The sequence below is a fragment of the Ferrovibrio sp. genome (assembly GCF_002796975.1).
In the GTDB taxonomy this organism is placed as follows: Bacteria; Pseudomonadota; Alphaproteobacteria; order Ferrovibrionales; family Ferrovibrionaceae; genus Ferrovibrio.
This window is the reverse complement of the sequence record NZ_PEKV01000004.1, coordinates 145,945-201,403: the sequence shown is the minus strand read 5'-3', so window position 1 is coordinate 201,403 and position 55,459 is coordinate 145,945. Positions and strand designations below refer to the sequence as shown.

57 protein-coding genes (2 of these 57 running past the window's edge) are annotated in these 55,459 nt (G+C 63.4%); 30 read left to right on the top strand and 27 right to left on the bottom strand.

Translation table 11 applies throughout. The annotated features are described in order from the left end of the window. A protein-coding gene (locus tag CTR53_RS03635) for a bifunctional acetate--CoA ligase family protein/GNAT family N-acetyltransferase (protein WP_290809438.1) crosses the window boundary here: on the bottom strand, window positions 1–78 show its 5' portion. It extends 2,616 nt beyond the left edge of the window; 78 of the gene's 2,694 nt are visible here — the first part of the coding sequence; it begins with the start codon at window positions 76–78; its stop codon lies beyond the left edge, outside the window. Window positions 79–361: 283 nt separating this feature from the next. Between CTR53_RS03635 and CTR53_RS03630 the strand changes: the two genes are divergently transcribed. The 3 genes from CTR53_RS03630 (at window position 362) to CTR53_RS03620 (ending at window position 1,477) form a co-directional block, all read left to right on the top strand. Continuing rightward, window positions 362–778: a flagellar biosynthesis repressor FlbT gene (locus CTR53_RS03630; RefSeq protein WP_290809437.1), complete on the top strand. Its 417-nt coding sequence runs from the start codon at window positions 362–364 to the stop codon at window positions 776–778. Beyond that, window positions 735–1,097 carry a flagellar biosynthesis regulator FlaF gene (gene flaF / locus CTR53_RS03625; protein WP_290809436.1) on the top strand — a complete coding sequence of 121 codons (363 nt, stop codon included), beginning with the start codon at window positions 735–737 and terminating at the stop codon, window positions 1,095–1,097. Before CTR53_RS03630 ends, flaF begins: the two co-directional genes overlap by 44 nt. Before the next feature lie 155 nt (window positions 1,098–1,252). Further along, complete coding sequence (locus tag CTR53_RS03620; protein WP_290809435.1) at window positions 1,253–1,477, top strand: hypothetical protein; 225 nt, start codon at window positions 1,253–1,255, stop codon at window positions 1,475–1,477. 91 nt (window positions 1,478–1,568) lie between these two features. Here the strand turns inward: CTR53_RS03620 and CTR53_RS03615 are convergent, their stop codons facing one another. After that, entirely contained in the window at window positions 1,569–1,748 is a 180-nt protein-coding gene (locus CTR53_RS03615) for a hypothetical protein (protein WP_290809434.1), read from the bottom strand. A gap of 175 nt (window positions 1,749–1,923) precedes the next feature. Here CTR53_RS03615 and CTR53_RS03610 point away from each other — a divergent pair, with 175 nt between their 5' ends. The 6 genes from CTR53_RS03610 (at window position 1,924) to mltG (ending at window position 8,036) form a co-directional block, all read left to right on the top strand. Further along, complete coding sequence (locus CTR53_RS03610; protein WP_290809433.1) at window positions 1,924–3,516, top strand: FAD-dependent oxidoreductase; 1,593 nt, start codon at window positions 1,924–1,926, stop codon at window positions 3,514–3,516. 106 nt (window positions 3,517–3,622) lie between these two features. Beyond that, window positions 3,623–4,564: an ACP S-malonyltransferase gene (fabD, locus tag CTR53_RS03605; protein WP_290809432.1), complete on the top strand. Its 942-nt coding sequence runs from the start codon at window positions 3,623–3,625 to the stop codon at window positions 4,562–4,564. A gap of 30 nt (window positions 4,565–4,594) precedes the next feature. After that, window positions 4,595–5,335, top strand: coding sequence for a 3-oxoacyl-[acyl-carrier-protein] reductase (fabG, locus tag CTR53_RS03600; RefSeq protein WP_290809431.1), 741 nt, complete (start codon window positions 4,595–4,597; stop codon window positions 5,333–5,335). A gap of 140 nt (window positions 5,336–5,475) precedes the next feature. Beyond that, complete coding sequence (locus CTR53_RS03595; protein ID WP_290809430.1) at window positions 5,476–5,715, top strand: acyl carrier protein; 240 nt, start codon at window positions 5,476–5,478, stop codon at window positions 5,713–5,715. Window positions 5,716–5,772: 57 nt separating this feature from the next. After that, window positions 5,773–7,050 carry a beta-ketoacyl-ACP synthase II gene (fabF, locus tag CTR53_RS03590; RefSeq protein ID WP_290809429.1) on the top strand — a complete coding sequence of 426 codons (1,278 nt, stop codon included), beginning with the start codon at window positions 5,773–5,775 and terminating at the stop codon, window positions 7,048–7,050. A gap of 20 nt (window positions 7,051–7,070) precedes the next feature. After that, complete coding sequence (mltG, locus tag CTR53_RS03585) at window positions 7,071–8,036, top strand: endolytic transglycosylase MltG (RefSeq protein WP_290809428.1); 966 nt, start codon at window positions 7,071–7,073, stop codon at window positions 8,034–8,036. Between the two features lie 8 nt (window positions 8,037–8,044). Here the strand turns inward: mltG and CTR53_RS03580 are convergent, their stop codons facing one another. Further along, entirely contained in the window at window positions 8,045–8,812 is a 768-nt protein-coding gene (locus CTR53_RS03580) for an SDR family oxidoreductase (RefSeq protein WP_290809427.1), read from the bottom strand. A 68-nt stretch (window positions 8,813–8,880) separates the two neighbouring features. Here CTR53_RS03580 and CTR53_RS03575 point away from each other — a divergent pair, with 68 nt between their 5' ends. Both CTR53_RS03575 and gmk read left to right on the top strand, forming a co-directional pair. Next, a complete protein-coding gene (locus CTR53_RS03575) occupies window positions 8,881–9,771 on the top strand; it encodes a YicC/YloC family endoribonuclease (RefSeq protein ID WP_290809426.1) in 891 nt (296 codons plus the stop codon). A 5-nt stretch (window positions 9,772–9,776) separates the two neighbouring features. Beyond that, window positions 9,777–10,421: a guanylate kinase gene (gmk, locus tag CTR53_RS03570; protein ID WP_290809425.1), complete on the top strand. Its 645-nt coding sequence runs from the start codon at window positions 9,777–9,779 to the stop codon at window positions 10,419–10,421. On the opposite strand, the gene rsmA is transcribed toward gmk, so the two are convergent. Genes rsmA through lptF form a run of 6 tightly spaced genes read right to left on the bottom strand, consistent with a single transcriptional unit; the run spans window position 10,422 to window position 17,881 of the window. Then, window positions 10,422–11,243, bottom strand: coding sequence for a 16S rRNA (adenine(1518)-N(6)/adenine(1519)-N(6))-dimethyltransferase RsmA (gene rsmA / locus CTR53_RS03565; protein ID WP_290809424.1), 822 nt, complete (start codon window positions 11,241–11,243; stop codon window positions 10,422–10,424). It lies immediately after the preceding gene. Further along, window positions 11,233–12,273: a 4-hydroxythreonine-4-phosphate dehydrogenase PdxA gene (gene pdxA / locus CTR53_RS03560; RefSeq protein WP_290809423.1), complete on the bottom strand. Its 1,041-nt coding sequence runs from the start codon at window positions 12,271–12,273 to the stop codon at window positions 11,233–11,235. The genes rsmA and pdxA overlap by 11 nt, the downstream gene beginning before the upstream one ends. Beyond that, entirely contained in the window at window positions 12,251–13,501 is a 1,251-nt protein-coding gene (locus CTR53_RS03555; protein ID WP_290809422.1) for a peptidylprolyl isomerase, read from the bottom strand. Before CTR53_RS03555 ends, pdxA begins: the two co-directional genes overlap by 23 nt. 8 nt (window positions 13,502–13,509) lie before the next feature. Next, on the bottom strand, window positions 13,510–15,690 hold the full coding sequence (locus tag CTR53_RS03550; protein WP_290809421.1) for an LPS assembly protein LptD: 2,181 nt from the start codon (window positions 15,688–15,690) through the stop codon (window positions 13,510–13,512). Beyond that, window positions 15,687–16,781, bottom strand: a complete 1,095-nt coding sequence (gene lptG / locus CTR53_RS03545) for an LPS export ABC transporter permease LptG (protein WP_290809420.1) — start codon at window positions 16,779–16,781, stop codon at window positions 15,687–15,689. Before lptG ends, CTR53_RS03550 begins: the two co-directional genes overlap by 4 nt. Next, window positions 16,781–17,881 (bottom strand): LPS export ABC transporter permease LptF, encoded by a 1,101-nt coding sequence (gene lptF, locus CTR53_RS03540; RefSeq protein ID WP_290809419.1) that lies wholly within the window; start codon window positions 17,879–17,881, stop codon window positions 16,781–16,783. Before lptF ends, lptG begins: the two co-directional genes overlap by 1 nt. Window positions 17,882–18,057: 176 nt before the next feature. On the opposite strand from lptF, the gene CTR53_RS03535 reads away from it, so the two are divergent. Next, entirely contained in the window at window positions 18,058–19,560 is a 1,503-nt protein-coding gene (locus CTR53_RS03535; RefSeq protein WP_290809418.1) for a leucyl aminopeptidase, read from the top strand. A 100-nt stretch (window positions 19,561–19,660) separates the two neighbouring features. Beyond that, window positions 19,661–20,119 (top strand): DNA polymerase III subunit chi, encoded by a 459-nt coding sequence (locus CTR53_RS03530; RefSeq protein ID WP_290809417.1) that lies wholly within the window; start codon window positions 19,661–19,663, stop codon window positions 20,117–20,119. Between the two features lie 79 nt (window positions 20,120–20,198). Here CTR53_RS03530 and CTR53_RS03525 read toward each other — a convergent pair whose 3' ends face one another. Further along, the gene (locus CTR53_RS03525; RefSeq protein ID WP_290809416.1) at window positions 20,199–22,121 is read right to left on the bottom strand and encodes an ABC-F family ATP-binding cassette domain-containing protein; all 1,923 of its coding nucleotides are present in this window, start codon (window positions 22,119–22,121) and stop codon (window positions 20,199–20,201) included. Between the two features lie 146 nt (window positions 22,122–22,267). On the opposite strand from CTR53_RS03525, the gene ndk reads away from it, so the two are divergent. The 4 genes from ndk (at window position 22,268) to CTR53_RS03505 (ending at window position 24,115) form a co-directional block, all read left to right on the top strand. Continuing rightward, entirely contained in the window at window positions 22,268–22,690 is a 423-nt protein-coding gene (gene ndk / locus CTR53_RS03520) for a nucleoside-diphosphate kinase (RefSeq protein ID WP_290809415.1), read from the top strand. Between the two features lie 286 nt (window positions 22,691–22,976). Continuing rightward, the gene (locus tag CTR53_RS03515; protein WP_290809414.1) at window positions 22,977–23,297 is read left to right on the top strand and encodes a hypothetical protein; all 321 of its coding nucleotides are present in this window, start codon (window positions 22,977–22,979) and stop codon (window positions 23,295–23,297) included. Window positions 23,298–23,495: 198 nt separating this feature from the next. After that, window positions 23,496–23,780, top strand: a complete 285-nt coding sequence (locus tag CTR53_RS03510) for a DUF6516 family protein (RefSeq protein WP_290809413.1) — start codon at window positions 23,496–23,498, stop codon at window positions 23,778–23,780. Further along, entirely contained in the window at window positions 23,777–24,115 is a 339-nt protein-coding gene (locus CTR53_RS03505) for a transcriptional regulator (protein ID WP_290809412.1), read from the top strand. Before CTR53_RS03510 ends, CTR53_RS03505 begins: the two co-directional genes overlap by 4 nt. A 12-nt stretch (window positions 24,116–24,127) precedes the next feature. On the opposite strand, the gene CTR53_RS03500 is transcribed toward CTR53_RS03505, so the two are convergent. The 3 genes from CTR53_RS03500 to purM all read right to left on the bottom strand — a co-directional run bounded on the left by CTR53_RS03500 (window position 24,128) and on the right by purM (window position 26,668). Next, window positions 24,128–24,817, bottom strand: a complete 690-nt coding sequence (locus CTR53_RS03500) for a hypothetical protein (protein WP_290809411.1) — start codon at window positions 24,815–24,817, stop codon at window positions 24,128–24,130. A gap of 149 nt (window positions 24,818–24,966) precedes the next feature. Beyond that, entirely contained in the window at window positions 24,967–25,581 is a 615-nt protein-coding gene (gene purN, locus CTR53_RS03495) for a phosphoribosylglycinamide formyltransferase (protein ID WP_290809410.1), read from the bottom strand. Between the two features lie 7 nt (window positions 25,582–25,588). After that, window positions 25,589–26,668 (bottom strand): phosphoribosylformylglycinamidine cyclo-ligase, encoded by a 1,080-nt coding sequence (gene purM / locus CTR53_RS03490; protein WP_290809409.1) that lies wholly within the window; start codon window positions 26,666–26,668, stop codon window positions 25,589–25,591. Between the two features lie 200 nt (window positions 26,669–26,868). On the opposite strand from purM, the gene CTR53_RS03485 reads away from it, so the two are divergent. From CTR53_RS03485 to CTR53_RS03475, 3 genes are read left to right on the top strand one after another with little or no spacing between them, the layout of a single operon-like run. Continuing rightward, complete coding sequence (locus CTR53_RS03485) at window positions 26,869–27,858, top strand: DUF2066 domain-containing protein (protein ID WP_290809408.1); 990 nt, start codon at window positions 26,869–26,871, stop codon at window positions 27,856–27,858. After that, window positions 27,855–28,937 carry an AI-2E family transporter gene (locus CTR53_RS03480; RefSeq protein WP_290809407.1) on the top strand — a complete coding sequence of 361 codons (1,083 nt, stop codon included), beginning with the start codon at window positions 27,855–27,857 and terminating at the stop codon, window positions 28,935–28,937. The genes CTR53_RS03485 and CTR53_RS03480 overlap by 4 nt, the downstream gene beginning before the upstream one ends. A gap of 6 nt (window positions 28,938–28,943) precedes the next feature. After that, complete coding sequence (locus CTR53_RS03475) at window positions 28,944–29,606, top strand: DnaA/Hda family protein (protein WP_290809406.1); 663 nt, start codon at window positions 28,944–28,946, stop codon at window positions 29,604–29,606. Here CTR53_RS03475 and CTR53_RS03470 read toward each other — a convergent pair. From CTR53_RS03470 to CTR53_RS03455, 4 genes are read right to left on the bottom strand one after another with little or no spacing between them, the layout of a single operon-like run. After that, a complete protein-coding gene (locus CTR53_RS03470; protein WP_290809405.1) occupies window positions 29,603–29,779 on the bottom strand; it encodes a DUF4169 family protein in 177 nt (58 codons plus the stop codon). The two genes, CTR53_RS03475 and CTR53_RS03470, sit on opposite strands and share 4 nt — an antisense overlap. Then, window positions 29,779–30,480 (bottom strand): response regulator transcription factor, encoded by a 702-nt coding sequence (locus CTR53_RS03465; RefSeq protein ID WP_290809404.1) that lies wholly within the window; start codon window positions 30,478–30,480, stop codon window positions 29,779–29,781. The genes CTR53_RS03470 and CTR53_RS03465 overlap by 1 nt, the downstream gene beginning before the upstream one ends. Continuing rightward, window positions 30,477–31,925, bottom strand: coding sequence for a HAMP domain-containing sensor histidine kinase (locus CTR53_RS03460; RefSeq protein ID WP_290809403.1), 1,449 nt, complete (start codon window positions 31,923–31,925; stop codon window positions 30,477–30,479). Before CTR53_RS03460 ends, CTR53_RS03465 begins: the two co-directional genes overlap by 4 nt. A gap of 60 nt (window positions 31,926–31,985) precedes the next feature. Beyond that, window positions 31,986–32,528, bottom strand: coding sequence for a histidine phosphatase family protein (locus CTR53_RS03455; protein ID WP_290809402.1), 543 nt, complete (start codon window positions 32,526–32,528; stop codon window positions 31,986–31,988). Between the two features lie 134 nt (window positions 32,529–32,662). Here CTR53_RS03455 and CTR53_RS03450 point away from each other — a divergent pair, with 134 nt between their 5' ends. Together CTR53_RS03450 and CTR53_RS03445 are read left to right on the top strand one after the other, a co-directional pair. Then, window positions 32,663–34,870 (top strand): RNA degradosome polyphosphate kinase, encoded by a 2,208-nt coding sequence (locus CTR53_RS03450; RefSeq protein WP_290809401.1) that lies wholly within the window; start codon window positions 32,663–32,665, stop codon window positions 34,868–34,870. 7 nt (window positions 34,871–34,877) lie between these two features. Then, a complete protein-coding gene (locus CTR53_RS03445; RefSeq protein WP_290809400.1) occupies window positions 34,878–36,392 on the top strand; it encodes a Ppx/GppA phosphatase family protein in 1,515 nt (504 codons plus the stop codon). 100 nt (window positions 36,393–36,492) lie between these two features. Here the strand turns inward: CTR53_RS03445 and rnd are convergent, their stop codons facing one another. Next, a complete protein-coding gene (gene rnd / locus CTR53_RS03440) occupies window positions 36,493–37,659 on the bottom strand; it encodes a ribonuclease D (protein WP_290809399.1) in 1,167 nt (388 codons plus the stop codon). Between the two features lie 170 nt (window positions 37,660–37,829). Between rnd and aspS the strand changes: the two genes are divergently transcribed. The 3 genes from aspS to CTR53_RS03425 are packed head-to-tail and all read left to right on the top strand — an operon-like array spanning window position 37,830 to window position 41,271. Continuing rightward, window positions 37,830–39,620: an aspartate--tRNA ligase gene (gene aspS / locus CTR53_RS03435; RefSeq protein ID WP_290809398.1), complete on the top strand. Its 1,791-nt coding sequence runs from the start codon at window positions 37,830–37,832 to the stop codon at window positions 39,618–39,620. A 17-nt stretch (window positions 39,621–39,637) separates the two neighbouring features. After that, entirely contained in the window at window positions 39,638–40,285 is a 648-nt protein-coding gene (locus CTR53_RS03430; RefSeq protein ID WP_290809397.1) for a MarC family protein, read from the top strand. A 23-nt stretch (window positions 40,286–40,308) separates the two neighbouring features. Beyond that, complete coding sequence (locus CTR53_RS03425) at window positions 40,309–41,271, top strand: alpha/beta hydrolase (RefSeq protein WP_290809396.1); 963 nt, start codon at window positions 40,309–40,311, stop codon at window positions 41,269–41,271. 12 nt (window positions 41,272–41,283) lie between these two features. On the opposite strand, the gene CTR53_RS03420 is transcribed toward CTR53_RS03425, so the two are convergent. After that, entirely contained in the window at window positions 41,284–41,679 is a 396-nt protein-coding gene (locus CTR53_RS03420) for a CAP domain-containing protein (protein ID WP_290809395.1), read from the bottom strand. Window positions 41,680–41,801: 122 nt separating this feature from the next. On the opposite strand from CTR53_RS03420, the gene CTR53_RS03415 reads away from it, so the two are divergent. Continuing rightward, window positions 41,802–42,557, top strand: coding sequence for a tellurite resistance TerB family protein (locus CTR53_RS03415; RefSeq protein WP_290809394.1), 756 nt, complete (start codon window positions 41,802–41,804; stop codon window positions 42,555–42,557). 214 nt (window positions 42,558–42,771) lie between these two features. On the opposite strand, the gene CTR53_RS03410 is transcribed toward CTR53_RS03415, so the two are convergent. Then, window positions 42,772–44,025, bottom strand: coding sequence for a hypothetical protein (locus CTR53_RS03410; RefSeq protein WP_290809393.1), 1,254 nt, complete (start codon window positions 44,023–44,025; stop codon window positions 42,772–42,774). Window positions 44,026–44,288: 263 nt separating this feature from the next. Next, window positions 44,289–47,930 carry a vitamin B12-dependent ribonucleotide reductase gene (locus CTR53_RS03405; RefSeq protein ID WP_290809392.1) on the bottom strand — a complete coding sequence of 1,214 codons (3,642 nt, stop codon included), beginning with the start codon at window positions 47,928–47,930 and terminating at the stop codon, window positions 44,289–44,291. A 761-nt stretch (window positions 47,931–48,691) separates the two neighbouring features. Between CTR53_RS03405 and CTR53_RS03400 the strand changes: the two genes are divergently transcribed. Genes CTR53_RS03400 through CTR53_RS03390 form a run of 3 tightly spaced genes read left to right on the top strand, consistent with a single transcriptional unit; the run spans window position 48,692 to window position 49,997 of the window. Next, complete coding sequence (locus CTR53_RS03400; RefSeq protein WP_290809391.1) at window positions 48,692–49,036, top strand: NADH:ubiquinone oxidoreductase subunit NDUFA12; 345 nt, start codon at window positions 48,692–48,694, stop codon at window positions 49,034–49,036. A gap of 19 nt (window positions 49,037–49,055) precedes the next feature. Further along, entirely contained in the window at window positions 49,056–49,571 is a 516-nt protein-coding gene (gene mlaD, locus CTR53_RS03395) for an outer membrane lipid asymmetry maintenance protein MlaD (RefSeq protein WP_290809390.1), read from the top strand. A 3-nt stretch (window positions 49,572–49,574) separates the two neighbouring features. After that, entirely contained in the window at window positions 49,575–49,997 is a 423-nt protein-coding gene (locus CTR53_RS03390; protein WP_290809389.1) for a DUF2155 domain-containing protein, read from the top strand. Here CTR53_RS03390 and aat read toward each other — a convergent pair. From aat to aroQ, 4 genes are read right to left on the bottom strand one after another with little or no spacing between them, the layout of a single operon-like run. Continuing rightward, window positions 49,934–50,605 carry a leucyl/phenylalanyl-tRNA--protein transferase gene (gene aat, locus CTR53_RS03385; RefSeq protein WP_290809388.1) on the bottom strand — a complete coding sequence of 224 codons (672 nt, stop codon included), beginning with the start codon at window positions 50,603–50,605 and terminating at the stop codon, window positions 49,934–49,936. The two genes, CTR53_RS03390 and aat, sit on opposite strands and share 64 nt — an antisense overlap. Before the next feature lie 45 nt (window positions 50,606–50,650). Continuing rightward, the gene (accC, locus tag CTR53_RS03380; protein WP_290809387.1) at window positions 50,651–51,994 is read right to left on the bottom strand and encodes an acetyl-CoA carboxylase biotin carboxylase subunit; all 1,344 of its coding nucleotides are present in this window, start codon (window positions 51,992–51,994) and stop codon (window positions 50,651–50,653) included. A gap of 19 nt (window positions 51,995–52,013) precedes the next feature. After that, the gene (accB, locus tag CTR53_RS03375; RefSeq protein ID WP_290809386.1) at window positions 52,014–52,490 is read right to left on the bottom strand and encodes an acetyl-CoA carboxylase biotin carboxyl carrier protein; all 477 of its coding nucleotides are present in this window, start codon (window positions 52,488–52,490) and stop codon (window positions 52,014–52,016) included. A 35-nt stretch (window positions 52,491–52,525) separates the two neighbouring features. Further along, window positions 52,526–53,014, bottom strand: a complete 489-nt coding sequence (gene aroQ / locus CTR53_RS03370) for a type II 3-dehydroquinate dehydratase (RefSeq protein ID WP_290809385.1) — start codon at window positions 53,012–53,014, stop codon at window positions 52,526–52,528. 405 nt (window positions 53,015–53,419) lie between these two features. Here aroQ and CTR53_RS03365 point away from each other — a divergent pair, with 405 nt between their 5' ends. Beyond that, window positions 53,420–54,124 (top strand): MBL fold metallo-hydrolase, encoded by a 705-nt coding sequence (locus CTR53_RS03365; protein ID WP_290809384.1) that lies wholly within the window; start codon window positions 53,420–53,422, stop codon window positions 54,122–54,124. Between the two features lie 141 nt (window positions 54,125–54,265). Here CTR53_RS03365 and CTR53_RS03360 read toward each other — a convergent pair whose 3' ends face one another. Both CTR53_RS03360 and CTR53_RS03355 read right to left on the bottom strand, forming a co-directional pair. Continuing rightward, window positions 54,266–55,255: a fumarylacetoacetate hydrolase family protein gene (locus tag CTR53_RS03360; protein ID WP_290809383.1), complete on the bottom strand. Its 990-nt coding sequence runs from the start codon at window positions 55,253–55,255 to the stop codon at window positions 54,266–54,268. A gap of 106 nt (window positions 55,256–55,361) precedes the next feature. Further along, window positions 55,362–55,459: the 3' portion of a homogentisate 1,2-dioxygenase gene (locus CTR53_RS03355; protein WP_290809382.1), read on the bottom strand. 1,054 nt of this gene lie beyond the right edge of the window; the window shows 98 of its 1,152 coding nt (coding positions 1,055–1,152); the start codon falls outside the window, past its right edge; the stop codon is at window positions 55,362–55,364.

The following is a 55,459-nucleotide window of genomic DNA, read 5'->3' as shown; positions in this document are numbered from 1 at the left end:
GCGGGCCGGCTGGCCCGAGGCGCCGATCACGGCGACCGACTTCGGCGCGAAGAGTTTGTCGAGGTTACGGACGGTCATGCCGGACACTATAGCGGATCAATGACGTGCAGTTGATGGACGAGATACCGAAAGGGAGCCGACGGGAGTCTGCCTGGCGGAGGGGTACGATCACGTCTGCGCGACCGCGTCAGCGGCGAAGCTGGCGGCTCGGTTAATAAGCGGTATACGCCGGGCCGGCACTTTCTGCTTTCTTTTAGGCCATTTCCGCAGGGTTTCTTGACGGGGCGGCGGAAGCGGGATAGCCCTTTTCGGGTGTCAACCTGATATGGAGGGAGGGGACGTTACAACCCCTCCAGATGCTGTGCCGCTCATCATTACGCTCAAGGCAGGTGAGAAATTCATACTAAATCGTGCGGTGCTCAGCCTTTCCAAATCGGCCAGCATCGTTATCGAAAATAAAGCATCATTTCTGCGTGAAAAGCACATAATGAAGCCGGAAGATGTCGATACCGGTGCCAAGAGAATCTACTTCTACTGCCAGTTGGCATATCTTTGGGACGAGCAGTACGACGAATACTACGCAAAGGCTAAAGATGCCTGTATGGAGTTCGTTAAGGCTGCACCGAGTACACATGCCCTGATCGGCAACATTGGCGCGGCTCTGGCTCAGAAGGACTACTTCAAGCTCCTGAAGCTTGCCCGCCGGCTGATCGAGGTGGAGAGGAGATTGATCGATGTCGGGAAGAAACCCGTATCTGACAGCGCAGAACGCCCTTGAATCGCCGAGGCAGCTGGAATACCGGCTGTTCTCTTCGGTGACGCGCGCGCTGATGGACGTCCGCTCGTTGATGCAGAGCAAGAATCCGGCTGACGTCGCCAAGATCGCTTCGGCGATCGGCTGGAACCGCGACGTCTGGAATCACCTGATGCCGGAAGTGCTGGACGAGGCCAACCTGTTGCCGAAGGAGACCAAGGTCTCGCTCATCAACATCTGCCTCTTCGTCAATAAGCATACGGATCGGATCAGCCTGGGCCAGGCGACCGATCTCGGCCCGCTGATCGACATCAACCGCAATATCATGGACGGCCTGCGGTAAGTCCGACCGCGGTTTCGGGCTAGCCGGGGCGTAATTCGTGCTAGTATTCGGGCCGGTCTTCGCCACCGGCCGGACGTATTTACCTTCGATAAACCTTAATATGCGACCAAGACGGTGGTTCGAAACGACCGATTCGCAGAACAAGGGGGATACCCATGGCGATGAACGAAGAAGAGCAGAGCAAGGTTACGCGCGAGTCCTTCGTCGCGACCTGGGAAGCTCTCGTCAATGGCGGCGTGAGCCGTGAAATTGTCGCCGCAATCGCGATGAGCATGGCGCTGGCGGAACTGACCTCCCTGTTCGGCAAGGCCGTCACCGCGCATGGCTTGGAAAAGCTGCCCGATACCATCCGTTCGGGCGCCTTCGACACTAGGAAGTAATCCCAAGGATTCAGTCCGGCCCGCGAAACGGCGGCCGGGCAACAAAAAACCGGCCAGTGGCCGGTTTTTTCGTATCTGCGGTGGTGTGTGTTCAGACCTTGATGTCGAGCAGCTTGCCGCTGCCCGGCGGGACCGGCGCCGAGGCGACCGACTGGATCGCCTTCACGTTCTCCAGGCCAGCACTGACAGCCTGCAGTACATTCAGCTGCGCAGACTGTGCGGAGCGAAGCCCCGCGAATGCCATCTGCTGTTTAACGCCAGAAACTTCCATGATGGAATACTGCTCCAGGAATTCTTCCTGCGGCCAGTTTAGCGAAACGGACCGGACAGACAAGAGCAGAGCTTGGTTAACGGGGCTGAATTTGGGGTTAAAAAACTGTAATGCCTCCGGCTTTGCCGCTAAATTGGTTTCAAATGAAACGAAATAGGGCCTGCGGGGAGGGTATATGACGGGTTTTGCCGCGCCGTCCTTTGGCTATGCGCCGCTCCGAACCGGACCCGGCGGCACCGAAACCTGCCGTGTCGCCATCGTCGGCGGCGGTCCGGTCGGCCTGACCATGGCGCTGGATCTGGCCCGTCAGGGCATCGGCTGTATCCTGCTGGACGAGGAAGACAGCGTCAGTGTGGGAAGCCGGGCGATCTGCTACGCCAAACGTACGCTGGAGATCTGGGACCGGCTGGGGGTGGGCGGGCGCATGCTGGCCAAGGGCGTCACCTGGCGACTCGGCAAGGTGTTTCACGGCGATCACCAGCGCTACAGCTTCGACCTGCTGCCCGACAGCGGTCACCAGTTCCCCGCCTTCATCAATCTGCAGCAATATTATGCCGAGCTTTATCTGGTCGAAGCGGCGCGCCAGCAGCCGCTGATCGAACTGCGCTGGAAGCATCGCGTCAGCGATGTCATTCCCGGCAACGACAATGTCCGCCTCACGGTGACGACACCGGATGGCGACTACACCTTGCTGGCTGATCATGTGCTGGCGGCTGACGGTGCGCGCTCCACCATCCGTCGCAAGCTCGGCCTGGATTTCAAGGGACAGGTCTTCGAAGACCGCTTTCTCATTGCCGATGTGAAGATGAAAGCTGACTTCCCGGTCGAACGCTGGTTCTGGTTCGACCCGCCGTTTCATAGCGGCGGTTCGGCGCTGCTGCACAGCCAGCCAGACGATGTCTGGCGTATCGATCTTCAACTCGGCTGGCAGGCCGATCCGGAGGCCGAACGCCAACCGGAACACGTGATTCCGCGCCTGCAGGCAATGCTGGGCAAGGACACGAAGTTCGAACTGGAATGGGTCAGTATCTATACTTTCCAGTGCCGTCGACTGGAACGCTTCCGCCACGGCCGCGTGATCTTCATTGGCGACTCTGCGCATCAGGTCTCGCCGTTTGGCGCGCGCGGCGCCAATTCCGGCGTGCAGGATGCCGACAACCTCGCCTGGAAGCTGGCGCATGTGCTGCGCGACGAAGCGCCCGATGCGCTGCTCGATACCTACGACAGCGAACGCAGCGCGGCGGCGGATGAAAACATCCTGAATTCCACGCGCAGCACCGATTTCATCTCGCCCAAGGGCACGACGGCAAAGGCGCTGCGCGATGCCGTGCTCGATCTCGCTGCCGAGTATCCTTTTGCGCGCCGGCTGGTGAATTCGGGCCGGCTTTCATTGCCGAGCAGCTACCGCGACACGCCACTGTCGACCCCGGATCGCGATACCTTCGAGGCTGGGCCGCCGCCGGGCGCGCCGGCCATCGACGCGCCTCTGGGCGGGGGAGTCTGGCTGCTCGGCCAGTGCAGCGACGGTTTCACATTGCTGGCTTTCGGCCCAGAGTCCGGCCTTGGGGCAGATCTGCCCCCGGCGCTACCGGAGCGTATCGCCCTCCGTCGGCTGCCGGCCGACGGTGTGGCCGCCCAGCGCTACGGTGCCGTGCCGGGCAGCGCCTATCTTCTGCGCCCAGACCAGTATGTCGCCGCCCGCTGGCATCGACCGTCAAGTCAAGACATTTCAATGGCTTATGATCGGGCGCTGGCGTGGTCGGCCTGACGCCGACGCTTGACACCATTGGGCCGGGCCTTATGACTTGCGCGGCTTTTCGCCGCTGTTTCGGCGTTATTCCTCTCTACGGTCCCACCAGCAGGAGTCTTCCATCATGAGCCGTGCGTTCTTGTTCCCCGGCCAGGGCAGCCAGGCCGTCGGCATGGGCAAGGATCTTGCCGAGGCTTTCGCCACGGCCCGCCAGCTATTCGAGGAAGTGGACGACGCGTTGTCGGAGAAGCTGTCCAAGCTGATGTTCGAAGGGCCGGAAGCCGATCTTACGCTGACCGAGAATGCTCAGCCCGCACTGATGGCCGCCAGCATGGCGGTGGTGCGTGTGGCCGAGAAAGAGTTCGGCGTCGATCTCGCCGCCAAGGGCGCATATGCCGCCGGTCATTCGCTGGGTGAATATTCCGCGCTCTGCGCCATGGGCGCGCTCAGCGTGGGCGACACCGCGCGCCTGCTGAAGCTGCGCGGCCAGTCGATGCAGAAGGCCGTGCCGGTGGGTACCGGCGCGATGGCTGCTTTGCTGGGCGCCGAACTTGAGCTGGCGCAACAGGTGGTGGCCGAGGCCGCGCAGGGTGAAATTCTGGGCTGCGCCAACGACAATGGCGGCGGCCAGGTGGTGATCTCGGGTCAGAAGTCGGCTGTCGAGCGTGCCATCGAGGTTTCCAAGACCAAGGGCGTGAAGCGCGGTATGCTGCTGCCGGTCAGCGCGCCGTTCCATTGCGCGATGATGCAGCCGGCGGCCGACGCGATGGCCGAGGCGCTGGCGAATGTGGCGATGACTGCGCCGAAACTGCCGGTGGTTTCCAATGTTACGGCTAGGGGCGAGTCCAACCCCGATGACATCAAGAAGCTGTTGGTGCAGCAGGTGACTGGTCTGGTGCGCTGGCGCGAAGGCGTGCAGTGGTTGAAAAGTCAGGGTGTGGCGCAGGTGGTCGAGCTTGGCTCGGGCAAGGTGCTGGCCGGCCTGGTCAAGCGCATCGACAAGGAAATCGAACCGCTCAGCATCAACACGCCGGCCGAGCTGGAAGCCTGGGCCTGGTCTCTCTGAAACTTGGGTCTCTGAGATAGGAAAACGCACATGTTCGACCTGACCGGCAAATTCGCTCTCGTCACCGGCGCCACCGGCGGTATCGGCGGTGCCGTCGCCGAAGCCCTGCACAAGCAGGGCGCCACCGTGGCGCTGTCGGGCACCCGCGAAGCCGTGCTGCAGGAACTGGCTGGCAAGCTGGGCAGCCGCGCGCATGTCGTGCCCTGCAACCTGGCCGACGCCGAAGCCGTGAACGGCCTGATCGGCAAGGCCGAGGCCGCCATGGGCCAGGTGGACATCCTCGTCAACAATGCCGGCATCACCCGCGACGGGCTCGCCATGCGCATGAAGGATGAGGACTGGCAGACCGTGCTGGACGTCAACCTCAGCGCCGCTTTCCGGCTCGCCCGCGCTTCGCTGAGGGGCATGATGAAGCGTCGCTGGGGCCGCATCATTTCCATCACCTCCGTGGTGGGCGCGACCGGCAATCCGGGCCAGCTCAACTATGCCGCCGCCAAGGCCGGCCTGACCGGCATGACCAAGTCGCTGGCCCAGGAAGTGGCCTCGCGCAACATCACCGCCAATTGCGTCGCCCCCGGCTTCATCCAGACCGCCATGACCGATGTGCTGACCGATCAGCAGAAGGAAATGATTTCGCAGAAGATTCCGGCCGGTCGACTCGGCCAGAGCTCGGAAATCGCTGCGGCCGTGCTTTATCTCGCCTCGGAGGAAGCGGCCTACGTGACCGGACAGACCTTGCATGTTAACGGCGGTATGGCCATGATTTCCTAAGGAAATCTGGCACCGAATCAGCCGTTCCGGATGGTCTGGAACGGCTTGGAAGCGTGGGGTTTCTATGCTACAGGAGCCCCACCTGCCGGTCGCCGCTTTAACGGCTGGCGCAGGCAGTCACAACCACAGGGATTTATGAAATGAGCGACATTGCTGAGCGCGTTAAGAAGATTGTCGTCGAGCATCTCGGCGTCGAAGAAGAGAAGGTCACCGAAGCTGCAAGCTTCATCGATGACCTGGGCGCGGACAGCCTGGATACGGTCGAACTGGTGATGGCGTTCGAAGAAGAGTTCGGCGTCGAAATCCCGGACGATGCGGCCGAGAAGATCCTGACCGTCAAGGACGCGATCGACTTCATCAAGGAGCGTTCGGCGTCGTAATCGGCTGACGCCGCTCGCGATCCCAGCTTTTTCCGTTTGGTCACGAAAGGTACCGCTATGCGTCGTGTCGTCGTCACCGGCCTCGGCCTGGTCACGCCACTCGCCTGCGGCGTAGAGGCAACTTGGCAGCGTCTGATCAACGGTGAATCCGGCCTCGGCCCGATCACCCGTTTCGATGCTTCCGAGATGTCCGCGAAGATCGCCGGTCAGGTTCCGCTCAAGGCGGACTTCCCTGATCGTGCCGATGCCTTCGATCCCGACGAATGGATGGAGGCGAAGGACCGCAAGCGCGTCGACGATTTCATCGTTTTCGGGCTGGCAGCAGCCAAGCAGGCGGTGAAGGATTCCGGTTGGGTGCCGGCCGATGAAGAGCAGCGCTGCCGTACTGGCGTGCTGATCGGTTCCGGCATCGGCGGCCTCAACGGCATCGAGGAAGCGGCGCTCCTGCTCAAGGAAAAAGGCCCCCGCCGCATCAGCCCGTTCTTTGTGCCGGGCCGCCTGATCAACCTGGTATCTGGCCATGTCTCGATCGAATATGGCTTCAAGGGGCCGAACCACGCAGTGGTGACGGCCTGTTCGACCGGCGCGCATGCCATCGGCGATGCAGCCCGGCTGATTATGCTCGATGATGCCGATGTGATGGTGGCCGGCGGTGCCGAAGCCACTATCGGCCCGCTCGGCGTGGCCGGCTTCTGCGCCTCGCGTGCACTCTCCACCGGCTTCAACGACAATCCGACCAAGGGCTCGCGCCCCTGGGACAAGGGCCGCGATGGCTTTGTGATGGGCGAGGGTGCCGGCGTTGTCGTGCTCGAGGAACTCGAGCATGCCAAGGCGCGCGGCGCCAAGATCTATGCCGAAGTGGTCGGCTATGGCCTGTCGGGCGATGCCTACCACATCACTGCACCGCATGAGAGCGGCGACGGTGCGTTCCGCTGCATGCAGATGGCGCTGAAGCGTGCCGGCATGCAGCCGAGCGATATTGATTACATCAACGCGCACGGCACCTCGACGCCGCTGGGCGACGAGATCGAACTCGGCGCCGTGAAGCGCCTGTTCGGCAATGCGATGGGCAACCTGTCGATGTCGTCGACCAAGTCGGCCATCGGTCACCTGCTCGGTGCTGCCGGTGCGGTGGAAGCGATCTTCTCCACGTTGGCGATCAAGACCGGCATCTGCCCGCCGACGCTGAATCTGGATGACCCCAGCGATGTCGCTGTCGGTCTTGACCTGGTGCCGCACAAGGCCAAGCAGCGCGATGTCCGCGCGGCGCTGTCGAATTCCTTCGGGTTCGGCGGCACCAATGCGTCGCTCGTGCTGAAGCGGTACGACGCCTAACGTCCCCGATGAAAAAACTTTTGAGTAAGCTGCCGGTCATCGCGCTGGCGCTGCTCATCAGCTTTACCGGCCTCTACGAATGGTTCGAGAGCTGGATCGATCATGCCGGTCCGCTGGAGCAGGAGACCGTGCTGCTGATCCCGCGCGGCACCGGCACGCACGGCATCGCCCAGAAGCTGGCCGAAACGCATGTGATCAGCAACGCCCGGCTGTTCGATATGGCGGTGTGGGAAAACGATCTGATCGGCAAGCTGAAGGCCGGTGAATACCAGTTCGGAGCGCATGAGACGCCGCGCCAGGTGATGGAAAAGCTGGCCGTCGGCAAGGTGCTGATCCGGCGCGTCACCGTGCCGGAGGGCGAATTGACCGTAACGATCCGCAAGCTGGTGGAAGCAGCTGAGGTGATGACCGGCAACTGGCCCTCGGTGCGGGTACCGGAAGGCAGCCTGCTGCCCGAGACCTATCATTATGTCTATGGCGACAGCCGCGGCGAAATGGTGGGGCGCATGCACAAGGCGCGCGAAGACCTGCTGGCCGAACTATGGCCGAAACGCGCCGGCAATCTGCCGATCGCCACGCAGGAGCAGGCGGTCATTCTGGCCTCCATCGTGGAAGCTGAAACGCCGGTGCCGGCCGAGCGTCCGCGTGTGGCTGGCGTCTATCTCAATCGCCTGAAGCGCAACATGAAGCTGCAGGCCGATCCGACGGTGGCCTATGGCATCACCGGCGGCGCGCGCGTACTGGAACGGCCGCTGACCTTGAGCGACCTGTCGCGGCCGAGCGCGTGGAATACCTACACCATCGATGGCCTGCCGCCGACGCCGATCAATCATCCCGGCCGCGCCAGCATTGCCGCGGTGCTGCAGCCGGAAAGCCACGACTTCCTGTATTTCGTCGCCGACGGTAAGGGCGGGCACGTCTTTGCCCGCACTTACGACGAGCATCTGAAGAATGTGGCGGCCTATCGCGCGACGCAGCGGCGCTAGCTGCGGCTTCAGCTCTTGGCCGGGCTGCGGCGCAGGATCCAGTCGAGCAGCGGATAGGGCAGCAGGCCGAGCAGCCGCACCATCGCCAGCATCGGCCAGGGGAAGGCGATACGGCCCTTATCCCTGACCAGTCCATCCGCAATGATGCGCGCGGCGCGTTGTTCGTCCATCAGGAAGGGCATCGGGAATCTGTTGCGTGCAGTCATGCGCGTGGTCACGAAGCCTGGGCAGATCGCCGAGACACGTACGCCCTCGCGCGCCAGCCGGCCGCGCAGTTCCTCGGCATAGGCGCGGGCGAAATGCTTGGTGGCGGAATAGGGCACGGCGCCCGGCATGGCGAGGAAGCCGGCAATCGAGGCGACGATGGCGATTTGGCCGCTGCGCTGCTGCACCATGACCGGGATCGCAGGGTTTACCGTGTTCAGCACGCCGTCGATATTCACGCTGGTGATCGAGCGGACATAAGCATCGAAGGCGTCCCAGTCCTTGAAGCCGCCGGAGACGCCGGCATTGGCAATCACCAGGTCGAGGCGCGATCTCGCCGCGATCTTTTCGATGAAGATCTGCATGGCAGCCTGGTCGGTGACCGGCACCGTCTCCGCTTCCACGGTCGCGCCGCGCTGGCGGCAGGCTTCAGCGACGGCAGCCAGACGAGTCGCATCGCGCCCGGTCAGCGCCAGCAGCACGCCGGGGCGGGCGTAAAGCTCGGCCAGCGCCTGGCCGATTCCGCTGGATGCGCCGGTAATGACGATTCCCGAAAGCTCTGTCTGTCCCATGACGTAGCCTCGACCCCCTGAGCGTTTTTCACTATAGTGCGGCGCACCGTAGCATTTTCGGGGGAATCGTGTCGCTTGTCAGCATGACTGGCTTCGCCCGCGTCGACGGACGCGCCGGCAACAAGGCCTGGATCTGGGAACTCAAGTCGGTCAATGGCCGCGGCCTTGAACTGCGTTTCCGCCTGCCGCCGGGCTTCGACAGCATCGAGGCTGAATTGCGCAGCCTTGCGCAGGCCAAACTGGTGCGCGGCAACGTCAATCTCAATCTGCAGCTGGCTGAAAGCGCAGAGGCCGCGCCGAGTTATCGGCTGAACGAGGCGTTGCTCGAACAGTTGCTTGCGATGGCGGGCAGGCTGGAAGCGCGTGGCGTCGGCGCACCGCGGCTGGACGGCCTGCTGGCCGTGCGCGGCGTGGTCGAGCCGGTCGGCATGGTCGACGACGAAGCCGCACGCGAGACGCTGGAAACTGCAGTGAAGCAGAGTTTCGTCGAGGCGCTCGACAAGCTGGTGCAGAGCCGCAATGCCGAAGGCGCCAAGCTGGCTGAGGTGCTGGGCGGGCAGTTCAATGAGATCGCTGCGCTGACCAAGCGCGCCGGCGAGGTGGAAGCCGTGCGGCCGGAAGGTCTGCGCAAGCGTCTGCAGACGCAGTTGGCCGAACTGCTGGCGCAGAACCCGCCGGTGGCGGAAGAGCGCCTGGCGCAGGAACTGGCACTGCAGGTGACGCGGCTGGATGTGCGCGAGGAACTGGATCGCCTGCGGGCGCATGTCGCCAGCGCGCAAGGATTGCTGAAAGGCGATGCCAAGGGTGTTGGCCGCAAGCTCGACTTCCTGATGCAGGAATTCAACCGCGAGGCCAACACGCTCTGTTCCAAGGCTTTCGATGCCGGACTCACCGCTATTGGCCTCGACCTGAAGCTGGTGATCGACCGTTTGCGCGAGCAGGCCCAAAATGTTGAGTAAAGCGTATGTCGAGTAAACCGACTGCTATCGCCCGCCGTGGCCTGATGCTGGTGTTATCCTCACCTTCGGGTGCGGGCAAGACCACGATCTCGCGCCGCCTGCTGGAAATGGATTCCGACCTGCACCTGTCGATCTCGGTGACGACACGCGCGCGCCGGCCGGGCGAGGTGGATGGCACGCATTATCACTTCATCAGTTCGGAAGATTTCGGCCTGATGATGAACCGTCAGGAACTGCTCGAGCATGCCAAGGTGTTCGACTACTATTACGGCACCCCGCGCGAGCAGGTGGAAAAGCGGCTGTCGGCCGGACAGGACATCCTGTTCGACATCGACTGGCAGGGCACGCAGCAGCTGCGCCAGCGTGCGCGCGACGATCTGGTCAGCATCTTCATCCTGCCGCCCTCGACCCGCGACCTGGAGAAGCGCCTGCATACCCGTGCCCAGGATTCCGCAGAGATCGTCGCCAAGCGCATGTCGAAGGCGGCCGACGAGATCAGTCACTGGGCAGAATACGATTACGTCGTGATCAACGAAAATGTCGAGCAGTGTCTCGCCGAGGTTTACGCCATCCTGCGGGCCGAGCGACTGAAGCGCGCGCGCGGCGTCGGCTTGGTCGATTTCGTCAAGACACTACGCGAAGGCCGCTAGTTAGAGCAATCTGGCGAGTGCGCAGAATTCTTCGATCGACAAGGTTTCGGCGCGGCGGGTCGGATCGATGCCGGCCTGTTGCAGTTTCGTATCCGCATCCGGCCATAGACTCTTCAGGGCTGCGCGCAGCATCTTGCGACGCTGGTTGAAGGCCGCCGCCGTCACGCGTTCCAGCTTCGGCCATTCGGCCTCGGCCAGCGGCTTTGCACGCGGTGTCAGTTCCACGATGGTGGATGTCACCTTGGGTGCCGGCACGAAAGCCTGCGGCCCGATATCGAACAGCAGCCGCACGTCCGCGCGCCACTGCGCTGCCACTGCCAGCCGGCCATAGGTCTTGCCGCCGGGCTTCGCCGCCAGCCGCTCGGCGACTTCCTTCTGCACCAGCACGGTGATACGGGTGAAATTCCCGGCTTTCGCGAGCCAGCCGAGCAGCAGCGGTGTGGCGATATTGTAGGGCAGGTTGGCCACCACCTGCCACGGCGCAGGCGCGAGCGCAGCGAAATCGGTTTCCAGTGCATCGCCGGCATGCACAGTCAGGCGGCCATCCGCGGCAGCAATCACATCCTGCAAGGCGTTGATGCAACGGTCGTCACGCTCGACGGCGACCACTTTCTGCGCACCTTCCAGCAACAGGGCGCGGGTCAACCCGCCGGGGCCGGGGCCGATCTCGATCACGGTGGCATCTGTCCACGGCATGGCGGCGCGGGCGATCTTGCGGGTCAGATTGAGATCGAGCAGGAAATTCTGGCCGAGCGATTTGCGCGCAGCCAGCTCATGCTGCGCAATCACCTCGCGCAGCGGCGGCAGCGCTTCAACCGACATGAGCGCGGTGCGCAGCCATCGTCGCCGCCATTTTCAGCGCGGCGATCAGGCTGTCGGGTTTGGCGATGCCCTGGCCGGCGATGTCGAAAGCCGTGCCGTGGTCGGGCGAGGTACGGATGATCGGCAGCCCGAGCGTGACATTCACGCCGCTGTCAAAATCCAGGGTCTTGATCGGGATCAGCGCCTGGTCGTGATACATGCAGATCGCGGCATCATAGGTCTGCCGCGCCTCGGCATGGAACATGGTATCGGGCGGCAGCGGCCCGCGCGCATCGATGCCCATGCGGCGCAGGCGTTCGACCGCCGGTGCCACGATGGCGGCATCTTCCTTGCCCATGCCGCCGCTTTCGCCGGCATGCGGGTTCAGTCCGGCCAGCGCCAGCCGCGGCCTGGCAATACCGAACTTGTCGCGCAGATCTTCTGCCGTGATGCGTGTGGTTTCCACGATCAGGTCGGTGTCCAGCAAGTCGATGGCGCGCTTCAGGGCAACGTGAATCGTCACAGGAACCACGCGCAGCCGCTCAGACGCCAGCATCATCACCGGGCGGGACACGTCGCAGAGTGCGGCAAGGAATTCGGTATGACCGGGATGGCTGAAACCGGCATCGTAAAGTGCGGCTTTGTGGATCGGATTGGTGACCATGGCCGCCGCCGTGCCGTTGCGGCAGAGCGTCACCGCCAGTTCGATAGCGTGCAGCACGGCCGGCGCATTGCGGCGATCGGGAATGCCGGGTTGCGGCGCAGTGGGCAGCGGCACCGGCAGCACCGGCAGCGCGTGGTCGAACAGGTCCGGCGCCTCGGCCGGCTCCGTCACGGCCCGCACCGGCACGGCCCAGCCATGGCGGCTGGCGAGTGCTGCGAGCCGCTCGGGATCATCGAGCATCAGGAAGGGGGCCAGGCCGCTGTCGCGCCGACGCAGCCAGGCCTGCAGGGCGATCTCGCCGCCGATGCCGGCCGGCTCGCCCATCGTCACCGCGATGGGCAGCGATGGCTTAGCGGAATTCGCCTTATCGGAATTCGATCGTGGCATCGCGCCGTAATTCGCGGATATAGCGCTGCGCCATCAGTTCTGCGCGGCGTGCCAGCAGGCTCTGTCGCACTTCGTTGCGGTTCAGGCCGGCGGCCTCCTGCTTGGCGCAGAGCGTGAAGATATGCACAGCGCGCGACGCCCGCACCGGCTCCGACGTCTGGTTGATCTCCAGCGGTGTGACCGCCTGGCGGAAGCTTTCCGGCAGATCGCCCATGCGCAGGGTGCCCAGGCTGCCTGAGCCGGGAGCTTCGAAGCGCCCGGCCACGGTTTCGACATCGTCGCAGGTCTTGATCTCGCCACGGGCTTGGCGTGCCTTGGCGATGGCCGCATCTACCTCTGCCTGCGGCGCGTCGGCGGCGAGCGGGATCAGCAGCTGCTTCAGTGTCACTCGGTTTTCCTCGACGCCGGGCATGGCAATGCGTCGGCGGTCGCGTAGAGCGACGATCTGCCAGCCGCCGACCGTGCGGATCGGATCGGAAAGTTTGCCCTTGTCGAGCTTGGCAACGACGGCTTCGACCTCTTCGTTCAGCGTGCCTCGCTGCACCCAGCCGACATCGCCGCCGTTGACGGAGGTGGTGCCGCGGCTGAACTGCCGGGCCAGGGCAGGGAAATTGGCGCCGCCGCGAAGCTGCTCGATAATGCGCAGCGCCAGCTGGCGCTGCGGTTCTTCCTGATCCGGACTATCGACCGGGACCAGGATTTCCGAGATCAGATCCTCGGTCTGGCCGGCATTGGCCCGCAGCTTGGCAACCGCTTCGTCGATTTCCTGTTCGGTGACGGCGGACTGGGCGCCGGTACGGCCGCGGACCATGCGACCCCAGGTCAGTTCGGTGCGGATCTGACTGGTGACGGCGGCCGGGTCGATGCCGCCGCGGCGCATGAATTCGTCAAAACGGCCTGGCGGGATATTCATCTGACGCTCGACAGCGCTAATTGCCGTATCGACATCCTGCTGGGACAGCGAGATGCCGCGCCGTTTGGCTTCCTGCATCTGCAGCCGGTCGTCGATCAGCGAACGTAGCGCCTGTTCGCGAACGGCACGCAGGATTTCCGGATTGTTGTCCGGCAGGCGGGTGGTGGCCATAATGATGCGCATGCGTTCGTTCAGATCGCGCTGCGAAACCACTTCATCGTTGACCAGGGCGACAATGCGCTGCTGGTCCTGCGCATGAAGCGGAGCTGCGGCGAGGCAGGCGAGCAGGAGAGTGAGAGCGATCAGACGTTGCATGGGCAGGCTCAGTTGAACGATGCGATCCTGAAGCGGACGCCAATTACGGTATCCGGCTGGATATCGCGATTGACCGTGAAGGTTCGCTCAGCGAACAGAATGATGTCGAAACATTCGTCAGTATAGCGCAAGCCGAGGAAATTCAGCAAAGAGCCGTCTTCCCTCAGGTCGCGGGTGTGGCGGATTTCCGTGGCCCAGTACTTGGTCAACTGCATGCGGACGGTCGCGGAAACGGCTTCCTGGCGCTCATTCTGGCGCAAATAGTCGGTGTTCACGAGATCCGCGTAGGAAATGGTAACATTGTTGATGGAGGAGCCAAGGGTGGTGCCAAGTTCATGGCGGCGCACATCCAGGTTGCCGTTCTGGGCAAGGCGGACGCGGTCGACCAGTTGGACGTAGCGGCCTGGAGAAACGGTCAGACGGCCGACATAATCGGAGAACTGGTCGCGCAGGCCCGAGGCTTCAGTGAAGGTGTCGTCGGATTTCGCGCGCAACGACTGGCCGGCCAGGAATTCGACATGGCCGCCAGTTTCGCCATAGGCGGCCATACGTATGCCGTAGTTCAGCTTCGGCCCGCCATCCCAGCGGTCGTAGCCGGGGAAACGGCTGAGCGAGAAGAGATTGGTTTCGTCGAATTCGAAGCTGACCGAATCTTCGTTCGGGATATCGCTGCGATTGCCGCCATAAGGGCTGATGACGCCCATGACGATCGGTTCGATCAACTGCCGCATCCTGCCGGCATCGCGCACCATCGGGTAACGCCAGTCCAGCGCCACCGCCGGCAGCACGCGGCCGGTCAGGTTCGCGCCATCGGTCGAACCCGGTACCAGGCTCTGGCTGACATTGTCGGACCAGTAGCCATCGGCACGCACCATGGCGGTGGCAGTGAAGACCTCGCCGCTCGGAGCGTAGTAAGGCTGCGACCAGGACACTGTTGATGTCAGGCGACGCATGTCGGGGCCTTCGCTGCGCGACAGCGACACCATGTTGGCATCCAGTCCCCAGCGGCCGCCGTAGTCGCCCGGCTCGAAGATGGCGGAATAGTCCATCACCGGGACTGCAATCGGCACGGTGCCGTTGCGCACACGCTCCAGCGTGTTCTGGAAGGCGAAGGCATTCACGCTGGCAAAATGACGGTTATTGATTGCTTCACCGTAAACGCGGCTGACCAGAGTATTGGTGTTTGGGCGGTCCTGGATCGAATAACGGTTCAGGTAGGTGTCGTCCGTTGAGCGCAGGATATTTGCGCCATAGGTCACGTCGTCGGTCGCGCGGAACGCGGCATTGGCCCGGATATGACCGCGCATCTCGCCGGAGGTGTTTTCATCTGCAGCGCTGCCGTCGACCTGGATTTCCCCTGTGGCAAAACGCTGGCGATAATCCGCGCCAAGGAATGGGCCCTGCCGCGTCGAATATTGCGGCAGCAGAGTCAGATCGCTGGTGTTGTCGATGGCGAAGAAATACGGCATCTGCACAGCGCTCTGGAAGAATGCGCTGCTGGTATAGCGCGGCGGCAGGAAGCCGCTGCGCCGGTTCACAGTTGGATCTGGATGACTGAAATACGGCGAGTACAGGACAGGAATACCGAACAGTTCGAAGACCGCATCGCGATATTTGATTTCCTGTTCGGCTTCGTTGTGCTCGACTTCACGGCCCTTGACCTGCCACAGCGGGGCCCGCGTCGGGTCGCTCTCGCATAGCGCGCAAGTGGTGTAGACCGCCTTCTTCATGATAGTGCGGTTACCGTCGCGACGCTCGGCCCGGACGGCGGCGCCGCGCGACATATCGCTGAGCAGGAAGGAGATGTCGCGGATGAAACCGTTCCGCATCCCGTCGGTCAGCTCCAGATAGTCGGCAAAGAACACGGTGCCGTTTTCTTCCAGCAGCGAGACATTGCCGCTCGCAGTCACCTTGTCGTCGCGCTCGCTGTAGCTGACCATATCGGCCAGCAGCGTGCGACCGCCCTGCGACAACTCGACCTTGCCCTCGGCTTTGATGAGGCCGAGATTCTGGTCGTAGTTCAACTGGTCGGCCGTCACCAGCACAGGCGCATTCGAACCGGTGGCGGTTGAAGCGCCGCCTGCGGGAGGTTGCGGTTGCGGCTGAATCTGGGCCTGGCTCTGTGCGGCATAAGTCAGCAGCAATGCTACGATCGCCGCCTGCAGCAGTCCCCCCTTTCGTGCGCTCATCCGTCCTCCAGATGGAACAGCAGCGAAATACCCAGCATCACGAAGACGACTGTGGGCGCCCAGGCGGCCAGCGGCACGGGCAAAGTGCCGTTGAGTCCGAAGGGCTGCATCAGTTCGACCGTGAAATACAGCAGGAAGCCAGCGGCGACACCTCCGGCCAGCATGGCACCGATGCCGCCGCGCCGCGTCAGGCGCAGGCTGAAGCTGGCAGCGATCAGCAGCATGGCGCAGAGCAGGATCGGCGAGGCAAGGAGGGTATAGAAATGCAGCCGATGCCGCATGGCCGAGAAGCCGGCATTTTCCAGGGTGCCGATAAAGGACGGCAACTCCCAGAAGGAGATTGTTGCCGGCGAGGCGAAGCTTTCCTGGATGCGGTCGAAGGTCAGCGTGGTCGGGACCGTCAGATGCTCGTGGCGTTCTGCAGCGCGGTCGGGATAGCTGACGACGGCATTCTGCAGCTGCCACTGGCCGGGTTCGAGCATGGCCACGGCGGCATCGATTCTTTTTACGAATGTGTCGCGGCCTTCATAGTAGAACAGGATCGCATCGCGCAGTTCGACGCCCTGCTGCGCCACGCGTAGCGCATGCACCACGACCTGGCCATTGGCATCGGCCTCACGCAGCCACAAGCCGCCAGACGACACCGCCAGCATGCTGGTACGGCCGCGCATCACCTTGGCATCGATATTTTCGTAGCGTGCCAGCATGGCGGCGCTGAGCGGGTTGTAGACCGTGACCAGGAAAACCCCGAGCAGCAGCGAAAGCGCAATGCCAGGGAAGAGGAATTGCCAGACCGAAACGCCGGCCGCACGGCTCACGGTCAGTTCCTGCGAGCGAGTCAGGCGGCTGAGCGCCAGCATGCCGCCGAACAGCACGGCGAAGGGGAACAGCTTGGTCATCAGGGAAGGCAGCTTGAGGATCGACATCTCAAGCACCAGACCAAGCGAGGCATCGGCCCGGCCGCTGGCCCGGCGCAGGAGTTCGACGGTGTCGAAGCTGAAGGCCAGCACGGCGAGCACGATCAGAACGGTAAGGATCGCCGCAAAGAAGTGGCGGCCGAAATAGAGTGAAAGCGTCAGCGACTGGCGCATCAGGCGGTCCGCAGCCGGCGCACCGGTTCACGCAGCGCGTAGATGGCCGCTGCAATCGTCATGACGGGAACCAGATACATCAGCGGCACCAGCGCCAGGGTTTTAACCGAGAGCTGGGTGACACTGAGGCTGAGAACCTGCACCAGGATGGCGATGGTGGAGCCGAGGATCAGGCGCTGGCCGTGGCCGCGGCGGTTGAATTCGCCGCCGATCACACTGGCAATCGCAATCAGGATCAGTGCCGGCGCATAAAGCGGCGTGGCGAGCCGGCGGTGCCCTTCGACGATCAGCTTGCCATACTGGTTCACGTCGTCGGGATTGCTCATGTCGGGATTGAACAGCTCGTGCAGGAAGCGCTCGGATGGTTCACGCCAGCCCTGGCCTTCCTTGTTGGCATAACTGTCGAGATCTAGACTGTAGTTGTCGAAATACAGCAGCGAGAGCGACTTGTGCTCGGCGTCGACCTGCTGGCGGTTGCCGTTCACCATATAGAGTCGCGGACCCTGCGGCGTGCGCACCAGCGTGGCACGTTCGGCCAGCATGGTTACCGGACTGGCGGGATTTCGGTTGTCATGCACCAGCACGCCCAGCATATCGCCGTTGCTGTCGCGCTCGCGGATGTAGACGGTCAGGTTGCTCGAGGGCGTGTTGAACACGCCTTCCAGCAGCGCCATGCCGGCCAGGTCGTTGCGGAACTCGTATTGCGTGGCGCGCAGCGTGCGCGAGCCGAGCGGCATCAGGTAGAGCATGATTACATACATTGCGACCATGACGCCGGCAGAGATGTAGAGCGCCGGACGAGCCAGCGAGAGGCGGCTGAAACCGGCGGCCGACAGCACCACCATCTCGGAATCGCTGGACAGCCGGTGGAAAGCATAGAGCGCGGCGCAGAAGCCGGCGACCGGCAGGATGATGGCAACGATGCTGGGCAGGACCAGTACAGTCAGGTAGAGGAAATCGTCGAAGGCGAGGTTGTTGTTGACGATGCGGTCGATGAAGCGGAGCGACTGCGTCAGCCAGATCACCCCGGTGAGGGTGAGGGTGGCAAAACCGAGCGGCCAGGCGATCTGGCGCATGATGTAAAGGACGACCCCGCGCATGGCGCGCAGTATAGCGATTCCGCCCCCTGCCGCCACAGCCCCGGCTCGAAAAGAACGACTTGGTTCACAAGGCAGATTCGGCGATTCGCCGGGTCCGTGCCGATTGATCGGCCAAGGTCCGGGCCGCTATAGTCCTTGGCCGGTCCTTCACGCATTTCCGCCCGGATTGGAGCATCATGAAAATCGAGATCGTCGACAGCAAAACCCCGAAACGCGGCAGCCTCGTCCTGGTGGTGGGCGAAGGCCGCCAGCTCGGTCCGTTCGGCCAGCAGGTCGACAAGGCCTGCGGCGGCGCGCTGGGCAAAGCCATGGCTGCCGCGGTGCGGTTTTCCGGCGGCAAGGGGCAGTGGCTCGAAGTGCTGGTGCCAGGTAACGGTCTTGGCCGCGTCCTGCTGGTCGGTCTGGGCAAGACCACCGAGGTGAAGGCGACCGCCTATGAGACGGTGGGCGCCGATGCCGTAAAGCGTCTGGCGACTGCGGGCGAGTCCGACTTGGCGATCGCTGCCGAAGTGCTGAAGGGCACCATGCTGCCGGCCGCCGAGGCTGCGGCGCGCGCCGCCCTTGGCGCCCGGCTCGGCGGCTACCGCTTCGACAAGTATCGCACCAGGATGAAGGATCGCGAGAAGCCGACCCTGAAATCGGTCAGCGTGCTGACCCAGGCGGCACCGGCAGCGAAAAAGCTGCATGCCCCGCTCGACAAGCTGGCCGCTGGCGTGGAAATCACCCGCAACCTGGTCACCGAGCCGGCCAATATCATCTATCCGGAAAGCATGGCGGCCGAATGCCGCAAGCTGACCAAACTCGGCATCAAGGTCGAGGTGCTGGGCGAGCGCGAGATGAAGAAGCTCGGCATGGGCGCGCTGCTCGGCGTCGGCCAGGGCTCGGAGCGCGAATCCAAGCTGGTCGTCATGCAGTGGAATGGCGGCAAGAAGGGCACCAAGCCGGTCAGCTTCGTCGGCAAGGGCGTCTGCTTCGACACCGGCGGTATTTCGATCAAGCCGGCCGGCGGCATGGAAGAGATGAAATGGGATATGGCCGGCGCCGGCGCCGTGGTCGGCACCATGGCGGCGCTAGCCGGCCGCAAGGCCAAGGTGAATGCCGTCGGCGTCGTGGCGCTGGTGGAGAACATGCCGTCGGGCACCGCGCAGCGCCCGGGCGACGTGGTCACGTCGATGTCGGGCCAGACCATTGAGGTGCTGAACACCGATGCCGAAGGTCGCCTGATCCTGTGTGACGCCATGTGGTACACACAGCAGCGTTTCAAGCCGCAGTTCATGGTCGACCTCGCCACGCTGACCGGTGCGATCATCATCTCGCTGGGCCATGAGCATGCCGGTCTGTTCTCGAACAACGACCGCCTGTCGGAGCAGCTGGCTGCCGCCGGCAAGTCGGAAGACGAACTGCTGTGGCGCATGCCGCTGTCAGACGCCTACGATGAAGGCCTGAAGTCGCCGATCGCCGACATGCAGAATATCGCCGGGCCTGGTTTCGGTGCCGGCTCGATCACCGCGGCGCAGTTCCTGCAACGCTTTGTGATCGACAAGACACCCTGGGCGCATCTGGATATCGCCGGCGTGGCCTGGAGCAAGAAGGACAAGCCGACGGTGCCGAAGGGCGCCACCGGCTTCGGTGTCCGCCTGCTCAACCGCCTCGTCGCCGACCATTACGAGGATCGGTGATCCATGCCTCCCTTTGTCACCCTCGGGCTTGACCCGAGGGTCCCATTTAATGGGATGCCCGGGTCAAGCCCGGGCATGACAAGTGAGGGGAGGTGCCTCCATGTCTGAAATGCTGTTTTATCATCTGACCCGGCGGCGCCTGGAACAGGTGCTGCCGGAGCTTTTGGAAAAGACGCTGCAGCGCGGCTGGAAAGCGGTGGTCAAGGGCGGCTCGGAAGAACGCCTGCAGCAGATCAACGGCGAGCTGTGGACCTATGGCCGCAATAGCTTCCTGCCGCATGGCCTGAAAACCGACGGTTTCACCGACAGGCAGCCGATCTATCTCACCATCGAGGACGAGCGGCCGAATGAAGCCGATGTGCTGTTTCTGGTCGACGGCGCCGATGCCGCGGATTTCGCGGCCTATGCTCGTGTCTGCGACCTGTTCGACGGCAATGACGACGAGGCGGTGCAGGCAGCGCGCGAAAGATGGAAGCGCGCGAAAGATGCCGGCCACAAACTGACCTACTGGCAGCAGAGCGAAGACACCGGCGGGTGGGTCAAGAAGGCCGAAGGGTAAGTAAGACCCTCACCCCAACCCTCTCCCGCAAGCGGGAGAGGGAGGGCCCCGCCGCGAAGCGGTGGGAGGGTGAGGGTGGCTACGCCGCCTCAGCCTGCGCGTCTTCCAGCTTCGCCTGCGCGTCGAGCCAGGCTTCTTCCGCAACTTCCAGCTTTTTCACCAGCTCGCCGTGCTGCTTCTGCAGTTCGGCCTGCTTGGCGGCACTCATCTTGGTGTAGGTGTCGGGATCGGCCAGCGTCGCATCCAGCCGCATCTTCTCGGCATTGAGTTTCGCCATCGCCTTTTCGGCGGTCTGCACGGCGATGCGCAACGGTGCCAGCGCCTGACGCGCGGCGGCGGCTGCCTTGCGATCGGCCTTGCGATCGTTGGCGGATGTATCCACGACCTTGCCGCCGGATTTCAGCGCGGTCTGCGCGGCGCGGCGGCGATCAGCCAGCAGTTTGGCGTAATCGTCGAGATCGCCGTCGAAATCCTTCACCGTGCCGTCGCCGACCAGCCAGAAGCGATCCGCGCAGGCCTCGGCCATATGGCGATCATGGCTGACCAGAATGACGGCACCCTTGAACTCGTTCACCGCTTGGACCAGCGCGTCGCGCGTGTCCATGTCGAGATGGTTGGTCGGTTCGTCGAGGATCAGCAGATGCGGCGCGTGATGCGTCACCATGGCAAACAGCAGCCGCGCGCGTTCGCCGCCTGACAGTTTGCCGGCCGCGGTCTGCGCCTTGTCGCGCACCAGGCCGAAGCTGCCCAGCTTGGTACGCAGCTGTTCGATGGTCGCGGTTTTCAGCAGGTCCTGCATATGCTCGACCGGCGTGCGGTTCTCGTCCAGCACGTCGTCCTGGTCCTGCGCGAAATAGCCGATGCGCAGCTTACCGCTCTTCTGCAGCTTGCCGCCCTGCGGCTTGAGTGTGCCGGCGAGGATCTTGGCCAGCGTCGACTTGCCGTTGCCGTTGGCGCCCAGCATGGCGATGCGGTCTTCCATGTCGATGCGCAGATCGAGGTTGCGCAGCACCGGCTTATCAGTTGTGTAGCCCGCCGTGAGGTGATCCAGCACGATCAGCGGCGGCGGCAGTTCTTCCGGATCTGGCAGGCGGAAGATCACGGTGGGATCTTCGATGGCAGCGACGATCGGCTGCATCTTGGCCAGCATCTTGATGCGGCTCTGCGCCTGGCGCGCCTTAGACGCCGAAGCGCGGAAACGCGCGACGAAGGCTTCCATATGCTTGCGCTGCTCGGCCTGGCGCGTCGCGAATGCCGTCTGCTGCTCCATGCGCAGGCGGCGCTCGGTCTCGAAGGTGTCGTAGTTGCCGCGATAGAGAACGAGTTTGCAGTTGTCGATGTGCAGGATGTGTTCGATCGCGCTGTTCAGGAAATGCCGGTCATGGCTGATCAGCAGGAAGGTGCGCGGATAGGTCTTCAGGTAGCTTTCGAGCCAGAGCGAGGCTTCAAGGTCGAGATGGTTGGTCGGTTCATCCAGCAGCAGGAGATCCGGCTGGGCGAACAGACAGCCGGCCAGTGCCGCGCGCATGCGCCAGCCACCCGAGAATGATTCCAGCGGACGGTTCTGCATGTCTTCGTCGAAGCCGAGGCCGGCGAGAATCACGGCCGCGCGCGCCGGCGCGGTATGCGCGTCGATCTCGGCCAGCCGCATATGCACGGCGGCGATGCGCTCGGCATCTTCCATGCTGGAGGAATTCTCCAGCTCGTCGGCCTCGATCAGCAGCGCCTCGCGCTCGGTATCAGCGGCCAGCACATAGGCGATGGGCGACTGCTCGCCGCCGGGAGGTTCCTGCGGCAGCTTGGCGATCCTGCAGTCGTTGGGCAGTTCGACGCTGCCGGTTTCGGTCTGCAGCTCGCCGGTGATGATCTTGAACAGCGTCGATTTGCCGGTGCCGTTGCGCCCGACCAGGCCGACCTTGTGCCCGGCCGGAATCACGGCCGAGACATGATCGAGCAGCACACGGCCGGCAATGCGGTAGGTCAGGTCGCGAAAGGCAAGCATTTTTAACTACTTAAGTCTGGGGTCTGGGTCGGTTTTGCGGGATTTGGCCGGACGGCAACGGTTGCAGCCTATCGGCGGAGCCTCTATATACCCGCCACCGATTTTTAGCCAATACACACTGCACAGGATTTAGGGGACTTCTCATCATGGCGCTCGAACGCACTTTCTCGATCATCAAGCCCGACGCGACCCGCCGCAACCTGACCGGCGCGATCAACGCCAAGATCGAGGCCGCCGGCCTGCGGATCGTGGCGCAGAAGCGTATCCACATGAGCAAGGCTCAGGCCGAGAGCTTCTACGGCGTGCACAGCGCCCGTCCGTTCTTCAACGACCTGGTCTCGTTCATGATCTCGGGCCCGGTCGTCGTGCAGGTGCTGGAAGGCGAGGGCGCCATTGCCAAGTACCGCGACGTTATGGGCGCGACCAACCCGGCGAATGCCGCGGCCGGCACCATCCGCAAGGACTTCGCCGAGAGCATCGAAGCCAACTCGGTGCACGGTTCGGACGCCGCTGAAACCGCCGCCGTCGAGATCGCCTACTTCTTCGCCGGCACCGAGATCGTCGGCTAAAGACATCCTTTCCGCTCCGGCGGACTGAACGAGGCCCGGCAGCAATGCCGGGCCTTTTTCGTTGGAGGGTGACGCGTGGGAGCGGGGACTGTCGTCGCGACCCCACTCATCTCGCCCCCCAAAGTTCGTCATCCTCGGGCTTGACCCGAGGATCCATCTGCCGGCGCCGCACCGCGAACCGTTGGGATAAGCCGCCAAAACCACCCCGGCGGGGCAGGTACAAGCCAGAATCCCGAGATATCAATATCTTATATCGGCCAGCGAACACCTTAGACCGGCTTATTCGATGCTTATTCTGGCTTATTTTTGCTTATTTGACTCTTATTCCATCCTTATTCTGGCTTGTCGCAGCCTTATCCGCCCCCTGGCCGGCACCTGTTTCGCGATGCTTCATTCCGCTTCGTTTCGCTTCGTTGGTGTTCGTAGCGCTTCGTTTGATGCTCGTTTGTGTTCGCGCGTGTTCGTGGCGCTTCGTACCGGTTCGTACTGCTTAGCGGGTGTTCGTTCTGGTTCTTGTTGTCCAGACGGCAAACTAATCCTGCGCCGCGCCCTGGGGCGGGCGTATGAACACATCCGTATTCACGATGTCCAGGTCGCCGTGCGCTGAAAAAAATGCGGCTTGAGAATGAGAACATAAAGGGTACAATGTAGCGGTCGCAAAGTCAAGCTTTCGCCTTCAGGGGTGGCCGAGGGGAGGCGCACATGAAAGTCGGGATGGTTCAGCGCATGGCAACCCATGCAGTTGGCGCCGGCACTGTTGTAATTTTTGACAACGGTAAGCCTTCGTGTTGTATTAGAGAACAACATGAAGGCTGAACTGATCTTCCGGCAGCGTGCGCAGCTTGATGACACCAGCCTCGCGGAACTCGTGATCTGGCAGGTGCCGCGCCCTCTGGCCGGATCGGCGCATCATTTCAAATACAGTCTTGCTTATGTCGAGAATGAGGTTTGCGTGATCCGGTATGACAATGAGGTCGGCAAGGGCGATCACCGGCATATTGGCCGCAAGGAAATGCCGTATGCTTTTGTCGATATGGATCAGATGATGGTCGATTTCTGGACCGATGTCGCTGGGTGGAGGCGGGAATGAAGACGGTGATCATTGATGTCGCGCCTCTCGATGCGGTGAAGCGTCGCATGGCCGCTGCTTTCAAAGGCAAGGCGCGCGGCGCGTATATCACCTTTCCTACCCATGAACTGATGTGGAAAATCCTCACGCCGAAACGCTGGGCGATCCTGAAGGCGATGACCGGCGCAGGTGCGCTAGGCGTGCGCGAAATCGCCCGGCTGGTGAAGCGCGATGTGAAAGGCGTGCATACCGATCTGCAGGCACTGGCGAAAGCCGGCGTCATCGACCGCGCCGAGACGAAATACGTCTTCCCCTATGACGCGATCCACGTCGACTTCGTGCTGAAGGCGGCGTGACATAATCGTTGATTAATTCACCGGAGTAGGGGCGATGTCTCGCGTCTTAACCGCCGGGACAATTTGGTTAAATTGATCCGCCGACATTCCTAATTGCGAGGAAACTAGCTGAAGCATAGTGCGAAGTGCTAGTGCGGTTTCTCGCACTGAAGCATGTCGTGCATGAATGAACTCTGGGATAGACGAAACGGGAATAGATTGCGGAAGCGAAGAAATCACTCGATGAGTGCTGCGCAATTGATAATGGCAATTGGGCCATAGAGGAAATGCGGAATCTCCTGGTTGGAGAAGATTAGTCAAATCTAGCGTTGCCTCTATCTGAGCCGATAGCTCGACCATAGAAGACCAAGAGTGCTCCGCGGTGTCTTCGGTGACGACTGTATTGGTAAACCGATACATAGAATTATAGACGGGTAAAAACTGTACGAAAATGGAAGTCAATCGCGCATTTTGCTCGTTCTTACGATCATCAAGGTCATGCTGGCGCTGAAGATTGACCTGCCTTTGAGCTGCCTTGAGGGCGCCATCAACTGCTATGGCTGCGCCGAGTGCAGCTCCTAGGACAGTGGCAATAGTAGTAAGCAATGTCTGAACTGCTGCATCGTTCAGATGCACTAAGCCGCCCGCGTGTGCCGCCATAATCCCTAGGGCCAGCCCAAAGAGGATGGAAACTCCTGCGAGCAGGATGTCGAGCCACTTCATGTTTAACATGCTGGCGTGGCTAATGGATTGTGTCTAGAGCCAAACGGCAATGGACCCTCGGGTCAAGCCCGAGGGTGACGATTAGGGAGGTGGCGCAATCGGCGCCGTGCCTGCGGCAGCATGATCGCCGCCGCACCTGACGCCACGCGTCAGTTCTTAACTCTTACCCTTTGCCCCTCGATCACCAGCCGCCCCTCGGTCAGCAGCCTGAGCGCCTGCGGATAGAGCGCATGCTCCTGTTCCAGCACGGCTGCCGCGAGGCTCTCGGCCGTCGCATCCTGCGGCACCGGCACGGCGGCCTGCAGGATAATCGGCCCGGCATCCACTTCGGGGCTGACGAAATGCACGGTGCAGCCGCTGAAGCGCGCGCCGCTTTCGATCACGCGGGCGTGCACATCGGTGCCGCGAAACGCCGGCAGCAGCGAGGGATGGATGTTGATCATGCGGCCATACCAGGCCTGCACGAACTCCGTGGTCAGCAGCCGCATGAAGCCGGCGAGGCAGATATACTCGATACCCTTCGCCTTGAGCAGCGCATCCATCTCGGCATCGAACACCGCGCGTTCCTTGCCGCGGCTTTCGATCAAGGCGGTTTCGATGCCGGCGGCTTTCGCGATCTCCAGGCCTTCGGCTTCCGCCTTATTGCTTAGCACCAGCGCGATGCGGGCGGGATGATCGGCAGCCAGCGTGGACTCGATCAGGGCGCGCAGGTTGGTGCCGCGCCCCGAGATCAGCACAGCCACCGCACGCTTCACCGCAGTCATAGTGAGATCAGTTCCAGGCCGTGTCGCAGTTGCGCATGCTGACCATCGGCTCGGCCGTGCTGTCCTGCTGCGCTTCGATGACGCCAAGGCGCGACACTGTTTCACCAGCCGTCTTCAGCTTGGCGATCACGGTGTCGGCCTTTTCCTTCGCCGCCACCACGACGAGCCCGATGCCGCAATTGAAGGCGCGCGCCATCTCGGCATCGTCGATCTTCCCGGCGCTCTTCAGCCATTTGAAAATCGGCGGCAGTTGCCACCCGCCCGCGTCGATGATCGCATCGGTGCCGTCGGGCAGCACGCGCGGAATGTTGTCGACCAGGCCGCCGCCGGTGATATGCGCCATCGCCTTGATCAGGCCCTCGCGCACCAGCGGCATGCAACTTTTCACATAGATGCGCGTTGGCACCATGAGAATTTCCGCCAGCGGCTTCGTCGTGTCGAAGGGGGCGGGGGACTCGAAAGAGAGGTCGTTATCGGCAATCACCTTGCGCACCAGCGAAAAGCCGTTGGAATGCACGCCAGACGAGGCCAGCCCGAGCAGCACGTCGCCCGGCTTCACATCGCGCGGCAGCAGCCGGCCGCGTTCGGCCGCACCCACGGCGAAACCGGCAAGGTCGTAATCCTTCGCGGCATACATGCCGGGCATCTCGGCGGTCTCGCCGCCGGTCAGCGCACAGCCGGCCTGGCGGCAGCCTTCGGCGATACCGGCCACCACGCGGCGGGCGACCTCGACTTCGAGTTTGCCGGTGGCATAGTAGTCGAGGAAGAACAGCGGTTCGGCGCCCTGCACCAGAATGTCGTTCACCACCATCGCGACGAGATCGACGCCCACGCCGTCATGCCGGCCGGTCTCGATGGCGATCTTCAGCTTGGTGCCGACGCCGTCGGTCGACGAGACCAGGATCGGATCGGAGAAGCCGGCAGCCTTGAGGTCGAACAGCGCGCCGAAACCGCCGAGGCTGGCATCGGCGCCCTTGCGGCGGGTGGAAGCGGCGAGCGGCTTGATCGCATCGACCAGGGCCTCGCCAGCGTCGATATCGACACCGGCGGCCTTATAAAGCGGCGACGTGTTGATGATGGCCTCCACGGCGGGTAGACTGAATGGCGTCTGCTAATGGTGGCAACATACTTATTCCCCCTGTGTTTGCAATGCTTCTCCGTCGCCCGCTAAGGGCCTGTTCTGCTGCGGTTTTTGCCACTTTCCTGGCTTTCGGGGCGGGGGGGCATGCGCATGCGCAAAACCAGTCTCTGGCGACTCCATCCGCCCGCCCTGCCAACCCCTTCGGCGTGTCCGGGGTCAGCGTCGATGCCAGCGCCGACAGCGCCGCCGCCGCCCGGCCGATCGCGGTCGCCGATGGCCAGCGCCGCGCCTTTTCGACCCTGCTGCGCCGCCTGACGCTGCCCGATGACCATGGACGGCTTCCCCGTCCGTCTGAGGCATTGCTCAACGAAGTGGTGGCCGGTTTCGGCATCGATGAGGAACGCACGTCTGCGACGCGTTACATCGGCAAGATCAGCGTGCAGTTCCGCGCCGATGCGATCCGCCGCCTGCTGCAGGACAACCGGCTGCCGTATTCGGAGACGACGAGCCGCCCGGTGCTGCTGGTGCCGGTCTGGCAGTCCAACGAGGGCGCGCGTATCTGGGAAGCCGACAATCCCTGGCGCGAGGCCTGGCTGCGCCGGCCGGATACCGAGGGCGGCCTTGTGCCGCTCAGCGTCGCGCCGCCCATGCCAAACGGCGGTCCGTCGCTGGAACGCCTGTTCGGCAATCCCGACGAGTTGCGCAACCTGATGCGGCAGGGCGGTTTCGACGACGCACTGCTGGTGGTGGCGACATTGCAAAGCGCCGAAGTGGGCAATACGCGGGTCGAGATCCAGATCCAGCATCAGGGCCAGGCGGCATTCCTCGGCACGACGGAAGCCTTCACCGCCACCGGCGGCACGCAGGAAGAGACGCTGCTGTCGGCCGCCATCGAGATCGGCCGCCGCATCGAGACGCGCTGGAAATACGCCTCGGTGATCGACCTGGAGAAGCAGGGCCAGCTCAGCGTCGCCGCCGCCTTCAACGGCCTGGCGGAATGGACCAGGCTGCGCGCGGCGCTCGCCGGCGTGCCGATCGTGCGCAAGGTGGATGTGCTGCAGGTGTCGCATCGCGATGCGCAGATCCTGCTCGACTATTACGGCGAACCCGGCCAGCTCAGCATCGCGCTGGCCCAGCGCAATGTCGTGCTGCAGCAGCGCGACGGCTTCTGGGAAATGCGGAGCCGCCAGCCGTGACCCGCCGCCAGCAGATGATCGCCTGGGTGGCGATCATTACAGTGACGGTCGCGCTGCTGGTGCTGCTGCGTGACATGCTGCTGCCGTTTGTCGCCGGCATGGCGATCGCCTATTTCCTCGATCCGGCCGCCGACTGGATGGAGCGGCGCGGGGTGCGGCGCTGGATCTCCACGCTGCTGATCATCCTGCTGTTCTTCGTCACCGCCATCCTGATCGTGGTGCTGCTGGTGCCGCTGGTGTCGGACCAGTTCGCCAAATTCATGGATCACCTGCCGAACTACATCGCCTTCTTCAACGAGCGGATCTGGCCCTCGCTGGAAGTCTGGGCCGGACGCTTCGGCATCGATCTCGTGGCGATCGATCCGAAGACTGCGCTGGTGGGCAATGGCGAGCAGGTGATGAAGGTGGTGGGCGGCGTGCTGACCGGCCTGCTCGGCGGCGGTCAGGCGATCTTCAACGTGCTGTCGCTGCTGGTGATCACGCCGGTGGTCGGCTTCTACCTGCTGCGCGACTGGGACCAGATGGTGACGCGTATCGACGACTACCTGCCGCTCGATCATGCCGAGACGATCCGCGAGCAGGCGCGCGAGATCGACAGGGTGCTGGCCGGTTTCGTGCGCGGCCAGATGCTGGTCTGCCTGTTCCTCGCCGCTTTCTACGGCCTCGGGCTTACGCTGTGCGGGCTGCAGTTCGGCCTGTTCATCGGCGTCACCGCCGGCATGATCTCGTTCATTCCTTACGTGGGCACGACCCTGGGCTTCGTCGTCGGCATCGGCGTGGCGATTGCGCAGTTCTGGAATGAGCCGGTCTGGATCGCCGTCGTCGCCGGCGTGTTCGTGCTCGGCCAGATGATCGAAGGCAATGTGCTGCATCCGGTGCTGATCGGCGACCGCGTCGGCCTGCATCCGGTCTGGATCATGTTCGCGCTGCTGGCCGGCGGCAGCCTGTTCGGCTTTGTCGGTATCCTCATTTCGGTGCCGCTGTTTGCCGTGATCGGCGTGCTGGCGCGGTTTGCGCTGGAGCGCTATCGCCACAGCTATCTCTACCGCCCCGGCGCCCCGCCGAAAAAGACCGAGTAATTTTCGATGGTGCGGAATCAGCTGAGCCTCGGCCTCGCTTTGCCGACCTCATGGGCGCGCGAGGATTTCCTCGAAGTGCCGGGCAATGCTGCAGCGCTCGCCGCCGCCGAAGGTGAAGCGCAGCCCGCGCTCGCGCTCTACGGACCGCCGGGCAGCGGCAAGACGCATCTGGCGCGGATCTGGACGGCAAACCACGCCGCCCGCCTGATCGGCCCGGCCGATCTGTCTTCTGCGGCCGTCGATCAGCTGGCGCAGCAGCCGCTGGCCGTCGATGACGCAGATCGCACCGCCGACCCGGTCGCGCTGTTCCATCTGGTCAATCTGATGCGCGAACGCCGCCATGCTTTGCTGCTGACGGGTTCGGCCGCGCCGGCGCATTGGAGTTACACTTTGCCCGACCTGATGTCGCGGCTGAAGGCCATGCCGGCCGAACGCATCGCCGAACCCGACGACACGCTGCTCTCGGCCGTTCTGGTGAAACTGTTTGCCGATCGCCAGCTTCAGGTGAGCGAGGACGTCGTGAAGTATCTGGCCGCCCGCATCGAACGTTCCTGTCGCGCGGCGCGCGAATGGGTGGCGGTGCTGGACGCCGCCGCGCTGGCCGAGAACCGCGCCGTCACCGTGGCGCTGGCAAGACGGTTGCTCGAAGAGAACCAGGCGAGCGACTAGTCCTCGCGCTTCTTGCCGTCAAACTCCCGGGCAATCCGCTCGGCGTCTTTCTGCTGCTTCTCGCGCTCGCCCTTGGTCTGGCCGAAGCGGACGCGGTTTTCGGCGGCCTGTTCCCTGGCGGCCTTGCGCTGCAGCACCTTGCGCGCTTTGTTGAGGCTGACGACGTCGGCCATTACGCTTCAATCCTTGCCGGTGCACTGAAGGCATAGCCGCGACCGTAGATCATCCGGATCGGCGCCTCGATCTGCGCATAGTCCTTGATCTTGCGGCGCAGGCGGTTGACCACCGCATCGAGATGGCGGTTGTCCCAGCTGGTCTGCGGTCGTGCCAGCAGCGTGGCCAGTTCCTCGCGCGAGCAGGGCTGGCCGCCCTTTTCCAGCAGCGCACCGATGAAGGCGAGTTCCGTCGCCGTCAGTTTCACCTCGGTGCGGTTCGGCGCGACCAGATTCCAGGTCGAACGGTTCAGCAGCCAGGTATCGGGCTCCTGGCCCACCGTGCGGGTCTGCGGATCCTGCAGCCGGCGCATCAGGCTTTGCACGGTCGCCTCGATCTCGCGCAGCGACGAATGCTTCACCAGATAGATATCGGCGCCGCTCTCGAAACCGCGGATGCGGTCGTCGGCCTCGCCCAGCGCGGTCAGCATGATGATGCCGCAGTCGGATTTGGCGCGGATTTCCTTCGCCAGCTCGAAGCCGTTGCCGTCGGGCAGGCCGATATCGAGGATCAGGATGGCCGGCGGTGCCGTATCGAAAGCAGCCCGCAGCTCGCGCGCGGAACCGACGCCGTCGACCGCGAAGCCGCGCATCGCCAGGTATTCAACCAGGTCGCTGCGCAGCGACGGCTCGTCCTCGACAACCAGAATCCGGTGGTTCACGCGACCTCCATACTCACATCCGGCACCACGCCCGGCAGCGGCAGGCGGATGGTGGCGACGGTGCCGCTGCCGCGCCCGGCCCGCAGGCTGAGAATGCCGTTATGATACTCCAGCAGGCGGCGGGTGTTGTAGAGCCCGATGCCGGTGCCGGTGGCCGGGGTGGTATTGGAGGCACGGAAGAAGCGGCGGCCGATCAGCGCGGCTTCAGCTTCCGGGATGCCGATGCCGCGGTCGGTGACGGTGATGACGATGGCGTTGTCCTCAGCGCGGGCGGCGATATCCACCGGGCTGCCGTCGGTGGTGTATTTCAGCGCATTGTCGATCAGGTTGATCAGGACGGTGCACAGCATTTCCGGGTCGCCCCAGTAGAAGGACAGGTTCGGCTGCACGGTGAAGCGCAGCCGCAGGTCGAGTTCGAGTCCGGCGAAATGCTTGCGCACGCGGTCCAGCAGGCTGGCGATGTCGATACGCTCGGTCTGCAGCACGTTGAGGTCGCGGCGCTCGACATCGAGGAAGCGGTCGATCAGCTGCACCAGCCGGCGCACCGCGTCGCGGATGCTGTCGAGCCGGCGGCTGACCGTCTCGGGCGGCCGATCCAGTACCACGTCGATCATCTCGGCGGCCCGGTCCACCACGGCCAGCGGCGTGCGGAATTCATGCGTCACCATGCGCAGCAGCTGCTTCTGCTCTTCATGCAGAGCCTTGGCAGTGTCCAGGCTGGACGACAGCTGGTTCTGCAATTCGCGACGCTGGGTCACCTCGCGCGACAGATCGTCGTTCTTCTGCCGCAGGTCGCGGGACAGCCGCACACCCACCATGAGCAGCAGCAGCAGGAACAGCCCGGTCATGAAAATGTTGAAGTAGAAGAAATACCAGGCCTGCTGTCCCGGATGCACCAGCGCGACCTGGTCGTCCATATAGTTGATGGCGATGAAGCTGCGGAGCGAAAGCGCGACGACATCGCTGAGCAGGACGCCGATCATGGTCCAGCGCAGCAGGCGCGGCTGGATGCGGTCCTGCAGCAGTGTCCAGCACATGAAGAAAAGCAGGACGGTGGTGATGCCGTTGCTGGCCAGGATGCGGATGGCGACGTTTTCCGGGGCCAGTGCCAGCGCGACCGGCCAGAAGGCCACGATGAAAATCACCGTGCCGATGATCAGGGGCGGATTGCCGCGCTGGTTGAGGAAGCGCGCCAGACCATGGGCGACGAGGGCGGCGCCGCAATGGATCAGGTAATTCAGCGTGATGATGGTGACGGCGGGCGGCAGGGGCATGATGTCGCGCGCGCCCTGAATCAGCATGCCGCCGGCAACGCTGAGGAAGCCAGCCGCGATGAAGCGCAGCTCGAACAGATGTCGCTGCGTCAGCCAGACCAGGATCCAGATGAGGCCCTGCAGCGAGATGGTGACGGTCACCATCAGCAGGGTGGTGTTCAGATTCAACATGGCAACGCCATGGTACCCGACCGGCCGCGCGATTCCAGTGCTGCCGATGGCCGGGCTCTCTCAGCCGACCAGCTGCGCCGGCACCACGAAGCTGGCGAGGAACCCGGATTTCGGCGCCACCTGACCCCAATTCTTGGCGTTGAAGGTCAGTTCGGCCAGGCCACCGGTCGGATATTTGTCGCTCAGGCGGTCCAGCGCATCGCCGGCGCTCGATCCGGTCAGGTCGCCGGCGAACTCCTCCAGGCCGGGATTGTGGCCGATCAGCAGCAGTTCGCGGGTCGTCGCCGGCGCCGCGCGCACCAGCGCCAGCAGCGTGGCGCTCTCGGCCAGATACAGCCGCGGCTCGAAGCGGGCGCGCGGCTCGCCCGGCACCTTCGGCGGGGCATCGCCGGAGAGACGCTTTTCCAGCCGCTCCCAGGTCTGACGGGTGCGCGTGGCGGGCGAGCAGAGCACCAGATCGGGATTGATCGCCCGTTCGCCCATATGGCGTGCCAGTGCCCGGCAGGCCTTCTTGCCACGGGGGCTGAGCGGCCTGGCAAAATCGTCCAGCTCCGGGTCGTCCCAGGCGGACTTGGCGTGGCGCAAAAGCCAGAGGCGGAGCATGGGCTTATCCCTCATTTCGGCGATCCGACCGGGTTGTCGCCGCTTTGACATAAACGGTGGTTAGACCTATACCCGAAGGCGTCGACCGGGCCCAAGCCCGCCAAGGCGTCCGGCAACGACAGAGGCGTCAAACCATGCACAAGACTGCGGAATCCGTCCGAATCGGAGCGAACGAGCCGGCCACAGCGCCGTCCGCCGAGGGCGCGGCCGTCCTGCCGGGCCGTCCGCTGATCGCGCTGGGCCCGCGCGAGCGGTTCATCAACCGCGAACTGTCGTGGCTGGCCTTCAATCTGCGTGTCATGGAAGAGGCCAACAACAAGCGCTACCCGCTGCTGGAACGGCTGCGCTTCCTGTCGATCTCGGCCAACAATCTCGATGAATTCTTCATGGTTCGCGTCGCCGGCCTGTATGGCCAGATCCGCGCCGGGATCGAGGAAATCAGCCAGGATGGACTCAGCCCGGCGCAGCAGCTGACACAGATCAACGAAGCCGCCTCCGACCTGATGAAGAAGCAGCAGGCCTGCTGGAAAGGCCTGACCCGCGAACTGGCGCAGGCCGGCATCCATGTCATGGAGCCCGACCAGCTGTCCGCCGACGACCGGCGCTGGCTGGAGGACTATTTCCTCGGTCATGTCTTCCCCGTGCTGACGCCGCTGGCGATCGATCCGGCGCATCCGTTCCCGTTTATTCCGAATCTCGGTTTCGCAATGGTGATGCAAATGCGACGGATTCGTGACGGTCGCAGCCTGAATGCGCTGCTGCCGCTGCCGAGTCAGGTCGACCGCTTCACCCGGCTGCCGGGTGAGGGCATCCGTTTCCTGTCGCTGGAAAACCTGGTCGGCCTGTTCCTGAACAAGCTGTTCCCGGGCTATGAAATCCTCGGCTCCGGCCTGTTTCGCATCACGCGCGACAGCGATATCGAAATCGAGGAAGAGGCCGAAGATCTGGTGCGCCTGTTCGAGACGGCGCTGAAGCGCCGCCGGCGCGGCAACGTGATCCGCCTGAAAATCAATGCCGAGATGCCGGAAGACCTGCGCAAGTTCGTCTGCGAGGAGCTGGAGGTCAGTCCGCAGGCACTGACGGTGGTCGACGGCATCCTCGGCCTGGCCGATACCAAGCGGCTGATTGTCGACGACCTGCCGGAACTGAAATTCCCCGCTTTCACGCCGCGCTTTCCCGAGCGCATCCGCGATTACGGCGGCGACTGCTTCGCCGCGATCCGTGCCAAGGATCTGGTGGTGCATCACCCGTACGAAAGCTTCGACGTGGTGGTGCAGTTCCTGCGCCAGGCCGCGGCCGATCCCAACGTGGTGGCGATCAAGCAGACGCTGTATCGCACCTCGGACGACAGCCCGATCGTGCGCGCCCTGATCGAGGCGGCAGAGGCCGGCAAGTCGGTGACCGCGCTGGTCGAACTGAAGGCCCGCTTCGATGAGGCCGCCAACATCAAATGGGCGCGCGACCTGGAGCGTGTCGGGGTGCAGGTGGTCTACGGCTTTATCGAGCTGAAGACGCACGCCAAGATTTCGCTGGTGGTGCGGCGCGAGAGCGGCCAGCTCAACACTTATGTGCATTTCGGCACCGGCAACTATCACCCGTATACGGCGCGCGTTTACACCGATTGCAGCTTCTTCACCGACGACAACGATCTCGGTCACGACGCCACTTATCTTTTCAACTTCCTGACCGGTTATGCCGCGCCGGAGAATCTGAAGAAGGTGGCGATCTCGCCCTATACGCTGCGACCGCGTCTGCTGGAACTGATTGCCGAGGAAATCAAGCATGCCGAGGCCGGCCGGCCGGCGGCGATCTGGGCCAAGATGAACAGCGTGGTCGATCCCACGGTGATCGATGCGCTGTATCAGGCGAGCCAGGCTGGCGTGCAGGTTGATCTGATCGTGCGCGGCATCTGCTGCCTGCGGCCGGGTGTGAAGGGGCTCAGCGAGAATATTCGCGTGCGCAGCCTGATCGGGCGTTTCCTTGAGCATTCGCGCATCGTCTGCTTCGGCAACGGCCATGGCCTGCCGTCGCCGGAAGCCAAAGTGTTCATCTCTTCGGCCGACTGGATGCCGCGGAACTTCGATCGCCGCGTGGAAGTTCTGATCCCGATCGAGACCCAGACCGTGCATGAGCAGATCCTCGACCAGATCATGGTCGCGAACCTGAAAGACCAGGCGCAGAGCTGGTATCTCGGCGCGGACGATACGTATCATCGCGCCTCCAGCGATCCCGATGCCTTCAGCGCGCATACCTATTTCATGACCAATCCCAGCCTGTCGGGTCGCGGCAAGGCGCTCAAGAAGGCCGCAGCGGCGCCGCGGCTGCAGTGGAAAGCCGGATAGGAGTCTCGTGGCCGTCGCGCAATCGCTTGCCAAGTCCGCCGCGCCGGCTGCCACGCCGCTGCCGCTCGGCGTCATCGATATCGGTTCCAATTCCGTGCGTCTGGTGGTGTTCAGCGATCCGCTGCGCATGCCCACCGGCATGTTCAATGAAAAGGTGCTGTGCGGGTTGGGCCGCGGCATGGGGCAGACCGGCGCGCTGGATGCCGATGGCGCCAAGCAGGCATTGAGCGCGATCCGGCGTTTCGTTGCGCTGGCGCGGCGCATGAATGTGCGCGCGCTGCAGATCGTGGCGACGGCCGCCGTGCGCGATGCCGCCAATGGCGCCAACTTCGTCGGCCAGATCGAGCGCGAGACTGGCGAGACGGTGCGCGTGCTGAGCGGGCAGGAAGAGGCGACCTATTCGGCCTATGGCGTATTGTCGGGTATTCCAGATGCCTGCGGCGTGATGGGCGATCTCGGCGGCGGCAGCCTCGAACTGGTGGCGCTGGACGGCCACAAGCTGGGCGACAGCGTCACGCTGCCGCTCGGGCCGCTGCGCATCGCCAATCTCGACTCTTATCCGGTCGTGAAAGCCTATATCGATGAGAAGCTGGCCGATGTGCCCTGGCTGAAAAAGTGGAAGGGCAAGTCGCTCTATGCCGTCGGCGGTTCGTGGCGCGCAATTGCCCGCGTGCATATGGCGCAGATGCACAGCCCGCTGCATATCATTCACCAGTATACGCTGCAGCGCGGCGAAGCCGCCGATTTCACTCGGCTGCTGGCCAAGCAGAGCAAGGAATCGCTGACCCGCGTCGAAGGCGTGCCACGCAAGCGTCAGGACTCGCTGCCGCTGGCTGCGCTGGTGATGCGCCGGCTGCTGAAGATTCTTGAGCCGAAAGATGTGGTGTTCTCGGCCAATGGCCTGCGCGAGGGTCTGGCCTATGCGCTGCTCGATGAACGCCAGCGCAGCGAGGATCCGCTGCTGGCGACCTGCCGGCACATGGCCGAGCGCGAGAACCGCTTTGGCGACCATGGACTGGAAATCGACCGCTTCATTGCGCCGCTGTTCGAGCGCGACACGCGCGAGCGCCAGCGTATCCGCTTTGCCGCCGCCATCCTGGCCGATACCGGCTGGCGCGTGCATCCCGACTATCGCGGCGAGCAGTCGCTCGGCACTATCCTGCATGCGCCGTTCGGTGCGATCACGCAGGCGGAACGCGCTCTTTTGGCGCTGGCCGTCTACACCCGTTACACCGGCACCGCCAGCGATCCCATTGCGGCGCCGGCCTGGCAACTGCTGAATGCCGAAGAGATCGATTACGCCCAGCGCGTGGGCCAGGCGCTGCGTCTGGCGCAGACGCTGTCGGCCGGCGTGCCCGGCGTGCTGGCCGAATGCAGGCTGCGGCCGAACGGCAACAGCTTGTTATTGGAGCTGCCGGCGCAGCATGCAGCGCTGAGCGGCGAAGTCGTAGAGCGTCGCGTCGAGGCACTCGGCAAGGCCTTCAACCGCGCCGCAGAAGTGCGTGTGCTGAAGGGGCGATAGCGCACACACTGTCGTCGCTCCCGCGAAAGCGGGAGCCCAGTGGGGCTGTAGGCTGGATCCCCGCTTTCGCGGGGATGACGAATTGGTGGATTCGTTCGTCTTACGTCTTCAGCGCGACCAGCTTGATCTTGTGGCCCTGGGCGGCGAGCGCGATTTCGCCGCGCTTCAGCCGTAGCGCGTCCTCGCCGAACAGCTCGCGGCGCCAGCCCTGCATGGCCGGCACATTGGCATTGTCGTCGGCGGCGATCTTGTCGAGGTCGGAAGAATTGGCCAGCAGCTTCTGCGCCACATCGTGGTCGTCGCATTTCAGCTTGAGCAGCACCTTGAGCAGCTCGACCAGAGGCCCGATGCCGCGCGGCAGATCGGGCTCGCGTTCCAGCACCGGCCAGGTGTCTTTCGGGCTGGCCAGTTTGGCGGTGATGGCGGCCAGCAGGCCCTGGCCCATCTTGCCTTCGGCAAAGCCCTTCGACAGGCCGCGCATGCGCTCCAGATCGTCGGCCGATTTCGGCGGATGCGCGGCAATCTCCATCATGGTCTCGTCGCGCACGATACGCTGGCGCGGGATGTCCCGGGCACGCGCTTCCACTTCGCGCCAGGCGGCGGCGGCCTGCAGCACGGCGAGGTATTCGCCCTTGGCAGTGCGCGGCTTCAGCCGGCGCCAGGCATTGTCGGGCGGCGTTTCATAGGTTTCGGGATCGGCCAGCAGGGCCATTTCCTCGCTCAGCCAGTCGGCGCGGCCGGTCTTGACCAGCTTGGCATTGAGCTTCTCGTAGATCTTGCGCAGGTAGGTCACGTCGCCGAGCGCATAGCGCACCTGCTTCTCGGTCAGCGGCCGGCGCGCCCAGTCGGTGAAGCGCGAGGATTTGTCGACCTGCGCCCCGGCCAGCTTGGCCACCAGCTGCTCGTAAGAGACCTGGTCGCCGAAGCCGCAGACCATGGCGGCGACCTGGCTGTCGAACAGCGGGGCAGGAACCTCACCCATCAGCTTGCAGAAGATTTCCAGATCCTGCCGGGCGGCATGGAACACCTTCAGCACCGCGCGGTTGCGCAGCAGTTCCAGCAGCGGGTCGAGCGACAGGCCCTCGGCCAGCGGGTCGATCACCCGGGCTTCGTCCGGCCCGGCCAGCTGGATCAGGCAGACCTTGGGCCAGTAGGTGGTCTCGCGCATGAACTCGGTGTCCACAGTGACGTAGTCGACTGTGGCCAGGGGGGCGCAGAAACGGGCGAGTTCTTCGGTGGTAGTGATCGGGGAGAGGTTTTCACGCATGGTTCCGCTTTAGCATGCCGTTTTGGCCGGCCCAACCCTGCCGGGCCGGGCCGGGCTGGATTTTACGGGTAAAAGCGAGTGAAATTCCGACCCCATCGGTCTTGACTTTCGCAGCCCAAACGGGCCTGTTCCCCCTTTGATTTCCCTAGAGATTTTCAACGGATTTGGCGATGTCCCGTTACCGCACCCATACCTGTGGCCAGCTTCGTCCCGAGCATGTCGGCACCGAGGTCAAACTCGCCGGCTGGGTCCATCGCAAGCGCGACCACGGCAACCTGCTGTTCATCGACCTGCGCGACCATTACGGCATCACGCAGATCGTCGCCGAAAGCGGTTCGACCGCCTTCAAACAGATGGAAGGCCTGCGTTCGGAATATGTGATCAGTGCGGTGGGCAAGGTGGTGGCCCGCACCGGTGATACCGTGAACCCGAACCTGCCGACCGGCAGTGTGGAAGTGGTGGTCTCGACCATCGAAGTGCTGGGCGAGGCGGCCGAGCTGCCGATGCCGGTGTTCGGCGAACAGGAATATCCGGAAGACATCCGCCTCAAGTATCGCTTCCTCGACCTGCGTCGCGAGCGGCTGCACAACAACATCATCCTGCGCAGCAAGGTGATCTCCTCGATCCGTCGCCGCATGACCGATCAGGGCTTCATGGAATTCCAGACCCCGATCCTGACCGCGTCGTCGCCGGAAGGCGCGCGCGACTTCCTGGTGCCGAGCCGCCTGCATCCGGGCCGCTTCTACGCGCTGCCGCAGGCGCCGCAGCAGTTCAAGCAGCTGATCATGGTGTCGGGCTTCGACCGCTATTTCCAGATCGCGCCCTGCTTCCGCGACGAAGACGCCCGCAAGGATCGTTCGCCCGGCGAATTCTACCAGCTCGACGTCGAGATGAGCTTCGTCGAGCAGGATGACGTATTCAACGCCGTCGGCCCGGTGATCCATGGCGTGTTCCAGGAATTCGCCAACGGCCGCGACTGCGGCCCTGCCGAATTCCCGCGTATCCCGTATCGTGAGTCGATGCTGAAATACGGCTCCGACAAGCCGGACCTGCGCAATCCGATCATCCTGGCCGATGTGACCGAAGTGTTCCGCGGCTCGGGCTTTGGCGTGTTTGCGCGCAACATCGAAAACGGTGCGGTTGTGCGCGGCATTCCGGCGCCGGGCGCGGCCAATCGCCCGCGCAGCTTCTTCGACAAGACGAACGACTGGGCGCGCCAGGAAGGTGCGGCCGGCCTCGGCTACATAATCTTCGACAACGGCGAAGCGAAAGGCCCGATCGCGAAGTTCCTCGATGCCGACCGCGTGGCGCTGCTGAAAAAGCTGGGCAACGTGAAGGACGGCGATGCGATCTTCTTCGCCTGCGACAAGGAGCTTCCGGCGGCAAAACTCGCCGGTCAGGCGCGTATCCGCATCGGCGACGAACTGGATATCTGCGAGAAGAACGTCTTCAAGTTCTGCTGGATCGTCGACTTCCCGATGTTCGAGTATAATGAGGACGAGAAGAAGGTCGATTTCAGTCACAATCCCTTCTCGATGCCGCAGGGCGGTCTCGAAGCGCTCAACACGCAGGATCCGCTGACCATCAACGCCTATCAGTACGACATCGTCTGCAACGGCGTGGAACTGTCGTCGGGCGCGATCCGCAATCACAAGCCCGAGATCATGTACAAGGCCTTCGAGATCGCCGGTTACGGCCCCGAGGTCGTGGAAGGCAAGTTCGGCGGCATGCTGAATGCGTTCAAGTATGGCGCCCCGCCGCATGGTGGTATCGCGCCGGGCATCGACCGCATCGTCATGCTGCTGGCCGATGAGCCGAATATCCGCGAGATCGTGCTGTTCCCGATGAACCAGCAGGCCCAGGATCTGATGATGCAGGCCCCGAGCGAGGTGGCGATGAAGCAGCTGCGCGAGCTGCACATCCGCGTCCACGCGCCGGAGCTGGACAAGAAACCTTCGTGACCTGACGGCAGGCGGCCATGCTCGACGCGCTCGATTATGTCCGTTTTGCCATCACGCTGTTTTCGATTCTGGATCCCTTCGCGGCGATCCCGCTTTTCCTGATGCTGACGGCTGACCGCAGTCGGCCCGAGCGCCGCACCACGGCGCGCACAGCCGCCCTTGCAGTTTTCATCATCCTGGTGGTGGCCGGTTTCTCGGGCGACCTGATCCTGCGCCTGCTTGGCGCCAGCCTGCCGGCTTTTCAGGTCGGCGGCGGCATCGTGCTGTTCCTGATGTCGCTCAGCATGATCAATGCGCAGATGAGCCTGCAGCAGCACACGCCGGAAGAGCATGCCGAGGCGACCGACAAATCGGCTGACGAGCGTTCCGCCGTCGGCGTGGTGCCGATCGCCATGCCGCTGCTGGTCGGTCCGGGTTCCATCTCCGCGACGATTATTTACATGGAGCGCGGGGCAGGTTGGGAACATAAATCCCTGAGCGTGGCCGTTCTGGCCTTGATTTGCATGGCGATCTGGATCGTTCTGCAACTGGCGCGGCCGATCGGCGACCGGCTTGGCCGCACCGGGATCAACATCCTCAACCGCATTTTCGGCTTGCTGCTGGCCGCGGTTGCGGTTCAAATCTTTGCCAATGGCCTGCGGGGACTGTTTCCGGCCCTGGGCTAATAACGCAGAAACGAGCGCCTCCGATGCTGGACAAAGAAGCTGAGACCTTCCTCGCTGCCGTCAGGGCGGCCAACCGGCCGGAATATTCCACTATCGGCGCGGCAGGTGCGCGGCAGCTCTATAAGGAAACCCGCGGCGCGGTGACGCCCGAGGCACCGGAGATGTCGGAAATCGACAATATCGCCGCGCCCGGCCCGCATGGCCCGATCCCGCTGCGCTACTACCGTCCTGCCGGTGTCGACAGGAAGGAGCCGATCCCGGTACTCGTCTTCTATCATGGCGGCGGCTGGGTGATCGGCGATCTCGACACCCATGACGTGGCCTGCCGTCTGCTCGCGAATGAGTCGCGCTGCGCCGTGGTCTCGGTCGACTATCGCATGGGGCCCGAGCATAAATTCCCCGCCGCCGTGGAAGACGCCTATGCCGCTGCGCATTGGGTGGCGGGCGAGGCGACGGCCTTGCGCGTCGATGCCTCCAAGCTGGCGGTCGGCGGCGATAGTGCCGGTGGCAATCTCGCTGCCGTGGTGGCGCTGATGGCGCGCGGCAAGCGCAAGGATGGCGACGAGACCGCACCGAAGATCGGCTATCAGTTGCTGATCTATCCGGCCACCGACATGGCGATGACGACGGAGTCGCACAGGAAGTTCGCCAAGGACCATCTGCTGACGCGCGCTGCGATGGACTGGTTCCAGGAGCAGTATCTGAACGGCACGGCCGACCGCGAGGACTGGCGTGCCTCGCCGCTGCGCGCGAAAAGCCTGGCCGGCCTGCCGCCGGCCTATGTGCTGGTGGCGGGGAACGATCCGCTGCGCGACGAGGGCGAGGCCTATGCCGAGGCGCTGAAGAAGGCCGGCGTGCCCGTGGCCTTCCGCGAATTCCCCGGCCAGGTCCACGGCTTCGTCGTGCTCGGCAAGGTGATGCCGCAGGCCGGCCAGGCGATTGCCGAAATGGGCACGGCGCTCAAGCTGGCGTTCGGGCAGGGGTGAGATTCGGGGCAGCTACTGCCGCCCCATCACCAGCACCCATTGCTGCCTCCGCAAGTCCATCGCATCGGCGCGCGTATCGGCGCCCATCTCGCTGACATTCGGATCGAGCAAATTTCTGCGATGGCCGTCGCTGTTGAGCCAGGCCTGTACGACGGCTGCCGCATCGCAGGGACAGAGCGCGAGATTTTCCGACAGACGACGGAAGGTGTAGCCGACGCGCTGCGCGCGCAGCCGCAGATCGCTGCCGTCGCAGCCTTCATGCGCCAGCCTGCGGCAGCTTTGCAGGTCGGTTGCATGCATTTCGGCCGCAGTTGCCAGCCGTGCATTCCACTGCAGCGGCGCGAGATTATGTGCGGCGCGTGCCGCATTCACATGGAACAGGATGTCGGCCTGCCAGACCGACTCCATTGCTGCGATAGCGGGAATGTGGCCGAAAAGCGGCAGCGCGAGCGCAATGACGTGAAGATGAGCACGCCAGCGGCCTTGAAGGCGGTGCGGAGAATTCCGATCTGTCAGGCACGATATCATAAATGGAGGCTAGACGAGCGATGATCGACGCGAAATCCCTGCTGGACCAGTTTCTCGGTGGGAAAACGATGCAGGGCGGCAGTCGTGCCGGTGCCAATCTCGGCAATGTCGGCGAACTGGCGAAACGCGGCATCGACTCTCTGGGCGGCGGCAAGGGGCTGGCAGTCGGCGGGCTGTTCGGCTTGATCCTCGCCAACAAGAAGGCGCGCAACATGGCCGGCAATGTCGCCCTTTATGGCGGGGCGGCAGCACTGGGTCTGCTGGCCTGGCGTGCCTATCGCAATTATCAGGAAGGCCAGAAGCCGGCCAGCGCGCCGGTGGCACAGCAAGCCGATATTGCCAATGTCGAGCCGCAGTATCTGCCCTCTGCGGCGCCGGCCAGCAACGGCCAGCCGTTTGAACTGGCGCTGGTGCAGGCGATGGTGGCGGCGGCCAAAGCCGACGGCCATATCGATACGCAGGAGCAGCAGCGCCTGTTCGCCGAGATCGAACGCCTGCAGCTGGATGCCGAGACGAAGGGCGCGGTATTCGATCTGCTGTCGAAGCCGATCACGCTGGAGGCCGTCGGAGCGAGTGCCGCGAACGAGGAACAGGCGGCCGAACTGTATCTCGCCTCGCGCATCGCTATCGATCCCGACCACGCTGACGAACGTGCCTATCTGAAAAACCTTGTGCAGAAGCTGCAGTTGCCGGCCGAACTGGTGGCACATCTGGACCGCCAGGTGGAGGCCTCTTTGGCTCAGGCCAGGGCCGCTTAGGTTACCACAATGTAATGTGAGGTTGTCGGACTGTAACCTGCCGCTTTTTCGGGAACGGCCTATCTTGGGTCTTACAGGGCGCGGCCCGCCCCGCTGATCTGATCAGCAGGCCGGCCCTGCAGAGTTTAGAGTTAGTGTGTTTCCTCCCTGATTACAGACTTGCCCCTGCCGGAAACGGCGGGGGCTTTTTTTATGTCTGTATCAGTTGCGAGGTTCAGGCGCGCAGGTAGTTGGCCAGGCCGAAGCCGGAGCCGCCGCCACCCATCAGGCCGAGCAGGTAGGACGTGTTGTTGGCGCGCTGCAGCTGCTGCAGCATGTATTTGCTGTAGGCGCCCTGCGTGTTGTAGGGATCGTTCGCCTTGAGCTTGCTGCTGTCTGTCGTCTTGTTGTCGGTCTTCTTGGTATCCTTGGCGGCGGGATCGGCCGGGATGGCAGAGGCCGGCAGATACTGTTTCAGCTCGGCGAAAGCGGCGCGCTGCTCGTTGGTGGTGTAGCTGCGCGTCTCGTCAAACACGATGGCATTCAGCTCCTCGCGGCTCAGGCCCGAGAAAGGATTGGTCTTGTCCCAGCCATTGGTGAAGCGCGTGGCCAGACGGGCACGGGCCTGTGCCTCGCTGCTGGCACCGGCGACGCTCTCGTTGTTGGCGCGCATCTTCTCGTCGAAGCTCAGCGTCTTGACCGACTTGGCCAGCACGGCTTTTTCCAGCACGTCGCGCTGGGCCAGCGCCGTGCGGCGCTCGTTGACCGTATAGTCGCCGGTATCGTTGGCGATGATGGCGGTCAGTTCGTCGCGCGTCTTGCCTTCCAGCGGGTTCTTCACCTTGCCGCCGCCATTGAGAAATTCGGTGGCCTTCTTCGCAGCCGCGTTGCGCTCGGCGGTGTTGGATTTCGGTACTTCGGCGTCGTTCACCTTCTTGTCGAATTCCGACCTCGGCGTCAGGTCGTCCATGATGCGGGCATGGTCCTGGCGGGCGAATTCGCTCCAGGCGGCGCGGCGTTCATTGACGGTGTATTTGCCGTCCTTGTCGATGATCGCGGCGGCGAGCTCGGACGGTGTCTTGCCGCGGAAGGGATTGGCCGCCTTGCCGTCGAAGAAATCACTCGCCTGCTGGGCGGCCAGTTTGCGGGTGGTGTCGGCGGATTCATCGCCGGTCAGCCCCGGGGGGACCGCCTTGTCGGCTTCCTCGGCCTGCTTGGCACTCTTGAGGAAAATGGCCGACAGCACCTGCTTCAGTTTCTCGGTGACCTGGGCTTCCTCATCCAGCATCTCGGCGACGCTGGCGGCCTGCTGGGCCAGGGCCTGCAGGGCGGCGGGCGAGAGCGTCACTTCCACGCCGACATCCTGGCGCAGATCGGTCGCGGCCATCGTGGGCTTCGGCGTCGTCGTACTGCCGGGTGGCGGCGTCTCGGTCGGCTTCACGGTGCCGGGATAGATCGTGCTGCTGTAAGCGGTGTTGATCGTGGTCATGGTGCGTGTCCTTTTCAGGACACGGACTTGCAAGGCGCGCGCCAGCTTGGGGTTGGATTAAGCTATTGGTATTTCGCAAGATTCTCCGGACCCAGAGAGGCGATTTCTGCCGCCCCGGCAGGATTTGCCGGGGTTGCTCCAACCCTCCCGTGTCATCCCCGGGACAAGCCCGGCCATGACACATCTGTGAGTGCTCCGAAAAGAAAAAGCCCCGGCCGCCTTTCGGAGGCCGGGGCTGCTCCCTGGAGGAGGAGCCTAGTAACTTACGAACAACCGGTCGTGCCGCCGCAGCTGTCGCATTTCAGGCAGGTGCCGTTGCGCACCAGGGTAAAGTTGCCGCATTCAGGGCAGCTGTCGCCCTCGTAGCCTTTCATCCTCGCCTGCGCGATGCGTTCCATGCGGACATTGCCGCCGGACGGCATGACGCTGACGGGGACGTCCATCTCGACATGGGTATGGGTGTCGGCGGTGACATGCATCACCGGACCGTCGGTGCCGGTCGCCTGCATCTCCATCGAGCGGTTCTGCGCGCCGCCTTTCAGGACATAGAGGTTGGAGCGGATATAGCCGTTGGAAGCGACCTTGATGATCTCTTCCTCCACCTTCACCTTGGCCGGCGCTTCCTTGGCCCCCAGCGTATCGTGCCGCAGATCGTCGGGCTGCACATGCGCGAGGTCGGTACGGCCGAGATAGCTGACGGCCAGTTCGCGGAACACATAGTCGAGGATCGAGGTCGACATCTTGATGACGTCGTTGCCTTCCACCATGCCCGAGGGTTCGAAGCGGGTGAAGGTGAAGGCCTCGACGAATTCCTCCAGCGGCACGCCATATTGCAGCCCGATGGAAATCGCGATGGCGAAGTTGTTCATCAGGCTGCGGAAGGCGGCGCCTTCCTTGTGCATGTCGATGAAGATTTCACCCAGCTTGCCTTCGTCATATTCGCCGGTCCGCAGATAGACCTTGTGCCCGCCGACGATGGCTTTCTGGGTATAGCCCTTGCGGCGCTGCGGCAGCTTCTGGCGGCCGGCGGCGATAATCTTCTCGACGATGCGCTCGGCGACGATCTGCGCGCGCGCTGCAGCCGGCGCTTCGGCCACCTGATCCGCAATGGCTTCCTCTGCCGTGTCATCCTCCAGCGCCTGGGTCTGCAGCGGCTGCGAGAGCTTCGAACCGTCGCGATAGAGCGCGATGGCCTTGCAGCCCAGTTTCCACGACAGCATGTAGGCGGTCTTGCAATCCTCAACGGTCGCCAGGTTCGGCATGTTGATGGTCTTGGAGATCGCGCCGGTGATGAAGGGCTGCGCCGCCGCCATGATGCGGATATGGCTCTCGGCCGAGAGGAAACGCTTGCCGTCCTTGCCGCAGGGATTGGCGCAGTCGAAGACCGACAGATGCATGTCCTTCAGATGCGGCGCGCCTTCCACCGTCATCGCGCCGCAGCAATGCAGGTTGGCGGCGGCGATATCTTCGGCTGAGAAGCCGAGCGCGGTCAGCAGGTCGAAGGCCGGATCGTCCAGCTGCGCATCGGTGAAACCGAGCGTCTTGCAGACATCGGTACCGAGCGTCCAGCGGTTCAGCACGAACTTGATGTCGAAGGCTCCACGCAGGCCGGATTCGACTTTGGCAATCGCCGCAGCCGACAGGCCTTTTTCGGCCAGCGTTTCATGATTCACGCCCGGCGCATCCGCCAGCGTGCCGTGGCCGACGGCATAGTCGATGATCTGTTTGATCTGGCCGTCGTTGTAGCCAAGATTCTTCAGGGCGAGCGGCACGGTCCGGTTGATGATCTTGAAATAACCACCGCCAGCCAGCTTCTTGAACTTCACCAGCGCGAAGTCGGGTTCGATGCCGGTGGTGTCGCAATCCATCACCAGGCCGATCGTGCCGGTCGGCGCGATCACGCTGACCTGCGCATTGCGGAAGCCATGCTGCTCGCCCAGTTCCAGCGCGCGGTCCCAGGCCGTTTCGGCGGCGGTCAGCAGCGCACCATCCGGGCAGCTGGCGTGGTCGAGCGGCACTGGCGCGGTCGACAGGCCCTCATAGCCGAAATGATCGCCCTGCGCTGCGCGGCGATGGTTGCGGATCACGCGCAGCATATTCTCGGCATTCGGCGCATAGCCGGGGAAGGCGCCAAGCTCGCCGGCCATCTCGGCCGAGGTGGCGTAGGACACGCCGGTCATCAGCGCGGTGATCGCGCCGCAGAGGGCGCGGCCGGCGTCGGAGTCGTAGGAATAGCCGCAGGACATCAGCAGCGCGCCGAGATTGGCATAGCCCAGGCCCAGCGTGCGGAACTTGTAGGAAAGCTCGGCGATCTCCTTGCTCGGGAACTGCGCCATCAGCACGCTGATCTCCAGCACGATGGTCCAGAGCCGCGTGGCATGTTCAAACGCCGTCGTGTCGAATTTCCCGTCGGCCTGACGGAAGCACATCAGGTTCATCGAGGCCAGGTTGCAGGCCGTGTCGTCGAGGAACATGTATTCCGAACACGGGTTCGACGCGTTGATGCGGCCGTCGGCCGGGCAGGTATGCCAGTCGTTGATGCTGGTGTCGAACTGGATGCCGGGATCGGCCGAGGCCCAGGCGGCATAGCCGACCTGTTCCCAGAGCTGGCGTGCCTTCAGTGTCTTCGACACCTTGCCGTCGCCGCGTCGCGTCAGGTTCCAGTCGGCATTGCTCTCGACAGCGCTCAGGAAGCCGTCGGTGACGCGCACCGAATTGTTGGAATTCTGGCCGGCCACCGTGAGATAGGCTTCCGAATCCCAGTCGGTGTCATAGGCGGTGAAATCGATCTCGGTATAGCCCTGTTTGGCAAACTGCACGACGCGCTGGATGTAGTTCTCCGGGATCATCGTCTTGCGGGCGGCGAGGATCTCCTTGCGCAGCTGCGTATTCTTTTTCGCATCGAAGCGGGCATCGCCGCTGCCCAGCTGGCAGGCCGCCATGATGGCGCCGAGATGCTTCTGCGACAGCTTCGAGCCGGCCACGAGAGCCGCGACCTTCTGCTCTTCCTTCACCTTCCAGTCGATGAACTGCTCGATATCGGGATGGTCGATATCGCAGATCACCATCTTGGCGGCGCGGCGCGTGGTGCCACCCGACTTGATCGCGCCGGCGGCGCGGTCGCCGATCTTGAGGAAGCTCATCAGGCCCGACGACTTGCCGCCGCCCGACAGCCTTTCGTTTTCGCCGCGCAGCTTCGAGAAGTTGCTGCCGGTGCCCGAGCCGTATTTGAACAGGCGCGCTTCGCGCACCCACAGGTCCATGATGCCGCCCTCGTTGACGAGGTCGTCCTGCACCGACTGGATGAAGCAGGCATGCGGCTGCGGATGTTCATAGGCCGAGGCCGACTTGGTCAGCTGGCCGGTCTTGAAATCCACGTAATGATGGCCCTGCGCCGGACCGTCGATGCCATAGGCCCAATGCAGCCCGGTGTTGAACCACTGTGGCGAGTTGGGCGCGGCGATCTGCGCCGCCAGCATGAAGCGCATCTCATCAAAAAAGGCGCTGGCATCTTCGCTGCTGTCGAAATAGCCGCCCTTCCAGCCCCAGTAGGCCCAGGTGCCGGCAAGGCGATCAAAGACTTCCTTGCCGCTGGTCTCCTGCGTGAAGCGATCCTTCTCGGGCAAGACGGCGAGTACTTCGGTATCGGCTTCGCGGCGCCACAGGAAATCGGGAACGTCCGACTCTTCGACCGCCTTCAGCGCGACAGGAACGCCGGCGCGGCGGAAATATTTCTGCGCCAGCACGTCGGCAGCGACCTGGCTCCAGCCGGTGGGCACTTCCAGATTGTCGAGGCGGAAGACGACGCTGCCGTCCGGGTTGCGGATTTCGCTGGTGGTGCTTTTCCACTCCAGCCCGGCATAGGCATCCTGGCCCGCAACCGTGAAATGACGCTCAATACGCATGGCTCTCCGCCCCCGACCTGACAGCAAATGAAATCAAACTGTTGTGTTCTGATTGGCCCTTGGATAAACGGGCAGAAACCCAATATCTGGTAACCGGCAGACCGCAACGAGGGCTAAATCTAGGGAGGCCGGCAGAGTCGCTCCAAACTGAATTTGTTACTTAATTTGGGGGCGGTCTATTTTCGTTCCCTTGACTGGATTCCGCCATAATTAGGCGTATGAGTATGACTCGTTGAGTTTGTCGGGATTCGCCCATGCGCCGCCTTCTGATTGCCCCNNCTGCCGACCGGCACGCCGGCCGAACAGCAGCGCGCCGCCGAACTGCGCCAGCGCGCGCCGTCGGCCGGGCCGCGCTTCCGCGGCGCCGTGGTGAAGGCGGCCAGCACCAGCTACACCCGGACCGAACTGGAGGCACTGGATACCTATTTCGCCAGCGGCGAGGGCCAGCGGCTGCTGACCACCGCGATCACCCGCGCCGTGCTGGGCGTCAGCACCAAGGGCGGAGTGAAGAGCAGCGACATCCTGCGCGCCGAGGATCTGCCCAGGGACAACCCGGCGCTGCAGGCTGCCGCCGCCAAATATCCCGGCTTCGAGAAGCTGGCCCAGGCCGAGCTGCAGCGCGAATTCGCGCAGGAAATCGCGCTGATCACCGCGCGTTAGACGATGCGGGCCGGGCAGGGCGGGGCTTGCTCCGAACGCCCCGTAATGCCATATTCCGGCAGGTTTTTCGGCCGGATTCCCGGCCTGAGGGTGGCGTTTCCATGAGCCTGTTCGGCACCAAGCTATTCACCTGGTGGAAGGGCGAACTCGTCGGCAAGGACGCGTTCGGTAACCAGTATTTCTGCGCCAAGAGCGGCAGAACCCGGCGCTGGGTGATCTACAGCGGCAAGGCCGAGGCCTCGAAGGTGCCGCCGGAATGGCATGCCTGGCTGCACTACACCTCCGACGAAGCCCCGATCCACGGCGTCGAACACAAGTCGTGGGAGAAGGAGCATCTGCCGAACCTGAGCGGCACGCCCTACGCCTATCGTCCGCAGGGCAGCGTCGCCAAGGGTGGCCAGCGCGCCGCCGCCACCGGCGACTACCAGGCCTGGCAGCCGGAATAACGGCGGAGCACGCGGCATCATGAACGGCAATCTGGTCGAGACCCTGATCGGCGCAGTCGTGCTGCTGGTCGCCGGCTTTTTCCTCGCATTCGCCTATACCACCGGTGGCGTCGGCGGTGGCCGCGTTACCGGCTATGAACTGCAGGCGCGTTTCAACCGCGCCGACGGTCTGGTCAACGGTGGCGACGTGCGCCTGAGCGGCATCAAGATCGGCACCGTCACCAAACAGGCGCTCGATCCCAAGACCTACGACGCCATCGTCACCTTCAGTGTCGACAGCCGCTACCAGCTGCCGGAAGACTCTGCCGTGAAGATCGCGTCCGAAGGCCTGCTCGGCGGCAACTTCATCTCGGTCGAGCCGGGCGGCAGCGATGCCATGCTGAAGCCGGGCGCGGAAGTGAAGTTCACGCAGGGCTCCGTCAACCTGATGGACCTGATCGGCCAGGCGATCTTCAGCGCCACCGGCGCCGGCGGCAATGGCAAGGATAAGCCGGCCGGCGAAACCGAACTCAGCCCGTTGCCCAAGGCCAACTGATCAGTGCTGCGTTTCGCCATATGGGGCGTTGCGTTGCTGCTCGGTGTATCCACCGCGCAGGCACAGGAGCCGCAGCCGTCGCAGCATTATCCGTCCAATCCGATGCCGATTGCCGTGCTGCAGGGGCTGGATAAGATCACCGCCCGCATCTACACCTTCGAGGCGCCCGTCGACCAGACCATCGGCTTCGGCACGCTGAAGGTGACCGTGAAATCCTGCCGCAAGCGACCGCCGGAATACCCGCCGGAAAGCGCCGCCTTTCTCGAAATCGTCGAGCAGCGGCCCGAGCAGCAGCCGAATGCGCTGTTTGAGGGCTGGATGTTCGCCTCCAGCCCGGGCCTCAACCCGCTGGAGCACGCCGTCTATGACGTCTGGCTGATCGACTGCAGGACCAGCCCCGGCGGCGCATCCGGCGCCAGGCCGTAGAAGTCGGCCTGACGCGGCAGCGCGTCGAACAGCAGATCCAGATACGCGTCACGTTTCACTTCCACGGCACCGAACTGCTTCAGGTGGTCGGTGACGAACTGCGTATCGAGCAGCGTGAAGCCGCCGGCGATCAGCCGCCCGACCAGATGTACCAAGGCGACCTTTGAGGCATCGGTGGCGCGGCTGAACATGCTCTCGCCAAAGAAAGCCGCGCCCAGCTTCACACCATATAGTCCGCCGACCATCGCGCCACTGGCATCGAAACATTCCACGCTGTGGGCGAAGCCGAGCTTGTGCAGTTCGGTATAGGCCTCGCGGATCGTGGCATTGATCCAGGTGCTGTTGCGCTGCGGATGCGGTGTCGGTTCGGCGCAGGCGGCCATCACGCCGGCAAAGTCGCTGTCGATGCGAACAGTGAAAGCGCCGCCGCGGATCTTGCGCGCCAGCTTGTGCGGGACGTGAAAATCATTGAGCGGTAGGATACCGCGTTTGGTGGGGTAGACCCAGAAATAGCCCGGATCGTCGGCGCTGTCGGCCATCGGGAAATAACCGCGGGCATAAGCCTGCAGCAGCAGTTCCGGCGTCAACGGTTCGGGGCGTGCGCTCATGCTCTGAAAGCTAGCACGCGCGCTGCCGGGATCAATTCGGCCAGCTTAATTTTGTCTGGCGATGAATTCTTCGAGCCAGTGGATGTCGTAGGCGCCGTTGACGAAGTCGGGCTCGTTGATCAGCGCCAGATGCAGCGGGATCGTGGTTTCCAGACCGCCGATTACATATTCCTCCAGCGATCGGCGCAGGCGCATCAGGCATTCGTTGCGGCTGGTGCCATGCACGATCAGCTTGCCGATCAGCGAGTCATAATGCGGCGGAATCTGGTAGCCGGTGTACAGCGCAGAGTCGACGCGCACGCCGAGGCCGCCGGGCACATGGTAATCAGTGACGCGGCCGGGTGAGGGCGCGAAGGTGCGCGGGTTCTCGGCGTTGATGCGGCATTCGATGGCGTGGCCGGCGAACTTGATGTCGTCCTGCGTGTAACCCAACGGTGCGCCGTTGGCGATGCGCAGCTGCTCGCGTACCAGATCGAGGCCGGTGATGGCTTCGGTCACCGGATGCTCCACCTGCAGGCGGGTGTTCATCTCGATGAAATAGAATTCGCCGTTCTCGAACAGGAATTCGATGGTGCCGGCGCCGCGATAGTTCAGCTTGGCGATCGCCTTGGCGGCGATGTCGCCGATCACCTTGCGCTGGCCGTCATTCAGCGCAGGAGAACGCGCCTCTTCGAGAACCTTCTGGTGGCGGCGCTGCAGCGAGCAGTCGCGCTCGCCCAGATGTACCGCATTGCCCTGGCCATCGCCAAAGATCTGGATCTCGATATGGCGCGGGCGGGCGAGATACTTCTCGACGTAAACCTGATCGTTACCGAACGCGTTGCGCGCCTCGGTGCGGGCCGCCATCAGCGCGGGGCCGAATTCAGCCGGCGAACGCACCACTTTCATGCCGCGACCGCCACCACCGGCAGTGGCCTTGATCAGCACCGGATAGCCCATGTCGGCGGCGAGCTTGAGGCCCTGTTCCTCGGTTTCCACCGCGCCCTTCGAGCCGGGCACGACCGGGATTCCGAGATCGCGCGCCGCTTCCTTGGCGGTGATCTTGTCGCCCATCAGCTTGATGTGTTCGGACGTGGGTCCGATGAAGGTGATGCCATGCGCTTCGACGATCTCGGCGAATTTGGCATTCTCCGACAGGAAGCCGTAGCCGGGATGGATCGCATCGGCGCCGGTGATCTCCGCGGCCGAGATGATCGCCGGGATATTCAGATAGCTCTGCGGCGACGGTGGCGGACCGATGCAGACGGACTCATCGGCGATGCGCACATGCATGGCATCGGCATCGGCCGTGGAATGCACCGCGACCGTGCGGATACCCATCTCGCGGCAGGCGCGGTGGATGCGGAGCGCGATCTCGCCACGGTTGGCGATCAGCACCTTGTCAAACATGTGCGGGGCCCGCCGGTTGTTACTCGATGATCAGGAGCGGCTGGCCGAATTCGACCGGCTGCTGGTTCTCGATCAGGATGCGCGCGATGCGACCGCCCTTTGGCGCCGTGATCGGGTTCATCGTCTTCATGGCTTCGACGATCAGCACCGTCTGGCCGGCCGTGACGCTGTCGCCGACCTTGACGAAGGTGGCGGCACCCGGCTCCGGCGCGGTGTAGACGGTGCCCACCATCGGCGACTTCACGGCGCCCGGATGGCTGGCTTCATCGCTGGCGGCCGGCGCACCACCGGTGGCGGCAACAGCAGCGGCAGCGGCGGCAGCCGCAACGGGTGCGGCGGCATAGATCGGGGTGCCGCCCTTGGTGACGCGCACTTTCAGCGGGCCTTCGTTCCACTCGATCTCGGTCAGGCCGGTCTCGTTCAGCAGGTCGGCGAGATCGCGGATCATCTGCTGGTCGATGCGGCTGTCAGACTTTTTGTCCTTGGGCGCGGCCATGCGCTACTCCTGTGGTCTTTAGAAACGGATATGGTTCAGACGATATCGGCCAGCGCTTCGAGCGCCAGCACGTAACCCTTCGGCCCGAAGCCGCAGATCATCCCCTTCGCTGCCAGCGAGATATAGGAATGATGGCGGAAGTTTTCACGCCGGTGAATGTTCGACAGATGCACCTCGACGCAGGGTGTCTCGGCGGCATTCAGCGCATCGAGCAGGGCGACCGAGGTATGGGTATAGGCACCCGCATTCAACACGATGCCGGCGGCTTTGGTCCGGGCCTGCTGGATCCACGTGACCAGCTCGCCTTCCAGGTTGCTCTGGCGGAAGTCGACGGCGAGCCCCAGGCGGGTGCCGGCCTTGTGGCAGAGCTTTTCGACATCGGCCAGCGTATCGCGGCCATAAATTTCCGGCTGGCGCAGGCCGAGCATGTTCAGGTTCGGGCCGTTCAGCACGTAGATCACCGGCTTGCCCGCTTTCGAAGCCTGCCTGCCGTCTTTCGCTGCCAATTTCCGTGCTTTTGCCATGCGAGTCCCAAGGGTGCCGCAACCAGACCGCCTGCCGTACACCATCGGCTCAGACGGGGCAACCCGTTGATCCTTCCGGGGGATTTTCCCGCGTGACCGCAACGGCGCGGGTAAGAAAGCATCCACAGATCAACGGTTTAGTGTTCCGGATATGTTTCACGTGAAACATAGGCGCCCCGGTATGAGCGGCTTATTCCGTGCTTATCCCGTGCTTATTTCGGCTGATACGACTCTTATTTTTTGCTTATACGAGGCTTAGTTTGGGCTGATCTGGCGCCTATTCCGCCCGAGTTTGAATTTTTCCAATTCTGTCAATCACTTATTGTCTTTTCAGATAGGAACGAGGCTGGATTTGGCAAGGGCTGCCGATTGCCAATCCGGGGCGCCCCGCGTTAAGCCGGGAGCATGACCGACCAGACCCGTACCTCCGACGACATGTCTTCTTCTGGCCCACGCCTGCATGCCGAGATCAATCCCGTCACGCCGTTCCAGCAGAACTGCTCGCTGATCTGGTGTTCGGAGACCATGCGCGGCGCGCTGGTTGATGCCGGTGGTGAGCCGGACAAGCTGCTGGCAGCGGTAAAGCGCCGTGGTGTGACGCTGGAGAAGCTGCTGGTGACGCATGGCCATCTCGACCATGCCGGCGCGGTGATGGAAATCGCCGAGCAACTGAAGCTGCCCATTGAGGGGCCGCATGAGGATGACAAATTCTGGATCGACGGCATGCCGGCGGCGGCGCAGCAGTATGGCTTTCCGCCAAGCCGCAGTTTCACGCCGGACCGCTGGCTGAAGGATGGCGACACCGTCACGGTCGGCAATCTGGTGCTCGACGTCCTTCACTGTCCGGGCCATACGCCGGGGCATGTGGTGTTCTACCACGTGCCGTCACAGGCCGCGTTAGTTGGCGATGTGCTGTTCCAGGGTTCGATCGGGCGGACGGATTTTCCCAAGGGCAACCATGCCGACCTGATCCACTCGATCCGCGAGAAGCTGTTCCCGCTCGGCGATGGCATCACCTTTGTACCCGGCCACGGGCCACTCTCCACGTTTGGGCAGGAGCGCGCGAATAATCCGTTTGTGTCGGATCGGGCAGTGGGGCAGGGGTTATAAACCCTCGTTCCCGCGAAAGCGGGAACCCAGAAGAAAAATGGAGTGTCATGCCCGGACTTGTCCCGGGCATCCACGCGTTTTTTTGAGGATGTAAGACGTGGATGGCCGGGACGAGCCCGGCCATGACATGGTGGGGGATGGTTAAGCAGGCGGCTTATACTTCACCACCGTCTGATCGATCTTCCCGAAGATCGACTGGCCCTTGGCATCGGTCATTTCCATTTCGATGCGGTCGCCGAATTTCATGAAGGGCGTCTTCGGCTTGCCGTCGTTGATCGTCTCGATCATGCGGATCTCGGCGAGACAGGAGAAACCTTTCGAGGCATCCCTGTTCGACACCGTGCCGCTGCCGACGATGCAGCCGGCGCGCAGCCGTCGCGTCTTCGCCGCATGCGCAACGAGATCGGCCAGCGAGAACTGCATGTCAGCACCGGCATCCGGCGCACCGAACTGTTTGCCGTTCAGGACGCTGACCAGCGGGCGCATCACCTTGTTGTCCTTCCAGGCATCGCCCAGTTCATCGGGCGTGACGGCCACGGGCGCGAAAGCTGTCGACGGCTTGCCGTGGAAGAAACCGAAACCCTTGGCCAGTTCGCCGGGGATCAGGTTGCGTAAAGAGACGTCGTTCACCAGCATCAGCAGGCGGATATGTTTCGCCGCTTCCGCGCTGCTGGCTGCCATCGGTACGTCGCCAGTGATCGCAGCCACTTCGCCCTCGAAATCGATGCCATAGGCTTCGTCGGCCACTTCGATATCGGCCGTCGGCGGCAGGAAATCATCCGAACCACCCTGGTACATCAGCGGGTCGTGCAGGAATTCCGGTGGCATCACGGCATTGCGCGCCTTGCGCACCAGTTCGACGTGATTGAGATAGGCTGAGCCGTCGCACCACTGATAGGCACGCGGCAGCGGCGCATGCAGCTTGTCAGGATCGTAAGCGATGGCACCCGCGGCTTCGCCCTTGTTCAGCGCATCGGAAACGGCCTGCAGTTTCGGTGCCATCGTGGTCCAGCTATCGAGTGCCATCTGCATGGTGGGGCAGAGGCCGTCGACCGGCAGCATGGTCTTCAGGTCGCGGCTGACAACAACAAGGCGGCCATCGCGGCCATGCCGCAGCGAGGCGAGTTTCATATGTGGAGTCTCCTACGGTTCAATTTCGTCGTCCCCGCGAAAGCGGGGACCCAGCTTATAGAATGACTGGGTTCCCGCTTTCGCGGGAACGACGAGAGTGGGGATGCTACTCCGCAGCCTGCCTGAAACCGTCAGGATTCCAGGTCGCGGCATAGCCCTTGAACTCAATGCCGTCGGCAGCCGTGCCGACATCGAGCGCGTCGC

Coding starts and splice junctions, on each gene's coding strand:
- flaF (WP_290809436.1), top strand. CDS start 735: ATGTCGGGAAGAAACCCGTATCTGACAGCGCAGAACGCCCTTGAATCG.
- CTR53_RS03620 (WP_290809435.1), top strand. CDS start 1,253: ATGGCGATGAACGAAGAAGAGCAGAGCAAGGTTACGCGCGAGTCCTTC.
- CTR53_RS03615 (WP_290809434.1), bottom strand. CDS start 1,748: ATGGAAGTTTCTGGCGTTAAACAGCAGATGGCATTCGCGGGGCTTCGC.
- CTR53_RS03610 (WP_290809433.1), top strand. CDS start 1,924: ATGACGGGTTTTGCCGCGCCGTCCTTTGGCTATGCGCCGCTCCGAACC.
- fabD (WP_290809432.1), top strand. CDS start 3,623: ATGAGCCGTGCGTTCTTGTTCCCCGGCCAGGGCAGCCAGGCCGTCGGC.
- fabG (WP_290809431.1), top strand. CDS start 4,595: ATGTTCGACCTGACCGGCAAATTCGCTCTCGTCACCGGCGCCACCGGC.
- CTR53_RS03595 (WP_290809430.1), top strand. CDS start 5,476: ATGAGCGACATTGCTGAGCGCGTTAAGAAGATTGTCGTCGAGCATCTC.
- fabF (WP_290809429.1), top strand. CDS start 5,773: ATGCGTCGTGTCGTCGTCACCGGCCTCGGCCTGGTCACGCCACTCGCC.
- CTR53_RS03580 (WP_290809427.1), bottom strand. CDS start 8,812: ATGGGACAGACAGAGCTTTCGGGAATCGTCATTACCGGCGCATCCAGC.
- gmk (WP_290809425.1), top strand. CDS start 9,777: ATGTCGAGTAAACCGACTGCTATCGCCCGCCGTGGCCTGATGCTGGTG.
- rsmA (WP_290809424.1), bottom strand. CDS start 11,243: ATGTCGGTTGAAGCGCTGCCGCCGCTGCGCGAGGTGATTGCGCAGCAT.
- pdxA (WP_290809423.1), bottom strand. CDS start 12,273: ATGCCACGATCGAATTCCGATAAGGCGAATTCCGCTAAGCCATCGCTG.
- CTR53_RS03555 (WP_290809422.1), bottom strand. CDS start 13,501: ATGCAACGTCTGATCGCTCTCACTCTCCTGCTCGCCTGCCTCGCCGCA.
- CTR53_RS03550 (WP_290809421.1), bottom strand. CDS start 15,690: ATGAGCGCACGAAAGGGGGGACTGCTGCAGGCGGCGATCGTAGCATTG.
- lptG (WP_290809420.1), bottom strand. CDS start 16,781: ATGCGCCAGTCGCTGACGCTTTCACTCTATTTCGGCCGCCACTTCTTT.
- lptF (WP_290809419.1), bottom strand. CDS start 17,881: ATGCGCGGGGTCGTCCTTTACATCATGCGCCAGATCGCCTGGCCGCTC.
- CTR53_RS03535 (WP_290809418.1), top strand. CDS start 18,058: ATGAAAATCGAGATCGTCGACAGCAAAACCCCGAAACGCGGCAGCCTC.
- CTR53_RS03530 (WP_290809417.1), top strand. CDS start 19,661: ATGTCTGAAATGCTGTTTTATCATCTGACCCGGCGGCGCCTGGAACAG.
- CTR53_RS03525 (WP_290809416.1), bottom strand. CDS start 22,121: ATGCTTGCCTTTCGCGACCTGACCTACCGCATTGCCGGCCGTGTGCTG.
- ndk (WP_290809415.1), top strand. CDS start 22,268: ATGGCGCTCGAACGCACTTTCTCGATCATCAAGCCCGACGCGACCCGC.
- CTR53_RS03515 (WP_290809414.1), top strand. CDS start 22,977: ATGCTTATTCTGGCTTATTTTTGCTTATTTGACTCTTATTCCATCCTT.
- CTR53_RS03510 (WP_290809413.1), top strand. CDS start 23,496: ATGAAGGCTGAACTGATCTTCCGGCAGCGTGCGCAGCTTGATGACACC.
- CTR53_RS03505 (WP_290809412.1), top strand. CDS start 23,777: ATGAAGACGGTGATCATTGATGTCGCGCCTCTCGATGCGGTGAAGCGT.
- CTR53_RS03500 (WP_290809411.1), bottom strand. CDS start 24,817: ATGAAGTGGCTCGACATCCTGCTCGCAGGAGTTTCCATCCTCTTTGGG.
- purN (WP_290809410.1), bottom strand. CDS start 25,581: ATGACTGCGGTGAAGCGTGCGGTGGCTGTGCTGATCTCGGGGCGCGGC.
- CTR53_RS03475 (WP_290809406.1), top strand. CDS start 28,944: ATGGTGCGGAATCAGCTGAGCCTCGGCCTCGCTTTGCCGACCTCATGG.
- CTR53_RS03470 (WP_290809405.1), bottom strand. CDS start 29,779: ATGGCCGACGTCGTCAGCCTCAACAAAGCGCGCAAGGTGCTGCAGCGC.
- CTR53_RS03460 (WP_290809403.1), bottom strand. CDS start 31,925: ATGTTGAATCTGAACACCACCCTGCTGATGGTGACCGTCACCATCTCG.
- CTR53_RS03455 (WP_290809402.1), bottom strand. CDS start 32,528: ATGCTCCGCCTCTGGCTTTTGCGCCACGCCAAGTCCGCCTGGGACGAC.
- CTR53_RS03450 (WP_290809401.1), top strand. CDS start 32,663: ATGCACAAGACTGCGGAATCCGTCCGAATCGGAGCGAACGAGCCGGCC.
- rnd (WP_290809399.1), bottom strand. CDS start 37,659: ATGCGTGAAAACCTCTCCCCGATCACTACCACCGAAGAACTCGCCCGT.
- aspS (WP_290809398.1), top strand. CDS start 37,830: ATGTCCCGTTACCGCACCCATACCTGTGGCCAGCTTCGTCCCGAGCAT.
- CTR53_RS03430 (WP_290809397.1), top strand. CDS start 39,638: ATGCTCGACGCGCTCGATTATGTCCGTTTTGCCATCACGCTGTTTTCG.
- CTR53_RS03425 (WP_290809396.1), top strand. CDS start 40,309: ATGCTGGACAAAGAAGCTGAGACCTTCCTCGCTGCCGTCAGGGCGGCC.
- CTR53_RS03420 (WP_290809395.1), bottom strand. CDS start 41,679: ATGGAGTCGGTCTGGCAGGCCGACATCCTGTTCCATGTGAATGCGGCA.
- CTR53_RS03415 (WP_290809394.1), top strand. CDS start 41,802: ATGGAGGCTAGACGAGCGATGATCGACGCGAAATCCCTGCTGGACCAG.
- CTR53_RS03410 (WP_290809393.1), bottom strand. CDS start 44,025: ATGACCACGATCAACACCGCTTACAGCAGCACGATCTATCCCGGCACC.
- CTR53_RS03405 (WP_290809392.1), bottom strand. CDS start 47,930: ATGCGTATTGAGCGTCATTTCACGGTTGCGGGCCAGGATGCCTATGCC.
- CTR53_RS03400 (WP_290809391.1), top strand. CDS start 48,692: ATGAGCCTGTTCGGCACCAAGCTATTCACCTGGTGGAAGGGCGAACTC.
- mlaD (WP_290809390.1), top strand. CDS start 49,056: ATGAACGGCAATCTGGTCGAGACCCTGATCGGCGCAGTCGTGCTGCTG.
- aat (WP_290809388.1), bottom strand. CDS start 50,605: ATGAGCGCACGCCCCGAACCGTTGACGCCGGAACTGCTGCTGCAGGCT.
- accC (WP_290809387.1), bottom strand. CDS start 51,994: ATGTTTGACAAGGTGCTGATCGCCAACCGTGGCGAGATCGCGCTCCGC.
- accB (WP_290809386.1), bottom strand. CDS start 52,490: ATGGCCGCGCCCAAGGACAAAAAGTCTGACAGCCGCATCGACCAGCAG.
- aroQ (WP_290809385.1), bottom strand. CDS start 53,014: ATGGCAAAAGCACGGAAATTGGCAGCGAAAGACGGCAGGCAGGCTTCG.
- CTR53_RS03365 (WP_290809384.1), top strand. CDS start 53,420: ATGACCGACCAGACCCGTACCTCCGACGACATGTCTTCTTCTGGCCCA.
- CTR53_RS03360 (WP_290809383.1), bottom strand. CDS start 55,255: ATGAAACTCGCCTCGCTGCGGCATGGCCGCGATGGCCGCCTTGTTGTT.